The sequence below is a fragment of the Epilithonimonas bovis DSM 19482 genome (genome assembly GCF_900108115.1).
In the GTDB taxonomy this organism is placed as follows: Bacteria; Bacteroidota; Bacteroidia; order Flavobacteriales; family Weeksellaceae; genus Epilithonimonas; species Epilithonimonas bovis.
Genome location: NZ_FTPU01000016.1, coordinates 1 through 57,671, shown reverse-complemented (window position 1 = coordinate 57,671; position 57,671 = coordinate 1). Strand labels below are relative to the sequence as shown.

The following is a 57,671-nucleotide window of genomic DNA, read 5'->3' as shown; positions in this document are numbered from 1 at the left end:
ATAAGAAATTTGGCCCAGTTTTCCGTTGTAATATTTTTTGTCAGCCGATGTATCATTGCGGATAAACATAATCTGCGCACCAACTTTCAGCTCAAGGACCTCATCATTAGGGTATTGTGTCTCGCGGAAATCGCCCACTACTTCAGCATTGTAAAAATGAGGTTTCCCACCTAATTCCTTTATTTTTTTCTGATTGATGTCGTCCGCCATTTTGTTATGTGAACACAGGTAAACGTAGGCCTCATCCTTAGGGTCAAAATTAGGCTGGTATCGTGCGTTAAGGGTTTCAAAATCAACATCTTCTACAACACCGTCCCGTATAGCATTAAGGATCTCGAGGAAACTTTCGTCAGTCTGGCGGTAAACTTTGGTAAGTTCCAGAGTTATGAAGTTGCTGTCTTCCAGAGCTTTGGCATGAAAGAAAAAAGGGGATGAATAACACATCGATAGGATATACTCGTCCCTCACGACCGGTGGCAACTGGTAAAGATCACCTATAAACAACATCTGCACACCACCAAAGCGCTGCTGGTTTCTGCGGACGTGGCGCAATGCAAAATCCATCATATCCAAAACATCAGCACGAAGCATGGATGCTTCATCAATAATGATGATCTCGATCTCCCGCAGTAGTTTTAGCTTATCTTTCCTATATTTAAAATGGGGCATCAGATCCGCAATATTGTTGGCAAGATTCTGATCAATCCGTTCTGTGGTAGGGAGAAAAGTCCTGAGAGGCAGGCCAAACATCGAGTGGATGGTGACACCGCCGGCATTGATGGCCGCAATACCTGTTGGTGCAACCACAATGTGTTTTTTCTTTGTTTTTTTGACAAAATCATTTAGAAATGTAGTCTTTCCTGTACCGGCTTTTCCGGTAAGAAAAATATTTCTGTTGGTATGTTCTACAATATCAAAAAGAGAGTCGTTCATCAGGTCAAAAATACGGAAATAACAGAAAATAATTTATCATATTTTTGTAAAAATAAAAAAGCAAATGGGAAGAATAGCAACATCTATAACTCAACAAATCGAAAAATTAGAGGAACGAGGGATGGTTTTAGATATGCCTTTAGATAAAATTAAAGAAGTCCTTTTAGATATCGGATATTATAGGTTAGGGTTTTATTGGCATCCTTTTGAAATCGATAATGAGTCCGATGACAGAATCCATAGATTTCAACCGGAGACAAAATTTTCTACAATACTAGATTTGTATTATTTAGATGTTGATTTAAGACATTTATTAATAAAGTTCATCAATAGAATTGAAGTTAATTATCGGACAAAATTAATCTATTATGCTTCTAACAAGTATAAAAATAGTCCAACTTGGTTTGTTGACCCAAAAGTTATTACAAAAAATTTCATCGATGATTTTGATAAATATTATAATGATGATTTCAAAAAAACAAAAGTTATAGCTAAACATCATAAGAAAAATATTAATGATAAATATGCGCCAGCTTGGAAAACATTAGAGTATTTTACATTTGGAACTAATCTGAAAATTTATAAATCATTTTTAGATTCTGATATTAAGGAAAGAATCTCAGAAATTTATAATGTAAAGGATACTTCAAAATTTATTAAACTAATGGAAACAATTGTTTTCGTGAGAAATTATTGTGCTCACAGTGGCGTAATGTTTGACTTACGAAATACTTATGGTATTCCTAAATTGCCATTCTATGAATTTAATAATAACGACAGGCATTGCTTAGATTCCTGTATGAAAATTATAAATTTTATTTTGTATCAAATATCAGAAAATCGTTCTCAAGAAATGATGAAATCATTAGAGCAATTATTTCTTAAGTATGCTGATAAAAATGCAGTTATAAAAGATATTATAGATAATAAAATTAGATTTGTTGGCTCTAAATAAATTATTTTTTCTTATTTATATAATTTTTTTTAACTTTGCAAAACAAAAGTGTCCCACTATTCATTTTATGCTTTAGTGCTGCACTATAAAAAAAGAAATTTTAGCCTCGGATTTACTCTGAGGTTTTTTGTTTTAATTACTTAATTCTATCCGGATTTTTTTTCAGGAAGCTGTCCCATCCGGAGTATGATTTTTCTTGCGATAAATTCCCGGAGTTAAAATGATGACAAACAGCCACAGCCAATCCATCAGATGCGTCAAGATATTTTGTAGGAAATTCTTTTAACTTAAGAAGATTCTGGAGCATTCCAGCCACTTGTTCTTTGCTGGCATTTCCGTTTCCGGTGATTGCCATTTTTACTTTTTTTGGAGAATATTCGGTAATGGGTACATCTCTGTGAAGGCTTGCCGCCATCGCCACGCCCTGCGCGCGCCCCAATTTGAGCATACTTTGTACATTTTTCCCAAAAAAGGGTGCTTCCAGTGCGGTCATGTCGGGGTGGTACTCATCAATCAGTGCGAGGGTTTTATCAAAAATAATTTTAAGTTTTGTCTCGTGGTTGTCATATTTTTTCAGGATTAACTCGTGGATGGCTACCAACTCCATCTTATTTCCTTTGACAGAAATAATTCCAAATCCCATAACACTTGTACCCGGATCGATGCCCAAAATTATCTTTTCAACTAACATAATGGCAAAAATACGTTAAGATTTTCATAAAGTTGTCAGGCTTAATTTTATTTTAATCAAAAATTTCTAATTTTAAAATCTTAAAATTAATAGATAACACATGAAAAATTTTCTACTCACTGCAGCGGTGGTGTTTTATGCAGGATATGCAACGCCTGTATTTTCACAAAAGGCTGAAACTCCAAAATTTATCAGTAATGTGGAAGGGATCAAAGAGTACTCCCTTAGCAATGGCATGAAGGTTCTCCTGATCCCTGACGGTTCCCAAAGTAATATGGTGGTGAACATTGTTTACAACGTTGGATCAAAGAACGAGGGTTATGGCGAAAAAGGTATGGCTCACCTATTAGAGCACATGCTTTTCAAAAGTACCAAAAATTTGGGTGATATCAAGAAACAGCTTTCAGACAAAGGTGGTCGGGCTAATGGTACAACCTGGTATGACAGAACCAATTATTATGAAGTGTTCCCATCCAGCGACGAAAACCTAAAATGGTCTTTGCAAATGGAAGCTGACAGAATGCTGAATGCAACCATCCTGCAATCGGATCTGGATAAGGAATTCTCTGTTGTACGAAACGAATTTGAAATCGGAGAAAATAATCCAGGTAGTGTGTTGATGGAGCGTATTGCTTCCACAGCTTACCTGTGGCATAACTACGGTAACAGTACAATAGGCAGCAAAGAAGATATAGAACGTGTAAAAGCACCTACACTTAGAAAGTTCTATGAAAAGTATTACCAGCCAGACAATGCGACACTGATTATTGCTGGTAAATTTGATGAAAAACAGGCTCTTAATTATATTTCCCAGTATTTTTCTGTACTTCCGAGGCCATCACGGGTGTTGGATGAGAGTTATACTGTAGAGCCGGCACAGGACGGAGAACGTTTTGTAGAGCTCAAACGTGCAGGCGACAGCAAAGTTGTGGGCGCTCTTTACCACACAGTACCTTTTGCAGATAAAGACTATGCGGCACTGGATGCATTGTCAGAGATTTTGACGGCCGATCCGTCAGGATATCTTTACAAATCTATGATTGATTCTCACAAAGCAGCTTCAGTTTATGCTTATCAGCAACAGCTGAGAGATGCTGGTTTTATGTACTTTGGTTTGGAGATACCGGCCGATAAAGATGTAAAAGCAACAGAAAATGACTTCCGTGCAGAGTTGGACAAAATTGGGACTACCAAATATACAGAACAGGATTTGGCAAGAGCTAAGGCAAAACTGTTAAAACAGATTGAGAATATTAAAAATAATACAATCAATTATGCGATTGGTTTAACCGAGATTGTTGGTGCCGGCGGTTACAAACTGGGATTTCTGTACCGTGATAATGTAGAAAAACTCACGCTAGCGGACGTTCAAAAAGCAGCTGAGAAATACTTCAGAACCAACAATAGAACCATTGGTATTTTCATTCCTACGAAAGATGAAGTCCGGGTAAAAAATGTAGAGTACAGCAATGACCAGCTTGCCGCATTAACAAAGGATTACAAAGGCAAAGCCCTGGAAAAAGAAGCCGCTCCATTTGAAGCCAGCATCAAAAACCTGAAGGCAAACCTTACCGAGGGTACACTAAGCAATGGCATGAAGTATGGCGTTATCAAAAAAGAAATCAAGGGTGGGAAAGTCCTGGCCAGTTTCCGTTTTCCGGTGAGTAATGCCAAAGATCTCAGTGGCAAATCCGATGTCGGATCACTTATGGCTCAGGTTCTTAAGACAGGAACCAAGTCTCACACCAAGGAGCAGATTCAGGATATGCTCGATCAATGGAAATCCAATGTTAACTTCGGTTTTGGAGGCCAGACTTTATATGTTAACGTAAGCACTTACAAAGAAAACTTACCAAAAGTAATGGGGTTAATCAAAGAAATCCTGACAGAGTCCACCTTCCCTGAGGCTGAATTGGTAAAAACCATCAATGAGTATAACACATATCTGGAAGGTTCTCTCAACGATCCTCAGTCTATTGCCTTTAATGAGATCGAAAAGATTACCAAAAATTATCCTAAAGAGAGCATCTATTATACTGCCTCTACACAGGAGCAGATAGACAACAACAAAAAAGTCAAGAGAGAGCAGTTGGTAGATTTTTATAATAAAATTTTAGGGTCCAATAATGGTGTGGGAACTGTGGTTGGCGATCTAGATACCAAAACGGCTGGGTCTCTTTTGGAAGACACATTCGGAAAATGGAACTCCAAATCCAAGTACGAATACATTAAACCGGAATTATTTGCAACCAAAAAACTGGACAAAGATTACCTGACGCCAGATAAGGAAAATGGTGCGGCTGTTGGCAAGATTGCATTCTCCATGGACAGAAACTCTCCGGACTATCCGGCGCTAATTATCGCCAACGAAATGCTGGGAAGCGGCGGATTCCTTACCGCAAGGATACCAACCAGACTTCGTGAGAAAGAAGGAATTAGTTATGGTGCAGGCTCTTTCGTAAGCATTCCTGTAGACAACAATGTAGCGTCCTGGAGTTGGTATGCATTCTTTAACCCAACCAAAAAAGATGCGGTAAACAAAGCGCTTAAAGAAGAAGTCAACAAAGCTGTGAAAGAAGGCTTTACAGAGGAAGAATTCAAGTCTAATTTGACATCATGGCTCAATGGCAGAAAAACCGGTTTGGGTAATGATAATACCTTGATGAACCTTGTTAATACTCAGTTGCAGTACGGCGTTCCATTAGAAGATTACGATACGCTGGAAGCAAAAGTATCGGCGCTGAAAGTCAGCCAGGTCAACGATGTGTTAAGAAAATACATCAGCGAAGATAAGATGACTTCTGTCTTTGCAGGAGACTTCAACAAGAAATAAGTCATTTCAAAATACTAAAAAACCGCCTCAAATATTTTGAGGCGGTTTTTTGTTTTTTTTTAGGAGCCGGGAACCTGCTGTCCGCTGTATCTTTTGCAAAAACCCAAAGCTTTTTCCATCGCATAATTTGCAAAAGGATGCCGCTGCCATCAGGGCTAGGGTTACAATTGTCAAACAGCTTTTACCATAAATATCCCGTTAATCTTTTTTTTATGAAATCCTAAGGTCAGAAACAATAATTTTATAATGGTCACAATCCTCAAAACAGATTCCGTTCAGTTTCCAATACGGGTTTTTAGGTTCTAGGATAGGAACGTTATAAATTTCAAGATTAGCAACAATCTTCTGAAACTCTTTCAACGATTCTGGATAGAAAACCAAAATGTCATCGTCATCAAATTTAGATTCAGGAATATTGTTGTCATGAGTGAATTCCAAATGCCAATTCTCATTTTCCTTCCCGAGAAAAACACATCATAACCATTATGTTCTTTGAAATTTCCAAGAACTTTAAAATCCAGAACTTTAGTATAAAAATCAATCAGCTTTTCCAGATTTTTGGTATGTCTTGCGTATCGGAAAATCATTCTTGCATTTTAGGTTAATCACAAAGTTAATGCCTTGGAAAGTTGCAACAATTTTTATCTAAGATAAGATTTCATAGTGCCTTAAAACATAATTGAAGACTAAAAATTTGTGCCTTTGCGTTTATTATTTTTAGTTAATTTAAAACTCGGCCAACTTTTCTTCAGATAAAACTTTCACAACATTCACCCAATTCGCATCTTCATTCAAACAAGGGATATAATCAAATCTTTCGCCGCCGCCATGCAGAAAAATCTCTTTCCCTTCCACAGAGATCTCCTCCAGAGTTTCCAGGCAGTCTGATACAAAAGCAGGACAAACAATCGCCAGTTTTTTGATGCCTTTTTTACCAAGGCCTTCCAGAGTCGCATCGGTGTAAGGCTCAATCCATTTATCTTTTCCCAATCGGGACTGGAAGGTTACCATCACTTTCTCCTTGGGTAGGCCCAATTGCTCCCGCACCAGTTCGGTTACTTTAAAACACTGATGCCTGTAGCAGTATTTGTGGGACGGCAAATCATCTTTCAGGCAACAATTGTCTATGCTGCAGGTTTTAGTAGGGTCGGTTTTATAAATATGGCGTTCCGGAACACCGTGATAGGAAAACTGCAACAGATCGAAATCGGCGGGTAGCTTTTCTTTGATACTTTCTGCCAAAGCTTTGATGTAGATATCCCTGTTGTAGAAAGGTTCTACATAATTAATTTTGATGTCGGGGAAGAATTTTTTTCGGACTTCTTCTGCTTTGTCAATGACTGTTTCTGTGGTACTCATCGCATATTGCGGATAAAGCGGGAACAGCGTGATCTCTGTGACCCCTTTATCCACCAATTCCTGAATGCCGGTTTGGATTGATGGTTCGCCATAGCGCATTCCCAAACCAACGGGAACATCCACAATCTCCTGAAGTTTGTTCTGCAAATGTTTAGAAATTACAATCAGTGGAGAACCTTCGTCTGTCCAAACTGTTTTGTAAGCTTCCGCCGATTTTTTTGGCCTGGTTTTCAGGATAATCCCCTGTACTAATAACGCCCGGAAAATCCAGCGATAATCGATCACTTTCTCATCCATCAGGAACTCGTCCAGATAGTTTTTGACATCTTCAACGCTTGTCGAATTAGGAGAGCCGAGGTTAACCAGAAGGATTCCTTTTTTGTTGTTTGATTGACTCAAAATAGTTTGTTTTTAAACACAATATTTGTCACTCCGGAAGGTTCTAAATGTCTAGGTTCCTCCGGAGTGACAAACTAAATGGTTGATTATCCGTTTACAGCTTCCACATTCTCCACCAGTTCCGGGACAAATTGTTTCAGGATACTCTGGATTCCGTTTTTAAGTGTGGCTGTAGAAGAAGGACAGCCACTGCATGCACCTTGCAAAAGCATTTTTGCCGTTTTGTTTTCCTGATCGTATTCTATCAGGGAGATTTTGCCGCCATCATTTTCCACAGCCGGCGCGACGTATTCATTCAGGATATCGCTGATTTTCTGCTCGTCATTGGTATATTCTCTGTTGATGATTTTGAGAACCGGATTCTCGTGCTGGTGTGGTTCTTCGTTAGAGATTGTTTTGCCGGCCTGCAAAAATTCTGCGATAAAAGAGCGAACAGGATTCATAACCTCGTGCCATTGGAACTGGTCATCTCTGGTTACAGCTACAAAATTATCGCTCACGTATACTTCTTTTACATAATCAAAGGCTTCAAAAAGTTCTTTTGCCAAAGGTACGTCATCAGCTTCCTCCCTGGATTTCACTTCTATAAAGCCATCCATCAGCATCTTGCTGGAGATAAACTTCATCACCGCAGGGTTAGGCGTCATCTCAGAATAGATCTGGTACATCTCTTTTCTTTTCTGAAGGTAGATTCTTGGATTGGCCAGCAATTCGTCCTCGATAATATTCTTCAGGCTTTCGGCAACGTGTTCCCATTCTACAGAATCCTGCTTTGCCACAGCTACAAAATTGGCAGTGATAAATATCCTTTCCACAAAGGGATAATTGAATAATTCCTGAGCCAGTGGGATTTCTGAAATATCAGAATCTCTGTCGAGCTCCAGCGAACCGGGGATTAGATTGTAATCTGCAATGAACTTCATCACCTTTGGGTTCTGAGTAGGTTCTATAATGATTTCTCTCATTTTAAGTATATTGAACTACAAAATTATCGTAAATTGGTGGAAGAAAAAAGCGGGTAGATCCCAATGTTATGTTAAGTTTTGATTATGAGCATCTTTGCGGATTTTCGATTTTTTCTATGGGTTTGATTTGAGTTCTACAACAAACAAAATGCTGAACGGATAACCACGCCGCGCCCCGGATGGAACGGCCTGTTTGAGCTCATCCGCCTCGGGCGGATAGCGAGTAGTGACAGCCGGAAATGGCGCCCAAAATATTAATCATTAACAATTATTATTAAAAATGGCAATTATAAGAGAACTTCTAGGAAAAACGCCTCAACTGGGCGAAAATACCTTTGTGGCAGAAACCGCAGTAATTATAGGCGATGTAACGATGGGGAAAGACTGCAGCATCTGGTATAATGCGGTTTTGAGAGGCGATGTGCACTTTATCAAAATGGGTGACAAAGTCAATGTTCAGGACAATGCGATGATCCACTGCACTTATCAGAAAAGCCCGACTACGATAGGCAATAATGTTTCTATTGGGCATAATGCGATAGTCCACGGCTGTACGATAAAAGACAATGTGCTGATTGGGATGGGTGCGATTGTGATGGATGACTGCCTGGTAGAAAGTAATTCTATTGTGGCGGCGGGCGCTGTGGTAACTGCCAATACACACATCCGAGAAGGCGAGATCTGGGCCGGCGTACCAGCGCGTAAGGTAAAAGATGTTTCCCAAAACCTTATAGAAGGCGAGATCAATCGTATTGCAGACAATTACGTAAAATACTCCGGCTGGTACAAGACTGAGTAAATTGGTACAAAGATTGAATTTCCCAATAAAAAACGAATGAATAAGCTCAATGCTTTTTGGGGAATTTTCAAAGAAACTTTTAAAGAGTGGATGGCATCATCTGCCGCAAAAGATAGCGCGAGCATGGCTTACAATGCTATCTTTTCTCTGCCCGGGCTTTTGATTATTATTATCTGGACAGCAGGGCACTTTTTTGGCGAAGAGGCTGTCAACGGAGAAATCCGACGTCAGATACAAGGTATCATGGGTTACGATGTGGCCAAAAGTATTCAGGATATGATTGCAAGTACTGTGATCGATAAGCAAAACTTCTGGATGAAAGCTTTGGGTGTTGGGACTTTGGTTTTTGGTGCAACCAGCTTGTTTTTCCAGATGCAGACGTCGCTTAATTCGCTTTGGGATGTGGAGGCGGCGCCTAAAAAAGCCTGGCGAAAATTTATTTTGGACAGAGCCAATTCGCTGGGGATGATTCTCATTATTGCGTTTCTGTTATTGGCAAGTATGCTGCTCTCATCATTTATAGGCTTGGCTAATAACTGGATCACCACTTATTTTGGACTAGAAACTTATGTTTTGGTGCAACTCAGTAACTTTTTGTTGGGCTTTGTTGTGATCATTGTCCTGTTTGCCTTTATGTTCAAGGTTTTACCGGATGTTGAGATCCAGTGGAAATCGGTTTGGATTGGCGCAATTGTTACGGCTTTGCTTTTCAATATCGGGAAGATGCTGATGAGTTTTTATTTCGATTTTTCTAAGCCAACTTCGGTTTTTGGCGCGGCGGGAACCGTTATTTTATTGATGATGTGGATCAACTATTCTTGCCAGTTGGTGTTCTTTGGAGCTGAATTTACCAAGGCTTATGCTTATAAAATGGGACATAAAATTATACCATCCAAACATGCCAAATGGAGTAAAAACCACCTTTTGGAAGAGTCTGAAAGTAGCCCGATTGCTGGCAAGCCAGAATCTGCTGAAGTCAAAAAAGTTTAGTTTTCAGAACTTAGCTTAAAAATTTTGAATTAAATCATATAAACACTGTCTGCTAAGGCGGTGTTTTTTTTGTGGAAAATTATGTTTTCTTAAGATAAACAAGGTTTTTCTGTAACAAACAGCTACTGTTGTCATCTAATTTATTAAGTCTTTAAAAAAAATAACTATGGAACTTGAAATTAGAAACATCACCAAAACCTATGCTAATGGCTTAAAAGCATTAGACCATATAAACTTAACAATAGGGAAAGGCATGTTTGGGCTGCTGGGACCAAACGGCGCAGGAAAATCATCATTAATGAGAACTATTGCCGGTTTGCAGGCGCCTGATGCAGGAGAAATATTCCTGGGAGATCTCAATGCATTGACACAGAAGGAAGAACTTAGGAAAATCCTCGGTTATCTTCCTCAGGATTTTGGTTTCTATCCAAAAGTTAATGCCGTAGAATTGCTGAACCATTTTGCCATTCTCAAAGGGATCAGCAATAGAAAAGACCGCAAAGAGATTGTTGACGGATTACTGCATCAAACCAATCTCTACGAAGCCAGAAAAAGAAATGTGAGCGAATATTCCGGTGGGATGAGGCAACGTTTTGGTATTGCCCAGGCTCTTTTGGGAAATCCCAAGCTGATTATTGTGGATGAGCCAACGGCCGGCCTGGACCCGATGGAAAGAAACCGTTTCCACAACCTGCTGAGTGAGATTGGTGAAAATACCATTGTTATATTATCTACGCATATTGTAGACGATGTTAAAAATCTTTGCAACCGCCTCGTAATTCTCAACAGCGGGCAAATTATTCTCGACGGAACACCCAATGGTGTTATCGAAGATTTCCAGGGCAAAATATGGAAAAAGCAATTGGATAAGCCTGATGTGGAGTCTGCAAAAGCGCATTTTCATGTTATCTCCACCCATGTTACTGATGGCAAAGTGGAAGTTCGTGTTTTTTCTGAAAACCAGCCGGATACGGGCTACATCCCGGTAGAGTCTAATCTGGAAGACGTTTATTTCTCAAGCATCACCGAAAAATCACCTGCGCATGTTTAAGGAATTATTCTCTTTCGAACTCAAAAGTGGCTTCAAAAAATGGAGTACACAAATTTACTTTTTTGTTTTTCTGGCTTTGGGTGTTTTGATAGGGCTTGCTACTACAGGCGCTTTTGATACATCTACCACAGACTCTGTCCTTACCAAAAATTCTTCACTGGCCATTGCCAGGATTATTGTTGGGATGAGTGGGAATATTATGGTGCTTCTCAATGGTGTGATGTTGATTTCTATTATGTCAACTGCAATTCAGAAAGATTATGCCTATAATTTTCATGGGCTGCTTTATACCACGCCTATTACCAAGACCGGATACTTTTTCGGGCGGTTTTTCGGTAATTTCCTGATTTCCATTTATATTTTCTCAGGCCTTCTCCTGGGTTATTTTTTGGGGACTTTGTACGGACTTGGCACACCTCTTTTGGGTAGCATCAGCCTGGTGAATTATCTTTGGCCGTTCCTCATTTTTACCGTTGCCAATACGTTTATCCTTGGCTCAATTTTCTTTGCGTTAACCACTTTTACCAGAAGTACGCTGGCCTCATACCTGTTCTGTATCATTTTGCTTCTGTTGTCTGTTTTGAGTGACAGCATCCTGTCTGATATAGAAAATAAGGATCTGGCTTCGCTCATCGATCCATTTGGGAATTATGCGCTGCGGCAGCTGACGCAGTACTGGACACCTTTTGAGCAGAACGATAAGCTGGTTCCGCTTTCCGGAATCCTTTTGTACAATCGTCTGCTATGGATAAGTATTGCAATGCTAATGGTAGGGATTACGTATTATAAATTTGAATTCAATCAGTTTTTACAGCCGTTTTCATTATTCAAAAAGAAGAAAGGCTATGGAGATGAGCCATTATATCAGTCGGATAAAACGCTGGAAGAGGTGCTAGCGGTAAGAAAGGATTTTTCTTATAAAGCAAAATTGCAGGAACTTTTCTACCTGTCCTTCTTTGAGCTGAAAAGGATTGTGTATACGCCTTTTTTCGGGATTATTGCCTTTATATTTTCGGTGATGTTGGTGGTGATTTCCAACTATATGAAATCGATGTACGATGCAGAATCTATTCCCGTAACGTTCCTGATGGCCGAGCTGGCCGAGGAAGGATTGCAGTTTTTTATGCTGTTGCTCATTGTTTTTTTTGCCGGCAACCTCGTCTACCGCGAGCGGGAAAACAAGATTGATGAACTGATAGGTGTAAGCACTGTTTCTAATTTTAACCTGATATTTTCCAAATTTTTGGGATTGGTTTGGATGGTTATCATCATGCAGCTGTTATCCAATGTATTATGTGTCGGGATCCAGCTCTATAAAGGATTTTACCAAATTGATCCTTTGGTTTACCTCAAGTTTGATCTCTACCATCTGCCTTATTATATCGTTTTGATTGGCTTTAGCCTTTTCATACAACTCATTGTTAATAATAAGTATTTTGGCTTTTTCCTTATTTTGTTTCCCATTATTTTCCTGCCGATTATCTACAACTATCTGGAGTGGGACGGGATCCTGTACAAATTCAATTCATCAGGGCCACAACTGCCTTATTCTGATTTAAACGGATTTGGGCAGACACTCTGGAGTTATCTTACCGTGAAGTCTTACTGGATTCTGATGATGCTGTTTTTGCTGTTTGTTGCATTGATGGTTTTCCCGCGAGGTAAGGAGAAAAGTTTTTCTAAAAAATACCTGCTTTCAAAAAGCTCGTTTAAGGTAAAACACAAAGTGTTGTTGGTCGTGCTTCTTCTGGCAACTATCGGGACCGGCGGATTTATCTATTATAATACACAGGTTCTCAATAAATTCTATACGCAGGTTGAGATGGAAAAAATGCGTGTGGATTATGAGAAAAAGTATAAATATCTGGAGAAATTGGAGCAGCCAAGAATTGTTTCGTCTGATCTTAAAATTAATTTATATCCCAAAAAACTGAGTTGGGACGTTGCCGGAACCTACTGGATAAAAAATAAACATCAGAAGCCAATAGACAGCATTGTCCTCAAATATCCGAATAACCTGAGCGGCAATTATTCGTTTACAAAAATGCAATTGGCAACAGCAGAGAAAACGCTTTGGAATGACGAGAAGGTCGGGCTAAAACTGGTAAAACTTAGCCAGCCATTACAGCCGGGCGATTCTGTCCGCATGGATTTTCAGTACACTTATCAGCCAAGAGGTTTTGAAAATTCTGATGTAGAAACCGATGTGGTGGCAAACGGATCATTTTTCAATTCCGGTAATCTTCCGGGATTGGGTTACAGCGAAGAAGCCGAACTTTCTGAAAATACCGCGCGGAAAAAATATGGGCTAAAACCTAAACCAAGAATGGCTAATGTGAATGATCAGAAGGCCAGGATGAACAATTATATTTCCAATGATGCAGACTGGATCAGGTTTCAAACCCAGATTTCTACAGACAGCGATCAGACAGCTATTGCACCGGGCTATTTGCAGAAAGAATGGACCACAAAAGGAAGGCGCTATTTTACCTACAAAATGGATGCGCCCATTCTTAATTTCTATGCGTTTTTATCTGCCGATTATCAGGTTAAAAAATCAAAATGGAACAATGTAAATATTGAGATCTATTATCAGAAAGGCCACGAATATAACCTAGACAGGATGATTGCATCCATTCAAAAATCTTTGGATTATTTCACCAAAAACTTTGGACCTTACCAGCACAGGCAGGTTAGGATCATCGAGTTTCCAAGATATGCATCGTTTGCCCAGTCTTTCCCCAACACAATACCTTACTCCGAAGAAATTGGTTTCCTGACAAAAGTGGATCCTAATAATCCTTCAAAAATTGATGTGCCTTTTTATGTTACTTCTCATGAGGTGGCGCACCAGTGGTGGGCGCATCAGGTGATTGGCGGTAATGTGCAGGGAAGTGTGATGATGGCAGAAACCTTTTCGCAGTATTCTGCACTGATGGTGATGGAGCACCAGTATGGCAGGCCTGCTATGAAGAAGTTTTTGGCCTACGAGATGGATAAATATTTGCGTGGCAGAACCAACGAAGCCAAAGCCGAAATGCCGCTAATGCTGGTGGAGAATCAGAATTATATTCATTATAACAAAGGCAGCGTGGTAATGTATGCACTAAAAGATTATCTGGGAGAAGCAAAACTGAATTCGGTGATGAAGAAATATCTTAATCAAACTAAATATCAGGAACCACCGTATACCAACTCTGTAGAATTTGTAAATCTGCTGAAGAAGGAGACGCCTGACAGCTTACAGTATGTGATAAAAGATATGTTTGAGACCATTACGCTTTATGAGAACTATGTTAAAGACTTGTCTTATAAAAAAACCGGAAGCAGATACGAGGTAAAACTGACTGTTGGCAGCGCCAAATACAGGTCTGATGCGCAGGGGAAATCTAAGCGGGTTCCTGTCGCGGATTATATTGATGTGGGTGTTTTTGGGCCTAAATCAGCCAAATATCCGGAAGGCAAAGAGTTGGTTTTACAGAAAATTAAAATGGATAAGCCGGAGAAAACATTCACTTTTTGGGTGAATGAAGAACCACAACAGGCGGGTATAGATCCTTATGCTAAACTGATTGACAGAAATTCTAAAAATAATACCCATGACTTTAGGTCAAAACCAGAAAAAGTGGATCTTGCAGCAGATTCAAAATCCGGGAAAACAGGTGTCACCGTTACTGTAGGAGATTGATGTGAAGAAACAGTTGCGGCGAACATATCAAAGAACGGTTAAAAATTAATAGTGAGCCGAGCAGAATTGGTACAAATTTAGCTATTTGGTTTTGCCTAATACTATTTGTAACAAAATAACGTTTTGGATAACATATTGAATTTTAATTCTACAAAAAATGAAAAATACCAATACCTATAAAATGAATGGATTTCAGCATTTTCTGATGCTTTGTTCGGGTGCCAATATCCATTTACTCAAAAAATCCCCTACAGAATGGAACAAATTTGCCGGTATAGGCGGCATTGTTCTGTTCACTGCCATTTTTGCCACACTGTCTGCGGGTTACGCCATGTTTACCGTTTTTGATAATCTCTGGACAGCCATTGGATTTGGGATTTTGTGGGGACTAATGATCTTTAATCTGGATCGGTACATCGTTTCCTCGATCAAAAAAACCGGATCCTGGTGGAATCAGATTCTGATGACTATCCCAAGGTTGATTTTAGCAGTATTTCTCGGGATTATCATTTCAAAACCTTTGGAGTTAAAGATTTTTGAGAAAGAAGTGAACAAACAGTTGAATACCATTATCCAGAGAAATAAAAAGCAACTTCAGACCGAGATGAATGGGCGAATCATGCAACAGTCAGGGCCATTCGAGAAAGAGAAAACAGGCATCCAGAATCAGATCAAAAATTATCAGCTGGCTTACGATTCTGCATCGGTAGAACTGGAGAAGGAGATCCTGGGAAAACAATCCGGGTTAACGAGTGGTAAAGTTGGTTTCGGAAGCAATGCCAAACGGAAAGCTGAGCTGAAAGAGCAAAAGCGGCTGGATCTGGAAAATTACCAAAAACAGATGCAGCCCCGGTTGCAATACCTGGATGGGGAAATCTCAAAAGTCTACACCAACCTGGAAACCGAGCGAAAATCAACAGAAACTTTTGAAGATAAATTCAATGGCTTTGCAGCAAGGTTGCAGGCATTGGATGAGTTGGGGAAAAATTCCCCCATCATGGCTTTAGCAGCCAGTTTTATTATGGGCCTGTTTATCTGTCTGGAGATTTCTCCGGTGCTGATCAAGCTGATTTCCCATGTTGGCCCTTACGATTACCTTCTGGAAAAAACGGAAAACGAGTTCAGACTTTACTCCAGAGAAAAAATTACAAAAGCTAATGCCCTAACCGATTACCGGATTGAGGATTTTGAAGATGATTTGAAAACAAAACGAGAACAAAAAGATCATAATTCATCAATATAAAACCATAAAAAATATTGTTATTGCAGAAGATAGATGGACGTTAAACAGATGTCTCAAATTATCAATTAGCTCTGTCTAATCAAAAATCCATACTTTTGCAAAAATTTTCAGGATGCCAAAAAATTTAGTCATTGTCGAGTCTCCGGCAAAAGCAAAAACAATTCAGAAGTATTTAGGTTCAGATTTCGAGGTGAAGTCCAGCTTTGGGCACATCCGCGATCTTCCCAAAAAAGGGATGGGAATAGACCTTTCCAATTTTACGCCTGACTACGAAGTTTCTGCAGACAAAAAGAAATTGGTAACCGAGCTGAAAGCTGCCGTCAAAAAAGCCGAAATGGTTTGGCTGGCTTCCGATGAGGACCGCGAGGGAGAGGCGATTGCATGGCATTTGGCAGACGAGCTGAAACTGAAACCTGAAAACAGAAAACGGATCGTCTTCCACGAGATTACCAAAAACGCCATCCTGAAAGCGATTGATAATCCGAGAGACATCGATCAGAATTTGGTTAACGCACAACAGGCAAGACGGGTTTTGGACAGGATTGTTGGTTTTGAGATGTCGCCGGTTCTTTGGAAAAAAGTGAAAACCGGATTGTCCGCCGGCCGTGTTCAGTCCGTAGCAGTGCGCCTGGTTGTAGAACGGGAAAAAGAGATCCGCGAGTTTGTTCCAAAGCCAAGTTTTAAAGTAGAAGGAACTTTTCTCAATCAAGGGAAACAGGAGATCGCGGCAAAACTTAAAAAAGATTTTGATAAAGAATCTGATGCTGAACAATTTTTGGAACAGTCCAAAGCCACAGAATTCAAAGTTCTGAATGTAGAAACCAAACCTGGGACAAGAACCGCTTCGGCACCTTTTACAACGTCAACTTTGCAGCAGGAGGCATCGTCCAGATTAGGATATAATGTAACTACAACCATGCGCCTCGCACAAAGGCTTTATGAGGAAGGATTCATCACGTATATGAGAACCGACTCTGTGAACCTTTCCCAGGAAGCAATTACCGGTGCCAAAGCCCAAATCCTCTCAGAATATGGTGAGAATTATTCTAAGCCAAGAAACTATACAACAAAATCGTCGTCAGCTCAGGAAGCGCACGAGGCGATCCGCCCGACAGATTTTTCTGTAAAATCCATCAGCGATGTTCAGCTGAACAAACTTTATCAGTTGATCTACAGAAGAACGCTGGCATCACAAATGGAAAATGCCAAAATCGAAAAAACAGTCATCGAAATTGGTAATGCAAAATTGCCACAACATTTTGAAGCACAGGGCGAAGTGATTGTTTTTGATGGTTTTCTAAGAGCTTATGGCATTGTAAAAACGGATGAAGATGATGACGAAAACAACGAGAAATTGTTACCAAAAGTCAATGTGGGTGAAACGTTAGACTATAAAAAAATCACTGCAACAGAAAAATTTACAAGGCCTTCTGCGAGATTTACAGAAGCCGGTTTGGTAAAAAAGCTGGAGGAGCTGGGTATCGGACGTCCGTCAACTTACGCGCCAACCATCCAGACCATCCAAAACCGTGAGTATGTTGACAAGAGAGAGATAGAACCACAAACGAGAGAGATCGTAAAAATGACATTGGGCAAAACCGGTGTTAAAAAAGAAGTTCTTGAAGAGAAATTTGGTGGTGATAAAAATAAATTTGTCCCGACAGATATTGGCGAAGTTGTGAATGATTTCTTAACCAATAACTTTGCGGAAATCCTGGATTACGGCTTTACCGCAAGAGTGGAGGAAGGTTTTGACCATATTGCCAATGGTGACCAAAAGTGGAAGGAGATGATGACGGATTTCTATTCCAAATTCCATCCAAGGATTGAAGATGTAGAGGAACATGCCGACCGTGCGACCGGAGACAGGCTGTTGGGGACAGATCCCAAATCCGGCAAAAATGTCCACGCCAGAATCGGCCGCTTTGGGCCAATGATACAGATTGGCGAGCAGGATGATGAGGAAAAACCAACTTTTGCTTCATTGATGGCGAACCAGAATATCGCAACCATCACGCTGGAAGAAGCTTTGGAATTGTTCAAGCTTCCATTTGAGCTCAAAGAAGTGGATGGGCATCCGGTTTCTGTAGGCGTAGGAAGATTCGGGCCTTATGTAAAATGGGGCGATACGTATATCAGTATCCCAAAAGGCGAAGATCCGTTATCCGTTGATCAAAACAGAGCAGAGGAGATCATTAATGAAAAGAAAATCGCTGATGCGCCGATTGCCAATTACAAAGGCGAACCTGTTACCAAAGGAAGCGGACGATTTGGGCCATTTATCAAATACAAAAGTATTTTTGTTAACGTTCCGAAACGTTATGACTTTGACAATCTTTCGCAAAGTGACATTAATGAACTCATCGATGCCAAACTTGAGAAAGAAGCCAACCGCTACATCCAGCAGTGGGAAAAAGAAAAAATATCGATTGAAAACGGGCGTTGGGGGCCATTTGTCAAATTTGGGAAAGCCATGTTCAAAATCCCTAAAAAAGCAGATGATAGCAAATACGAATCTGATGAGCTAAAAGATGTTTCTCTGGATGAGGTTAAAAAATGGATCACTGCACAGGATCCAAAAGCTTTTGCCGAAAAGAAAAAACCTGCCGCTAAAAAGAAAGCTCCGGCTAAAAAACCTGCAGCCAAGAAAAAGTAACAGCACATTATAAAACATACCCTTTCTAAGTTCATCGCTTTGAAAGGGTTTTTTATTTGACCGATTGCCATTTAATTTTAATATTTTTGACAATTCTTAAATAACAAAACACAATCTTAATGGGAGAAAAATTACAATGGGCAAATCTTAAAAGCTTTCCCTGGCTGGTTTTTTTTGTAGCGATAGCCATTTGGATTTTGCTGGCAGGCGCTAATTTTTACTATCAGAGCCAGGGTGGTTATACCGGGACAGGCATCCTTTTCCCGATTTCCGTGATCTATCCCAACCAGTTTCTTTGGAGCGGATTTGTGTTTGCTTTCCTGTTTTTGATCTCGGGGATTTTGGCGTTTAAATATGCTGAAAAACTGAATGTTTTTCTTCTTTTTCTGGTCGCCGTTCTTTTGGTTTTGTTGGGGAATCTGAGTCAGGGAAATTTTGATATTGCTTTCCTGCAGCCGTTTTACCTGAAAGGGCGGCAATATTATACCGATGCTGTTGCGATTACCGACGGGACAATCTGGTTGCGCGACTTTTCTAAAAATCTGGAATACTTTCAGCTGCATACAAAAACGCATCCGCCGTTTGTAACACTTTTACATTATTGGATCCTGCAAGTTTCTAATATCGAGACGCTTGCGATTGTGTTTTTTACTGTCGGATGTTTATCTTTTCCGCTGTTTTATAAGATTCTGTATTATTTAGGTTTTAATGAAACGAGGAGGAAGTGGCTGTTGCTTTTGTTTGCGGTTGTTCCTTCTGTTAATATTTATCTTTTGGTTTCGATAGATGCATTAGTTTTAACTTCAACATTGGTTTTTCTATTAGGCTTTGCAAGGATTTTTCATCAGAATAAAATTGATTCCATTTCATTTTTATTGATTACTTCCGGGTTGATACTGACTAATCTCCTGACATTTTCCGGATTGTTTCTGTTCGCATTTTTGGGGTGTTTTAGCTTTTATTTTCTATTGAAAGGAAAATGGAATTTTGTCTGGCTGAGTCTGATGAGCGCTGTTGTTTTTGTTGTTTGTTTTGTGGTGATGTATGCAACGACAGGATACGATCAGTTAGAAACTTTTTTTCTGGCTTCACAGTCCGAAAATCCTGATGGATTCCGTCTCTTTCATCAGCCATTTGTTTACCTGATGACAAGATTGGAAGATGTTGGTGAGATTTTTCTTTTCTTATCTTTTGGATTTTTGGCCGTTTTCTTTTCTAAAAAAGAGGGGACTGAAGTTTTTGGAAACCGAAATGTCAATATCCTGTTTTTTTCATCAGTCACAGCTTTGTCGGCGATGCTTTTAACCGGTGCTTACGGGACTGGCGAAACCGCGAGGGCTTGTCTTTTTATGGTGCCTTATTTTTTGATTTTGCTGAAGGATATTAATACTGACAATTTTAAGGCTCTTTTTTATCTCTGCCTTTTTCAGACATTTGGTATGCAGATGATTGGTAATTTTTATTGGTAATAAGAAGTTTTTAAACGTAAAATTAATGGTAATCATAATTTCCAAATAGTTCTGAAACAAAAAGCCGTGCTTTTTTAATACATTTGACCATAATTCCTTAGCTACATCAATGACGATCCTTCATCCCGCTTTTACCATTCTTTTTGCGATCATGATTATGTTCAGCTTTAACGAGGTTTACAGAGATCAGCCCAAAAAGTCTGCATTGCCCATTTGGATTATTGCTGTAATAATGATTGCACTCACGGGTTTCAGGGATTATGTGGGAGCAGATTATCCGGTTTACAAGTCTATGTATGCCATTTACTTTCCCTCGTTGGACTTTTCCCAATTGGTAGACAAGATGCTCTTTCGGCAATCAAATTTGGATATTGAGTGGATGTACGTGATGCTTAACAAGTTTGTTTTTATGTTTGGAGGACCATTCCAGACGTTTACCTTGGTCAGCGTGTGCATCAGCATAGGGATAAAACTGTGGACTTACCAGAAAGATTCTGCCTATCCGGCATTTTCCGCTGTATTGTTTTTTTTTCCAAGCTTTTTTATTGCAGACAATGGCCACATGCGGCAGGCGTTGGGCATGACTATGTGTATTTTGTCTTATCAGTTTATAAAAGAAAGGAAACTGATCTGGTATCTGCTCACGATTTATATAGCCTATGGTTTTCATAAATCGGCCATTATCTTTCTCCCGGCCTATTGGCTTGTATTGGTTCCACTGACTTCTGCGCAGATTTTTTATTTGATTGTTACCAGTATTATTCTTTCCCCCTTCCATGTATATGACCTGTTTGGTGGGTTTCTTGGCAGTCTCAATTTACAGGATGTGTCTAATGGTTACAATGGATATATTGATAGCGAGGACAAGGCTTCCAGCTTTATGGATGGGGTGATGATTCTTAATTCCTTTGTTCTGATAGCTTATAACAAGCAGGCCAGCAGTAAGATATGGTATTACGAATATATGCGCAATATCATTGTAGTTGGCGTGTGCCTGTACTTCATATTCCGGGATAATCCTGTGTTCTCTACCAGGCTGGTAGGTGTTTACATCAGTTTTTCGCCCATTGTGATTGCCAATGTTGTGGCCTCTCTTGAGGGGAATAAGAAACGGTTTTGGCATCTTTTCTTTGTTGCTTTCATGGTTTTCTATTATTTTGTATTTGCAAATTTTCAGGGCGCCAAGGGCCGTTTCACACCAGATACATATCACAATGTTCTGTGGGATTTTTGATATGGAGTATGGTTTTAATTATTTTAGCGATTTTTATTAAGGATGTTGCTGTGAAAATTATAGATTAGCATCACCAATCATTATTGTTTTTTTTCAAATAAAAGCTCTAACCTGTGTATAATGTTGATTCTAGTAATGTGAAAAGTATTTTTTCTATCAATAGAGCTTCTGCTTTTCAGGTGTTTTACTCGCTGGTCCCAAGTCATCTGGCTGAGCGTTGCCTGCTGTTCTGTAGTTGGTTTGTATATTTTGTTTTGGGGAGCTATATCGCCTTGTCTACCTCTATCATTGACACGAAGGAAACCAATGATATGTACCTGAGTTTTGATAACTCTACAACATTATATTTTGGTTCTGTAGAAAAACCGACACATCCACTGACAAAATTTTTCTATTTGCCTTTCAGCCTGCTACACGATTTGTTTGTAAAATATGGCATTAATGAAAAATATTTTTCATTAATTGTATTGCTTTTCTGCAGTTTTTTTGTGGCGGCATCCGTGTTTTTTTGTTTCAAATATGTGCAGAATATAGTTAAAATCGATATTTGGCCTGCTTTGCTGATCAGTGTTTTTTACTCGGTTTTTGGAGGCTGTATCATTCTCTCTTTTACACCGGAGACTTTCACTTTCAGCCTTTTTTTATTGAGTTTAAGTGTTTATGTTGTTTCATTCATACTGATTGTTAATCAAAAACCCAGTATTTGGTATTATATCGTTTTTGGTACTTTGATTGGCGGGCAAACGGTGACTAATGCGCCAAAGGTGGCTATTCCGCTGCTTTACGAGAAAAGTAGTTTCAGGCAAAAGATTGTTAAATTCATTATTGTTGTTTTTTGTATCTCGGCAATGATTTTAATGCGCTATAAATTTGATTTGTTGAGTTTTTTTATGCTAATCTGGAGAGGGCAAGTAAATATTCCAGTACAGATATTTCTTTGTGGGATTCATTTATTTCTTATTTTTTCGGTGGCAATGTACTTATTCCTTCGCTAAAAATCGGAATTGGATATTGGAGCATAAAAACGCCTGCTATTGTGCCGGAGTTGTATAGGTTTGTTTATCAATACATCGTTGTACTATCTTTGCTTATTATGTGTTTGATCGGCGTTATTAAGAATTACAAAGAAAAATTACTACAGATCATAATCCTTATGTTTGCTGTAGATTTATTTTATCTGGTCATTATGAAAGTAGGCCTGGTAGAAAGTTTTATCTATGGCGGACGCTTTATATTTATGATACCGATTATTTTAGCATGGCTTTACCAATCGTTAAATATCAATTTCAGAAGCTATTTACTTTTCATCATAGCCGGATTGACACTGGTTGTATTGGGAAATAACCTTGTCAGGATGCTTGATTTTGTAGAAATGGCTAAAAAGATATATCCGTAACACATAAGATGATACTCACTGTTAAAGCTGTAAATTAGAATTATGAATTTTGAAGATTTTATTATTGCCCCAAGACGGATCAGGACAGAGAAATGGCAAATCGGGGACAAGATTACCAACGAAATAAAGGAGGATAGCATTGTACTTCTTTTTGTTTCGGATTACCGCGGAGCAGATGGCGATGCCGAGAGCCAGGATTTTACAGATGTTCGGCGGGAGTTTTACAAATTATCACAGCTGGATTTTGATGTTCCGGTGGTAGATTTGGGTGATTTGGTTTCCGGGAGAACGCCGCAGGATTCGCACTATATTTTGCAGGAGGTGTTGTCAGCATGCCATCAGAAAAATGCAATACCTGTGGTTGTAGGTGGAAGTAATGATCTTGCTTTTTCATTATTTTCTGCCCTCAACTTTCATCAGCAGGATGTTAATTATACACAGATCAGCAATGTCGTTTCCCTGAAACAGGATGAGGAAATCCATGAGTCTAATTTCCTGAGCAAGATTCTTGGGTCCAAAAACTTCTCTATAAAGAATTATCATCATCTTGGTTATCAAAAACATCTGAACGAGATGGATTCTGTAAGGCTTATCAAAGAAGTTCAGTTTGATATCATCCGACTGGCAGAGATGATGAACTCTACAGAAAAGACAGAACCTTACTTCCGCAAGGCGGATCTGGTAACGATTAATTGTGATGCAATAGAAAGTTTTGGTGATGCATTTTCTGTTAACCCACAAGTCAATGGGCTTAACCGTCGGGAGGTTTGTGCCTATATGAAAGAGATTGGCCTTAGCGAAAGACTTAAGTCTGTTGGCATTTTTAATTATAATATCTATTCAGAAAATCAGCTCAACCATCAGCTTTTGGCGCAGATGATCTGGTATCTTATCGAAGGGATCAATATCCAACGGTCGCATCCCAAAGAGAAATCGTTTGAGACGTTTTATGTATTGATTAATGATGAGCAATATGCCTTTAAGCGTGATGTTTTCAGTAATCTTTGGTATTTTGGCGATGATGATAATATCGACAACTGTATCCCTTGCTCTCGTTCAGACTTTGACGAAGCCAAGCGTGGATTTTTAAGCTCAAGATTTACAAGAAAATAAGAGGATGGCATTGGATTCTGTTGTTAAAGTTTCGGTGATTGTCCCAGTTTACAATGTAGAGTTGTACCTGGAAAAATGCCTGCTGTCATTGGTTAATCAGACTTTGCAGGAAATCGAAATTCTCGTGATTAATGACGGCAGCCGTGATAATTCTCAGGCTGTTATTGATCAGTTTCAGGATTTGTATCCGGATAAAATTTTTGGTTTTACCAAAGAAAACGGCGGGCTGAGCGATGCCAGAAATTTTGGGATCGACAGAGCAAAAGGTCAATATCTTGGTTTTGTAGACAGCGACGATTATGTCTCGGAAACCATGTTCGAAGAGATGTATCATCTGGCAGAAAAACATCTGGCAGAGATGGTGGTTTGTAATCTGCAAAAAGTGGATGAACGAGGCAATGTCACTCAAAAACTAACGCAGTTAGACGGCTTTCCGGAAAAAATAGAGCTTGATCATAATCTTTCGGTTTTCTCTGATCTTTCTTATTTTGCCTGTAACAAAATTTTCCGGAGGGAACTTTTCCTTCATAAAAGATTTAAGAAAGGTGTGCATTTTGAAGATATAGAACTGATACCTCAGCTGTTGCTGTATTGCAATATCCTGGCGTTTGACCCCGGGTTTCATTATCAATATCTTGAGCGTCAGGATTCGATTTCCAAGAGTCACACAATGAGTGGTTTGGATATCTTAAAGGCGGTGGAAACCGTTACATCTGTATACGATAAAAGCCGATTTTCCAAAAATAGAGAAGCAATCAAAAACTTCCAGATCCTGGAAGGAGTCTATACATTTTTAGCTTATATTGCTTTTGTTAAAAACGAAAAGGATTATCAAATTTTAACCAGAGAATTGGATTATTTTATCAAATCTAAAGAGTTAAGGATTAAAGATATATTGCAATATAGGCGGTTTGGTAAGAATTATCTCCTATCTTTGCCACTGAAGAAAAAAATTTATTACATCTTGAGTTTTCTCAAACTAAGGAGAATTGTCAGACTTTTGACAGTAAGTTAATCATAAGCCAAAAAACACAAAATGAATCATTTCGAAACTTTTTTACAAGGCACCGGAATATCCTTTTTCTATTTTAAGCTGATTTTAGGCTTTTTCTTTTCATTTATCATTACTTATATTTCTATTCCTACAATTATAAAAATATCGCGCAGGAAAAACCTGATGGATGAGCCCGGCACCAGAAGTTCTCACCTTCGCAAAATACCTAATTTGGGAGGTATTGCCATCTTTTTTTCTCTGGGAGTTTGCGCGCCTGTCTTTGCCTACGAATTGTTTGACCGGTATAAGTTTTTGTTTGCCTCCTTCATCATTCTGTTTTTTGTTGGCGTGATGGATGATATTATGGTCCTGAGGGCATACAAAAAACTTTTGGCCCAGATCCTGGTTTCCGGCCTGATGGTTATTGGCTCAGACGTGAGGATAAGAAGCCTTTTTGGGCTCTTTGGTGTTTATGAGATTAACTATTATATCAGCGTTATATTCAGTATTTTGACGTTTATTATTTTAATAAATGCATTTAACCTTATAGATGGTATCGACGGTCTTGCCGGCAGCTATACGGTGGTTACCAGTACACTTTTTGGTGTAAGCTTTTATCGTCTTGGCGAAAACAACGCACCTTTGGTTATCTTATGTGGGATTCTCATTGCTGCATCGATTGGTTTTTTGATCTATAATCTGTCCAATAAGAGGAGCTCAAAGATTTTTATGGGTGATACAGGATCTATGATTCTGGGCTTTTTATTGGCTTTTACGGGGATTTCTTTTATTGATATTTTTATAGCCAAGCGGCATGAGGTTTTTTATCATCTGCAAAGTGCACCGGTCATCGCCGTAGCTATACTGATTTTGCCAATCATTGATACACTTACGGTTATTGTCACCCGGATTTATCATGGTAAGTCTGTGCTTTCTGCAGATAGGAACCACATTCACCATAAGGTGATTAATCTTGGTTTGAGCCATCGCCGTTCTACGGCGTACATTATTGCTTATTATCTTTTTATCATAATTGTAGCCTATTTCTTAAGGCATATTAACGTTAATGTTTTGCTGTTGGTAATCGTTACACTTGGTTTTTTAGGAGCTTATCTACCTATTTTCCTGCTTAGATTTAAAAAAGATTAAAATAATTATATTTTTGTAAAAATTTTTTGATGAGAAAATCTTATCTCTTTAATTTGATTATACTGTTTTCATTGGTGGGTGTTTCTTCTTGTATCTCACAAAAAGATGTCCGCTATCTGCAACCCAGCGAAAGCCTTACCATCAACGAAGAAGGGCTTGTTCCTTATAACGTTCCCGAATACAGAGTGACAAAAGGTGATATCCTGAGTCTCAATGTGGTGACAACACCAAAAGGTGATGCTGCTCAATTTTATTCATCACTCAATGCCTCACCGGCGGGTGCTGGGCAGCAGGGCGCCAGCGCCGGACAAATGGGTGGCAGCGGCGGCGGTTCCGGAGGAAATGCGACTTATTATTTTAATGGCCTTAAGGTAGATACTAATGGAGATGTTAATATCTTCGGGATAGGCTACGTCAAAGCCGAAGGCAGAACTTTGGAAGATATGACCAAAGAGATACAAGGTAAAGTTAATGAGAACTTTTTGCAGGGCAAATCCGAAGTAAGGCTTAATCTGGATGGGATACGATATTATTTGCTCGGTGATATGGAAAATGTAGCCATTACAGGTGAAAAAGTCGCGTATATGACCCAACTCAATATCATGCAGGCAATTGCAATGAATGGAGGGCTCAACCGGACTGTGGACCGAAAAAATATTATGATTCACAGGAAGTTCCCCGAAGGTATCAAAACTGCCCGGCTGGATCTTACCCGAGAAGATGCAATGAACTCACCATACTACTGGCTTCAGAATGGCGATATTATCTATCTGAATACCAATGCGAAAAGCATTAATGGTTTTGGTAAAGAACCTCTGCAGACTTTAACAACCGGCGTTTCTGTCCTTACCACAGTGATGTCTATTTATCTAATTCTTACGAGATTATAATGATTCCTGATAAAAACGGAAATACAGCAAAAAACCCTGGTGATACCTCTGAGAAAATGGGGTCATTCAACCTGTTCGACCCCGTTCATTTTCTACAGCGGATTCTCCGAAACTGGTACTGGTTTGTCATTTTGGGTTTTCTTGGTTATTGCATATCTTATGTTTACAGCCGCTACTATGCACAGCGGGTGTATGCATCTACGCTCTCATTAAGTATATCCAACAATACGGCCAGCTACTTTACACCCAACCAATCCATCAATTTTATCTGGGGACAAGGAGGAAACCAGGATGGTGTCTATCTGAAAAAAATATTGCTTTCCAGAAGCCATAATGAGTTTCTGGTAAAAAAACTTAACCTTATTACAAGTTATACCACAAAAGGGCTTATCAAATCCACATATCTGGATCAGGAAGACAGCCCCGTGTTTTTGGAAATTGATAAAAACCATCCACAGCAGGTCAACTATCCTATAAGCCTCATCCCAAAAGGTGGGAACAAGTATGAAGTTGTTTTACCGGACGATGGCGAATCCGTTTATCTGTACAATTACAATACAGAAGGTACTCAGGAGGTACCGCATTACCAAAGGCCAAAGAATAAAATCATCCGGGTCAACGAGTGGTACCAGTCGCCCAACCTACGATTCAAGCTGGTGAATAATCCCACCGCTGGCCATCTGGGACTGGAAAACATTATCGTTACACTTGTGCCGATTAATCAGGCTGTTAACAGTATTATTGGCAGTCTTAATATCGACTTTGATAAAGAACTTGCCTCAATCATGATTATTACCAAAAGTGGTTATAATCTTAATAATACCGTCAATTTCCTTAATAATTCTGTTGATGTCCTTATCAAAAAAAGGTTGACAGATCAAAATATGGTGGATAGGAATACGGTGGAATATCTGAATGATAACCTAAGCCTTATCAGAAAAAAGCTGGACTCCAGTGCTGTGGTTCTTAATAATCTCAAGATCAATAACAGGCTTTTTGATATGGAGAATATTGACTCCAAGACGCTGCAAAAACTGAATGATCTGGATGCTCAAAAGGCAGAACTGACGACTAAAATCAATTCCCTTAATTCGATTAAAAATTCGGTTTATTCCAATAATATAGAGAAGATGATCAGTCTGAATGCCGCTGGTATAGAGGACGGATCCTTCAATGCATCAGTGTCAGAACTCAAAGCTTTGTACGAAAAGCGGCGAGAATTGGCGCAGATATATACTCCTAATTCTGAACCGATGCGGGAGATCAACCGCTTGCTGAGCGATGCCAGAAACAGTTCGGAATCTGGTTTACGTAAATATTTTGATGGTTATAACAACAAGCTGGCTGATATTAATGCGCAAATTGCTGCAATGGATAAATCCCTGGTAACATTACCGGAGAAGCAACGTATATTTTTGGATGCACAAAGAGGGTATAATATTATAGAGAATACTTATAATACTTTGCTTACAGAGCAGGCCAAATCTCAGATGCGGGTAGCGACTAATCAGAGCAATCTTACGGTAATTGATAAGGCTAAAAATCTTGGTCAGGCACCAATCGCGCCTAATGTAAATGGTACCAAAATGCAGATTATGGGAGGCTTGTTGCTAATTCCGCTCATTTTCTTGGCCATAGGGGAACTCCTTGATAACAGAATCAGGAATCTGAAAGAACTGCTTTCGGTGACAAAAATCCCTTTACTGGGTGTTATCGGGCGCAATAATTATGAGAATAATCTCACAGTCCTTAACGAGCCCAAATCATCTGTAGCTGAAGCATTTCGTGCGGTAAGGGCCAATTTGAGATTCCTTTTTAATGAAGAAGAAAAAAGTAAGGTGATACTGGTAACCTCCTCTATCAGTGGCGAGGGAAAAACCTATGTCTCCATCAATATTGCGTCGGTTTTAGGCCTTAGTGGAAAAAAAACGGTGTTGTTGGGGATGGATCTCAGGAAACCAAAAATATTTGGGGACTTTAAAATTAATAACAAAAACGGGATCTCCAATTATCTTACAGGCCAGGTTGGTATGGATGAGATTATCAACAAAACAAGCATCCCGGGTCTGGACGTGATTACATCGGGGCCAATACCTCCCAACCCTTCGGAGCTGCTCATGAGTGATAACAACATGCGTTTTATAGAAAAATTAAAAGAGTCCTACGAATATATTATTATAGATTCGCCACCTGTAGGATTGGTTGCGGACTCTTTTGAGCTCATGAAAAAAGCCGATACTACTATATATGTCGTACGCCACGAGTATACAGAGAAACATATGTTGCGGATGATTACGGAAAAATATTTTAATAAAGAGGTTTCCAATCTGGGATTGGTTTATAATGATTATGTAGCAAAACAAGGTTATGGCTATGGTTACGGCTACGGCTATGGCTACGGTTATTTTGAAGAAGATAAAAATTATAAGGAGCCAACCATTATCCAATTAAGAAACAGGATCAGAACATTTTTTAACAGAAAGTAGAAGCCTTGCCAAGGCTTTTATTTTTTTACAGACTATTTTAATAATATGTCCGTTTTATAACAATAAATTATACTTTTTTGTTTTTATTTAACTAAACTTTAAGAAGTTCCTTAATCTAAAAATGTTTTATATTTGCACCAAATTTTTGAATAATAGCCATTTCCGCATATTGAAAATGAAGAAAGATCTTAGTCTTATACTTATTGCCGTTTTTTGTTCTCTGGGTTTTTTCAAAGCACAGCGGCATGAGATAGGAGTGCAGCTGGGTATGAGTAATCTTGTAGGCGATATCGGGAGGACTAATTATATTCTGCAGAAACCTATTGGCAACGTGTCAGATTTTGGATTGCCTGTTTACGCTGGCATTATGTACCGTATGAATTTTAATCCATATCAGACCGTGAGATTTAATTTTGGTATCAATAATATTCAGTTTGATGATCGTCTGGCTAATGAGGATTATCGCAGAAACAGACGCCTGTACGGGACCAATTCGGTATTGTCAGCAGATTTGCTCTTCGAGTACAATTTTTTGCCCGTCAATGATGAGCAGAAGAGTATGTTGAGTCCGTATATCTTTGCGGGGCTTTCTGGCCTTTACATGGATGGAGTCTCACCAGAACTCAACATTGAGTCTCTCACTGATGTAGAGGTAAGTTACAGGTCAGAAAAAAGGTTTACCATGGCAACACCTTTTGGTGTCGGGCTTAAGTACAAATTTAATTATAACTGGGCATTGTCTGGAGAGTTTACATTCAGGCCAACATTCTCAGATCAGGTGGATTATAGCGAAGTAAAAGAAAAAGATATCAGAGTACAGTCTAATGTGGGTGAGCAGGAAACTGCTGCTATAGTGCAGAACTTTATGAGTCAGCGTAATGTTGGGAATATCAATTCCAAAGACTGGATCAATTCTGCAACTGTTATTTTATCTTATTCTTTTGGCAGGCCACCTTGTTATTGTAAATAGAACTATGCAGGAAGAATTAAAAAAGTTGATAAACAAGGATAAGCTACCTAAACATGTTGCTGTAATTATGGATGGCAACGGGCGCTGGGCAAAATCCAGGGGCGAGGAAAGGACTTTTGGTCACAAAAATGCGATCAATGCAGTTCGTAATGTGATTAATGCCTGTAACGAGATTCATATTCCTTACCTTACGCTTTATACTTTTTCTTCAGAAAACTGGAACCGCCCGAAGGATGAGGTTGATACGCTGATGAGCCTTTTATCAGAAACCTTACTTTTGGAAGCAGAAGAGATTTTTACAAAGGGTCTCAGGATGCATGTGGTAGGTGATATCAGCGAACTGCCGGAACTGGTGCGCGATCAGCTGCTGAATGTTATCGAGCTGACAAAAAATAATACTAAGGGTAATCTGATACTGGCACTCAATTATGGGTCACAGAAAGAGATCCTGAAAGCCGTGAAGGAATTATGTGTTGAGGTAGAAAACGGTGAGATAAAAGTAGAGGATATAGATGAGAAAGTTTTTGAAAATCATCTGTATACCAAAGATTTCCCGCCGGTAGATCTGATGATAAGAACCAGTGGCGAGGTACGCATCAGTAATTTTCTTCTTTGGCAGATTGCCTATGCGGAGCTTCAGTTTTTGGATGTGCTATGGCCGGATTTTACAAAGGAAACTTTCTTCCGGTGCATTATAGATTATCAGAATAAGGAAAGAAGATACGGGATGACAAGCGAGCAGCTTTCGTAAAAATATATTAGAAAAGAGAACAACTTCAATAAGAATGAAATTAAGATTTATACCCATTATTTTGTTAACAGCTTCCGTGTACTTCCACGCACAGGTTGTTCCACAGGGTAACAATGCAGAAAACACAGAACTTTTAGGAAACCAAAACCAAGAGTACGTGCTGAAAGATATCGTTGTAGACGGTGTCAAAAGATATACACCAGCTCAGATTTTGCGTTTCACAGGTCTTGTGAAAGGAGAGAAGTTAGAAATTCCCGGGCAAAGAGTCAGCTCTGCAGTTAAAAAGCTTTGGGAAACACAGTCGTTTTCCAAGGTAGAAGTTTACGTGCAGGATGTAGAAGGCCAAAACGTGATTTTGCAATTCCAGCTACAGGATCTAAAGGAGCTTGGTGAGATCAAGTTTACCGGCCGCGGCATTGGGAAATCCAAAAACGAAAAACTGATTAAAGATAACAACCTGAAGCCGGGGACCAAAATTAATAATAATTTGGTGTCCAGCCTGGAGAACAAGATTCCTCAGGAGTATATTGCTAAGGGTTTTGCGGATGCTAAGATTAACATTCAGGAAAAGGCCAACGGCACAGATCCTAATCTGGTGGACTGGACTATTGAGGTAGAAAAGGGCAAAAAAGTCAAAATTGATAAAATTACCTTTGAGGGCAATGAGAATGTATCCAGCAGAAAACTGAGGAAAAACGGTTTCAAAGATACCAAGCAGAAGAGATTCTTGTTAGGTATTCTAAAGCCTTCAAAATTTGTACAGGATAAATATGATGAGGATAAGAGGAATCTGATCAATTACTATAATTCATTAGGTTTCCGTGATGCAACGATTGTTTCGGATTCTGTAACCAGAAATGACAAAGGTTATAATATTAATGTAAAACTAAACGAGGGTAAAAAGTATTACATTGGTGATATCAATTTTGTAGGTAACACCACCTTTACCACAGAGTTTTTACAAAAAATATTAGGATATAAAACCGGTGACATCTATGATGCTGTTGGGTTTAATAAAAAAGTGGGAGAAGACGGCGGTAAAGAAGATGACTCTGACCTTAAGTCGGTTTACATGAACAATGGTTTCCTGTTCTCCAACGTTACTCCTATTGAAAAATCAGTCAAAGGAGATTCTATTAATCTGGAAATCCGGATTAATGAGGGCGAGAAAGCAACCTGGAACCGTGTAACATGGTCTGGTAACACTACCACGCATGACCACGTGATCCTGAGAGCTCTCAGAACCAAGCCAGGGGCATTATTTGCTAAGTCTGATATCAAAAGGACTTACTTTGAACTGGCAGGGATGCAGTTTTTTGATCCTCAACAGATTGGTACTGATGTAAAACCGAATCCTCAGGATAATACAGTCAACATGCACTGGACTTTAGTAGAGAAAGGTTCTTCTCAGGTACAGCTTCAGGCTGGTTACGGTGGTGGCTCTTTCATCGGGACATTAGGATTAACCTTCAACAACTTCTCATTGAGAAACCTTTTGAAGTTCAAAGACTTCAAACCGGTGCCACAAGGTGATGGGCAGACATTGTCACTACAGGCGCAGGCCGGGCAATATTTTACTAATTATGGTATTTCATTTACAGAACCTTGGGTTTTTGGAACCAGGCAAACTTCTTTAAGTGTTGGTGTCAATTATTCCAGAGTTAATTATTCATATACAACAGGTGACCAGAGAATGAATATTTTCTCCGCCAATGCAGGTCTTACAAGATTGCTGAGATGGCCGGATGATTATTTCTCGCTTTATACAGGAATTCAGTTCCAGAGTTATAACTTCAGTAACTATCCGTTCTACTTTGGTGATAATCTGGAATATTATGGTAATACCAAATCATTCAGTTTTAACATTGGGTTGAGCAGGAACTCTGCAGGTTTGGATCCGGTTTTCCCGACCTATGGTTCTAATATAGAAGCCTCTCTTAAGTTTACACCTCCGTATTCTTGGTTCAGCAACAAGGATTATTCTACCATGAGTACGCTGGATAAGTACAAATGGATGGAGTTTTATAAAGTTAAGTTAAAGGCTGATTTCTATAATGAAGTTATTGGTAAACTTGTATTGAGAACAACGGGTGAGATGGGCTTCCTCAATGGCTACAGCAAAGAATTAGGTCCGCCACCATTTGAGAGATATTATGTGGGTGGTGTAGGCTTGTTCAACGGTAGGTTTGATGGTAGAGAGTTGGTGCCTTTAAGAGGTTATGAGAATGCTTCCTCTACAGGATTTAGTTCTTCATCCACTTATGATATTACGCCTTACGGTGGAGCTACCATTTATAACAGATTTGCAGCAGAGTTAAGATATCCAATCTCTATGAACCAAACGGCTAAGATATTTGCCTTAACCTTTGTAGAAGCAGGGAATGCCTGGAACAGTTTCGGGACATACAATCCATTCAGGTTAAAAAGATCTGCAGGAATTGGTATCAGGGTATCGATGTCAGCATTTGGATTAATAGGATTTGACTTCGCATACGGATTTGATAAAACGCTTGGCAGCACAGATCCTTCAGGATGGCAAACGCACTTCCTGATGAATCAGCCATTGTAAAATAAAATTTTTATTTTTGACAGATGAAAAAAATAGTTTTAGTAGCAACCTTTCTTTTTTCTCTTGCACAGATAAGTGCTCAAAAGATTGGCGTTGTGGATACCAATTATGTATTAAGTAAGTTGCCGCAGTATAAAGATGCGGAAAACAGGCTCAATACACAGATCTCACAATGGCAGTCTGATTTGCAGAAACTACAGGCCGATTATGAAAGAAAAAAAGAAGCCTTTGAGAATGAAAAAGTACTTTTGGTAGGCGATCAGCTAAAACTGAGAGAAAAAGAGATCGTAGACATGGAGGCTAACATCCAGAACACCATTGGTGCAAGATTTGGAACCAATGGCGAAGTCAATCAGTTGAGATCCAATCTTACAAAGCCATATCAGGATCAAATCTGGAATGCTATAAAGACGGTTTCTACCAAGAATAACCTGGGCATAGTTCTTGATAAAAGCAACAACATCAGTGTTATTTTCCTGGATAAAAGATACGATTACACAGAGGCAGTTCTCAACCTTCTTGGTAAAAGCACACCGAAAGTTGAGGAAAGCAAAGACAATGCCCGTCCTGGCGTCAAGAATAATGATAACCGATCATCCAAAGACAGGATGCAAAAACGAGCTGCATCCTTTGACTCGGCTAAAGAAATGCGTACAAAATAGAATTAATTATAAATATATAAACATAACTTTTTAAGATGAACAAATTAAATGTATTATTAGTAGCTGTTGTAATGGTTTTTACCACAGGATTTGCAAACGCACAGAAGTTGGCTTCTGTTGACATAAATTCTATCTTTACATCCATGCCAGAAATGAAAGCTTTGGATCAGCAATTGCAAACTTTGCAAACTTCAAAAACAGCAGAATTAGAAAAACAAGGGAAATCTCTTCAGGACCTGATGAAAAAATATCAGGATGAAGCGCCTAAACAAACTCAGGCTATCAACGAGCAAAGAAGCCAGGAAGTTCAGAAACTTCAGGATAATCTACAGCAATTATATTCAGCTGCTCAAAAAGATCTTGCAGAGAAAAGAGATGCTGGATTGGCACCAATTGAGAAAAAAATCAATGATGCTATCACAAAAGTGTCTAAAGCGGCAGGTTATGAATTTGTGTTTGACGCATCAAGCCCGGCATTGGTTTACAAAGCAGGTACAGATGCTACACCAGCTGTGAAAAAAGAACTAGGATTGAAATAAGTATTTTATCTTAATAAATCACAAAACCGCTCTTTATCGGAGCGGTTTTTTTATTTTTGCAATATGGTAAAAGAATTTTCATCCACCGTTAAAATACGCGTTGCAGATTGTGACCCGATTGGGCACCTGAACAACGTAAAATATCTGGAATACATGCTGAATGCCAGAGAAGACCATGTAGAGCAGAATTATGGCTTTACCTATGAGCAATATACCAGAGAAACAGGCTGCACCTGGGTAACCATACAGAATGAGATTGCCTATCTCAAAGAAGTCAGATACAACTCAAGCGTTGAGATTACCAGCAAGACCATCTTTGTAGATGACCTTACGGCGGTTGTAGAATTGCTGATGAAGGATGAGAATGGACAGGTACATGCTGTATTTTGGTTAACGGTGATTTATTTTAATATGAAAACCAGAAGGGCAGAAAAAATGCCGCAGGAGACTCTGGATAAATTCAACCATTTTTTGGTAGAGATCGATCAAAAAGCATTTAAAGACCGCGTGACTTTTTTTAGACAACAGAACAAAAAACAATAACTTATGAAAAGGATTTTGGTAATCGGAGGTAACGGGCAGCTGGGGCATTGCCTTCAGAAATTAGCACCACACTATCACGATATATTCGATTATAATTTTACGGGATCTGCAGCGCTTGATATCACAAACTATGAGCAGGTAGAGACTGTTTTTGCAGAATATCAGCCCGATTTTGTCATCAATGCATCGGCTTATACGGCCGTAGATTTGGCAGAGAAAGAAGTTGAAAAAGCATTTGCTGTCAATGCCGACGGCGTAGGTAATCTGGCTAAAGTTGCTGCACAGAACAATGCTGTGTTGATCCATGTGTCTACGGATTATGTTTTTGATGGTGATACCAATCTCAGCTATTCCGAAGATGATTTTACCAATCCGGTTGGTGTGTATGGAGCATCTAAAAGAAAGGGTGAAGAGCTGGCTCTGGAAAACAATACGGAAACAGTGATTCTCAGGACATCGTGGTTATACTCGGAGTTCAATAAGAATTTTGTGAAAACCATGCTTCATTTATTTAAAATTAAAGATGAGTTAGGTATTGTGGGAGATCAGTTTGGGCAGCCTACCAATGCCAATGATCTTGCGGAAGCTATTATGGAAATCATCAGTTCTTCGAAAAAGACTTTTGGGATCTATCATTTTTCCAATTATCCGGAAACAACATGGTTTGATTTTGCCAGTAAGATTAAAGAATTTTCAGCGTCGGATGTGAAGCTAAAAGCAATTACGACAGAGGAGTTTCCTACACCTGCCAAACGCCCGAAAAGAAGTACAATGTCCCTTGATAAGATAGAAAGGGATTATCATATAGAGCCCAAATATTGGGAAAACAGCCTGAGGGACTGTATAGAAATATTAAAAACTGAAGATGCGTAAATTATTTTTTTTACTTTTTGCTTTTTGCTCACAGTGGTTTTATTTGCAGAGTATTGTCCTTAACAAAGTTGATAAAGTCAATGATAATCAGGATAAATTTTTTTATAGCATTGCAGAACCATCCAAATCTGAGTTTTTGGGAGAGATTTTGGTCAATGGCTTTTCTGCGGATGATGTAAAAGTCTTTGGTGAGATTTACAAAAAAGCAAAACAGACGGGCGCCAATACCTTTGCTCTTAAGCCCATAGAGAATGTGGACGGTACCTTTCAGCCATTTAACCCGGCTTACTATATTCTTAATATTTATTATACAAAGCCTGATGATATTGTTAATGAGCAAAATATAGTTTATCTCGTTTCTGGATCTGATAGGAATCAGAAAATCAATATTAATAATAAAACAACTGATGTACAGCCAAGAAGCTTTCTGCGCTTAGAGTTGAAGGCTCAGGAAGTTTTGACAGTCTCTACAAGGAAACTGTTAGGTTCATCGGTAAAATTGTCAGCAAAGGACAATCAGCCTGCACTTTATTTTTCTTTAACAGATTTCAGGATTCGCAGTAACGACAGTATCTACGGCGGTATCAATCTTAAGTCGGGCGATATTACAGGGCTAGAAAAATCCTTTGGTATGTTTTTGACTACTATTTATGCAGAGCAGAAAAAGGATTAATGTTAATAAATTCTCTGTCGTAGATGATTTATTATCACATTATTTTTAATTAACTTTATACATAAGATTTAAGAACCGGCTAACTGTAATTGATTTACAGACCTCACTCAGGCCAGTTGGTCTAACTGAGCGGAGCTAAATCTCAAATCTAAATTATACCTATTGGAAGAATTTTTTGAAAACGAACTTGCAAGAAAGTTCGAAGAAATGATAGAAAATAATGACGAGCTATATTTTGATACAGAAGAATATATAGACATTATCATCTATTACCTGGAGTTGGGAGACTTTAGTTTTGCAGAGCTGGCGGTAAACCATGCTCTCAATATCCATCCCAATTCTCTGGAAATTAAAACAAAACAGCTGGAGGTTTTTCTGGAGCTGGAGCGTTACACAAAAGCCAAAGATCTTATTGATGAGCTGCATCTTGCCTCTTTGGAAGATACCGACTTTTTGGTGTGCTGCGCTAAGTATTACTCCAATCTGGGTAATCCTAAAAAATCCATCGAATATTGTCAGCAGGCTCTCAAGCTGGAAGAAGAAGAAAACTTCCTGCATAACTTCATCGCTGATGAGTATGTGAACCTTGATGACCCATTCAATGCGCTCAAACATTACACCGCTGCCTTGGAGCATGATCCTTATGATGATTATTCTCTTGAAAATGTGATGTTGTGCTATCATAAACTCAACCGGCCACAGGAAGCATTAGATTTTCTCAATCAGTATCTGGACCGTTTTCCGTTTTCGGAAACGGCGTGGTACGAGTATGGACAATTCTTTTTTAATAAAAAAAATCATGAAGAAGCCATCAGAGGTTTTGACTATTTGTTAGCCATCAACTCTGGTGCAGTAGGCGTTTACGCTAACAAAGCAGCCTGCTACGAAGCTATGAACCAATGGGAAAAGGCCATTAGCGTCTACGAAGAGATGCTGGAGCTGGAATATACCAAGGCTTTTACATTTTATAAAATTGGGCTTTGCTATAAGGAGGCTGGCAAACTTGTTCCTGCACTCACTTCGTTCCAAAAATCTCTTCGTGAAGACCCTCAGTTTTATCTTGCGATGATGGAACAGTCTCAGATCTATGAAGAAATGGGCAACACCAAGGAGGCTCTCTATTTTGCGCAGGAAGCGGTAGCACTCAATGAGGGAAACCTTGAGTACCAAAAACGGCTGGCGTTTTTATACATCAGTGGCGGAGAATATGAGGAAAGCCTTAACTGTCTCAGAAAACTGACAGAATCCGAACCGGGCAGATTTTACAACTGGTACGCTTACTCAGAAGTTTTGATGTTGATTGGGGAATATGAAGAAGCTATAAGTATCCTGGAAAAAGCGCTGCTGGCACATCAGCGTGCTGAATTATACTACCAGCTCAGCAACTGTTATTTTAACCTGAAAAATGATGCTGACGGTGTTCTGATGCTGGAAAAAGCGCTAGCGTTGGACCCTTCGCTTAGCAAGGATATGCAGCAAAAGTATCCATTCATCAAAGAACAGGTGAAGAAAATAAAAACCAAAAAGAAATAAAAAATCCCGCACTGGCGGGGTTTTTCGTTTATAATATACCAAAATCTTTGCAAAAAGCTATCAGTTGCTCGTTACTGTTGAGAGCGAGCGATAGTTTGATATCTTTTAGCCTCTTCTCAACCGCACTGATGCTGCCTGGCTTGATATCATTTTCTTTTAGATAATCTGGGATATTTTTAACAAGTATACCGTTCGCCAGCAGACTAACCAATAATGTATCGTATTCTGTAAATTCGAAAGCATTGCGCTCCGATTTGTTTTCTGTGATGCCGGCAGAGATATGTTTCCCATTATTAAAAACTTTTCTTATCGCTTTTTTGAGATCCTTAACATCATCTCGTCCTTTTTTTACATAAGCATTAATATGTTGCTCAGTAAATAGTTTTTCTATGATAAGCTCTTTTTTTTCTACAGAAAACACAAGAACTTTTATGTCCGGCTGCATAGCACGTATGGCCTGGATGAGCTGCTGGCCGCTGTTGATCTCCTGCTTCCTGTGGTCTTCATCGAAAGACAAATCTGTAATCAACAGTTCAAAAGCGTGGCCGTTTTCCATCGCAACTTTTGCCCAGGCTACTGCATCATCGCAGTAACTTACAAACTTTGATTCTGAAATATTAAGGTCATCAATTACTTTTTGTACAGAGATATTGGAGCTTTCGTAATCTTCTGCTACAAGAACTTTCCTAAACTTAAAAAACAATTTTTGGCAAAGAAGCGTTGTAAACTTTAGCTAATCTTATATTGCTTTTCCAAAAGTAGTTGATCTGGCAGAATGTTTTTTACGGTTTTCCGTATTTTGATTGGATTTAATCAAAAATATTTGCTGTAAGTTTTGATGGATGAGAACGTAGGCCTTTATTTAAGATCCAAAGCTTTCTTTGGCTGGCTTCTTAAGAATATAAGTCCTGCCAAAATAATTATTGTCCCTACACATTGCAGGATGGTAAGTGATTCACCATCCAGCAAACCCCACATGATTGCCACAATTGGCATAATAAGTGTGACGGTTGAGGCAAATAAAGGGGTTGAGATACTTAGAAGTTTGTAGTTCATCATCATTGCGAGTCCGGTCCCAAAAACAGCTAACATCGCAACAAATCCCAAACCTTGAAATGTGCCGGCATCTGCATTGAAGTTTCTGAAAAATCCAGACAATACCAAAGTTACGAGTGCAGGTAAAAATAGCACAAAGGAAAACAGATAAGCAGATAGCATGGTTGCGGGTACATGTTGCAGCTTTGATTTTACAGTAGTGGTGCTTACGGCATAAAGGAGAACAGCTAGTACGAGGAGTAAAATAGGGTAGATTTTGATTTCGCCACTGTCGCCACTGCCTAATGTTAAGACACAGGCGCCTGCAAAGCTGATAAAGACACCAGTCAGTTGCCGCTTTGAGGTAGAAAATTTCCAAACAAGAGAACCTACGATAATGACAAAAATTGGCATCATAGAGTTAATAATACCAGCAATGCTGCTGCTGATTTCGGTTTCCGCCAAAGGGAACAGGAACATAGGTATAAAACTGCCCGATAAACCCGCGATAATAAGCCAGGCTATGTGCTTTTTGGGGAACTGCCTGATTTTGGCAAGTGCATAAGGCATGAGTACAATCCCAGATATAAGAACCCGCAATGCCCCGACCTCATAAGGACTGAAATGTTCAAGAGATTTTTTTATAAGTATAAATGAGGATCCCCAAATCAAGGATAACGTAATCAGTAGAAGCCACTTTTGTCTTTCGGTATTCACGGGTTTTGTTTATTTAGGATATTAAGGTAATCAATTTTTGGGATCATTTTTGCGCCAAGGCTTTCCAGATGGGCAGAGTAGATCTGGCAATCTATAATCTCCCAATCGTTTTGATAAAGCTGTGTAAAGTGTATCAATGCAGCTTTGGATGCGTTAGGCACTTTGGAAAACATACTTTCCCCACAAAACACATTTCCTACAAGTATACCGTAGAATCCACCTGCCAGTTCGCCGTTTTGCCAGACTTCAAAACTTTTGGCTTTGCCATGTTTGTGCAGCATCACAAATGACTGTACCAAGTCTTCATTAATCCATGTGCCATCCTGTCCTTCACGCTCAATGGTTTTGCAATTACGCATCACCTTTTCGAAACATTGGTTTTCTGTAAAGTCAAAGATATCGTCGCGCAAGATCTTTTTCATAGACTTAGAAACCTTTATTTCCGAAGGGTAAAGTACAAATCTGGGATCAGGGCACCACCACAGGATTTCCTCGCCCTCGTTATACCAGGGGAAAAGCCCCAATTGATAAGCAAACCAAAGCCTTTCGGGTTTCAAATCGCCACCAAAAGCCATCAACCCGTCTTCGGGATCATAAAGTGTGGGATCTGGGAAAGATATGTCATTAATGTCCAGCTGAACCATAACTTGTGTTTAAAAAAAATCCCCGCCATTTACAAAGCAGGGATTGGTATGATAGTATTTCCGTTTTTATTTAGAATGGTAAATCATCGTCTTCATCTTCTGCAAAAACATTTTTGTTGTCTGTAGCAGGTGCATTTTGAGCAGGTGCAGCTTGTGTAGGCTCATTAAAATCACTTCCCGCATCTTTTTCCATTCTCCATGCTGTGATAGAGTTAAAATACTTAACGTCTCCCTGTGGGCTAGTCCACTCTCTTCCTCTAATGTTGATAAAAACCCTTACTTTGTCTCCTACTTTATATTGATTAAGCAGGTCAACTTTTTCTGATAAAAATTCTATATTGATGGGTTGAGGATACTGTTCTTCGGTTAAAAGAACCATTTCTTTTTTTTGAAATCCGCTGTTAAAAGTTTGTAAATCAGAAATTTTCTTAATTGTTCCTGTTAATTCCATAGCTCAAAAATATTTTAGGCTGTAAAGGTAATAAAAACTATTGATGATAATCAAATATAGACAGTTCAAAAAAAATTAAAAAAAAGTTACAAAATATTTTGGAGCAATACAAAAAGTCTCTATATTTGCACTCACCAAAACAAACGAATAGGAGTTCTTAAACAATGCGGATGTGGTGTAATTGGTAGCCACGCCAGACTTAGGATCTGGTGCCGTGAGGCGTGGGGGTTCGAGTCCCTTCATCCGCACTATTATAAAATTTCTAAGCAATTAGAAATTTTTTTTGCGAAAATAGCTCAGCTGGTAGAGCGCAACCTTGCCAAGGTTGAGGTCGCGGGTTCGAGCCCCGTTTTTCGCTCAAAAAAAAGAAGTTTATTTAAACTTCTTTTTTTTTACCTCGCCCTGGTGGTGGAATTGGTAGACACGCAGGACTTAAAATCCTGTGTCCGCAAGGACGTACGGGTTCAAGTCCCGTCTGGGGTACTCTAAACGCTGTTAATCATTTGATTTTCAGCGTTTTTGTTTTTTAAGGGGGAACAAAAGGGGGATTAAAAAAATTGTCAATAACTGAAATTGATTAATACAGTCGTTCTTCCAATTGCCCTTTCCAAATCGTGAAACCTTTATTGCTATCAGAATAATCGTGAACAATTCTTGAAAAGTTCTGTGGATTAGTTTCCAAATAAACCTGTCGCCCTTTTTCTTTTATGATATTCAGTTCTTTGTCTATTTGTTTTATGGTGTCTATTAGTACAGATTTGCTTTTTTCTAAATGCCAAATGTAAGTTGCTTCTTCGGTATCTAATGTCTCTAAAATTATGTGATAATTTTGTTCTCCTGCAATCAAAAAGACGAATGAAAATGGCTGTAAAGCAAATCGTAGTTTCATCACGTTTCGTTCGTGTTTGTCAGCTAAAAATTGAATGTGTTTGGAATGTTTATATTGTTTTACTTTTAGCAAATCTTCCAAAATACTTTCAGCATCGGAATAAATATTTTGATTTTTTGGAAGTTCATTAGTTGTCAGGATATTTTGTTTTGATGTCGAAATCTGACCAATAAAATTTTTGTTCAGAAATTTAAATTTCACACTTTCCAAGAGCTCTTTATTGATGTTTTCAATATCGGAAGAAGTGGCTAATTGCGATAAAATCACTCCATTCTCTAACTCGGCATAAATATCAATCATTACTGATTTTGACTTTAAAACTTTGCTTAAATAAGGTTTCAAAACTTCAAATTCTGGTCGGAATTCTTCGTTTTCAATTTCAAAATTAAATCGCTGGTTGCTTTCTTTATCAACATATTCAAAGCCAACATTGCCGTATCCGAAGTCTAAATCTTCAATGGCGATTTTGATTTGTCTTTCAATGATTAAATTTTGTTTTTCGGGGATAAATTCGGTTGGCTCGTCAAACAAACTTGCTTGTTTGGCTATTTTACGATAATAGGTGTTTCGTTTTAAAAAAAGTTTGTTTAAATAGTCAATTTTGATGTCCCGATAATCATAAATTGTTGGATTGATTTCCGAGCGCTGTACACGACCAATGTATTGAATCAACTTGCCTTTGAAAGAAAAAGGATATACTAGAAACAAAGAATTAATGTTTGGCAAATCCGAACCTTCTCCAAAATATTGTCCTGTTGTAATTAACACTTGAAAATTGCCTTGTAGTAAAGTTTGCCTTTTGGACTTTCTGTTACTTTCGGAATCATCTCCACTCAAAGTAACAACTTCATAAGATTGCTTCAGGAAAATATAAAGTGTATCAATATGTTCTTTTCTTTCAGTTATAATGACAATCCGTTTTCCTTTTTGAATTTCCTTATTAATGTCATTCAAAATAAGTTTATTCCGTTCCGAATCGTGAACTAAAATCTTTGAAAGTGTTTCAAAATTGTCAGTTTTAGAATTAAAAGGAACGTCCAAATTGGTGTTTCTTACGATAATTTGAGCGTGCTGGAAGTTTTCTATTTCGTTAGATGTAATTTCTGAAATGATTTCCCCAAGAAATGCAAAAATCAGTTTATCATCATTGTATTTTCGGAATGGAGTTGCCGTCAATCCGTAAAGATAAAACGTGTTTAATTTATCAATGGTATTGCGGAAAGTTTCAGCAGGAATATGATGGCATTCATCTACCAAAATAGTTCCGAACTGGTTGTGGATTTGCTCAATTTGTTTCGGTAAACTTTGAATGGTTGCAATGGTAATTTGTTTTCCAATTTTTGTTTTGCCTTGCCCAATAATCCCAATTTCTTGTTTAGGAATTCCAATAAAAGCCTGAACACGTTCCTGCCATTGTTCCAATAATTGTTTTCGATGAACAACTATTAATGCAGGTTGTTTTTTCTCTGAAATTATCTTTAAACCCATTACCGTTTTGCCAGAACTGGGCGGAGCAACGATAACACCAAAATCTTTTTTTGAGACGGTTTCTACAATTTTTTCCTGATGATTTCTCAATGTTGCATTGAATGAATACGAGATTTCGTCTTTCAATTTTCGATTGTCCTGAAAATCAAATTCCAAATTTTGCTCTTTGCAAAACCGAAGCAATTTTCCTATAAAACCTCTTGGAATAATAATTTGATTTTCCGTTTCTTCCGCGAGTTTAAAATACTTTTCCGTTCCGAACGTATTTTTTCCTGATTTCTTCTTGATGAAATATTCCGAGTTAGTAAAATTCAATTCTTCTTTGAGAAAATTGATAAGCGGAGTTGTCAATCCATCTCTCTGAACACTTATATTTTGTTGAAGCAAAATCGTCAATTTTCCGTTGTTGTTTTTGGGAATCGGGAGACTTTGATAGGTGGAAATTTCTTGATATAATTTGTCTAAAATTTCTATCGAAACTCGCCCTATTTCATTTAAAAATTGCCATTGATTTGGATAAGGTTCAAAATTTTCGGGATTGATAAAACAACTATTCCCCTCTTCCATTGCAGGTTTGAAAAATGGCAAAGCAATCAAATTTCCCAAACCTTTTCCCGAAAGAAAATCCTGATTTGGAAACAATCTATCGAAACTGGAACTTTTATCAAACATTGAAAACGCTCCCGATTGTTCTAAAATCGAAATGAAAATTTTTCTGCTTCGGATTGCAGGGTAAGCCCTATCAAAAAAGACCCAAACGTGTCCTCCGTTTCCAGAACGGGAACGCTCCAAATAGGCAGGAATGCTTTTCTCTTTGCAAGCGTTTAAGAAATTGATGGCTTCTACTGTCCAATTTTGCTTATCAAAATCAGCCACCAAAAACCAAGATGTATTATCCTGCAACAATGGATAAACTCCAATTTGTTGAACACCGTTTAAGTGTTTTTGAATTTCGTTATCAGTAAGTGGTAAATAATTTTTGTGTGGATAATTTGCAAATGTTCCGCCATTCATTTTATGAATGCGATATTGATATGGATCATAATGATAAGCGGGCATATATCCAGACTTTCCCGTTTTCTCCCAACGAACAGCAAATACATCCTCTCGTCCTCTGAATAGGAAAATGAAAACATTAATTTTATTAGACGCAATCTCATTCATCAATTCTTTTTTATTCACTTTAATTGACAGATTAACAAGATATTCTATTCAAACGGAACTCCTTCAGGTTCACCAATGTTATTTTCAAAAAATTCTTTGTTCATAATATTTGTCATAAAGTCCTTGGCTTTATTGTCAATATTTATAAGTTGATTTTCGCTTTTCAAATTCAGTCGTTTCATAATAAAATCTCTTTCTGTTTTTTCATTTCTCCCAAATAGTGGTGCAACATTTATTATCCTAAGTTCAGTTCGTGAATTTAAAGCTTGCGATAAAATAACATTAACATAGTCGTCAGCATAAGAATATCCGATGACAACAATTATTTTGGCTTCGTTGAAACAAGAATTTCTTAAAACAGACGAATAGTAAAAATACGGGTCAACAGAAGTCATTTTGTGTTGAATACCAAATATTAATTCAGGTTCTGATTCTATCTTTTGACTTTTATGCAGCTTTTCTTCTGATAAATACCAATCAATTGAACCGTGAAGTTTATAAAGATTGTAATGTTTTCCTTCGATGTTTTCAAAGTTTGATTGATGCCATTCGTTTGTTTCTTTTGTAAATCCTAATTCTATAGTTTTATCCTTGCCTACAATATTTTCAAAACACATATCGTAATTAAGCGTAAAAACTTTCATTAGGTTTCCGACATCGGTTGAGAGAGAAGAAAATGATTGAAAATAATTAGCATCATCATAGCTTCTTAATCCAACCCACTCATTTAGTTGTTTTCTGATTAGTTTGTGGAACTTCTTTATGTTTTCGAAGTTGTTTCCTGCCAAATCAAGCAAACGAATGTTCCACGTCCCAATGAAAGGATACATAATATTGCTTTCTCGTTTTTCGATTTCTGTAATTACAATAAGTAATCTTTCTACATTAAAAAGTTCATTGAACTTCCCCAAAATTCCGTCAGAATAATTGATACTACTTTTTAGATAAAAATATAAATCCTTATAAGGCTTCCAATCATCGTGTTTAACTATTAAGTCTTCTATATTATTTACCATTTGATTTGAAATAGGAATACCTGCGTCAACGCTTGCTCCTGCTCCAAGTAAAAATAATAGATGTTCGCCCTTTATTTCCATTATACTAATTTTTTATAAAAACCAAGGTTTGTCATTTGAAATAGAGTTTTCTTCATACCCGTCAATCATTTCAAATGCTTCGGTATATTTCGCAATTATTTGAGAATAATATATGGAAATAGGAATAGACTTGGCATTAAAACCTCTCCAATTTGCTCCCGACAGGTTTAATACATCTTGCAAATATTTCCTTTCATCAAAACCTTTTGAATTGTCTAAATTTAAAAACTGTATATGAACAGGATTGGAAAGCCTCTTATCAACAACTTCTTTTCCATAAAGCAATCCTTCAAACCAAACCAAATATTCGCTTCTGGATAACTTTACAAAGCTACTTTCGTAGGGCACAAGTGTATTATGGAAGCTGTAACCAAAATATTTATTGTCAAGATTTACTTTTATCGCTACAAAATCTATGTTATTTATTTGTTGTATGGCTTCAGATATAGCTGAAATTTCTTTATGTTTAATCTTAAATGGCAGATGTAAAACACAAGTTTTATAATTCTCCATTCTTCCATCATTAAGTATTTTTACTAAATTATTTTTAAGGTTTTCTAAATAATTTGCTTCAGTTGTTTCATCTGCTAAGACTTCAAGAGTTTTATATAAACCGCTTGAATCCAAACATACCGTGTAAGCGAAGTATTTGGTTATTAAACCTGTTTCAAAATCTCTTTTGTGAGAGCTACCAACTCCAAGAATTAAGCAATTGTTATTACTTGGTTTAACTACCCAAGGAATACCTCCCATTTTAGCAAACATTGCTAATGCAACATTGGAAGTTGACCACTTTAAAGAATTACGTTCGCCTAATTTTCGGTAATTCACAACTTGCAAAGCAAGATTGTTTTTTATGAAGTTGTATTTTAAATAATAGTAATGATTCGAGGCTGCATTATCTTCAACATCTATTGCATAGTCTTCAATGTAAATACCTATTATTTTTTTATTCGGTTCGGAATCTTGTAAAGTTTTTACGGTGTCAACTATTTTGAGTAATTCTTCGTTAGAGAAACCTTCAATCGAAATCTTTTTTACATTATTTGTACTTATTTTCACTCCAAACATTTGCTCAAATCCAGGGAAAGTTCCTGGGTTTGATTTGCCTGTTAGACTTAAAAACAATTCATTAGCAAATGATTTAAATCGTTCTTCAAAAATGAATGCAAAAATAACTTCCTTGTCAATTTTTTGAAGCGGACCATAATTTCTAATGCCTTGAAATTGAGAATTTGCAGTGCTTTTATTACTAAAAATATACTCTTTCTTGTTTAATTGGAATATTGGTGTTTCTATTAAACCTCTTTCAATGTGAATTGTATTGCCATTATTTTGATTGATAGCTTGAATTTCGTTATAAACTTTATCCAGAAAACTATTAATCAATTTGAATTTATCGGAATAGTAATTTTTATTACTTCGCCCTTGTCTGTCAAGGCTCAAGCTAAACACCTGAACCTCTTTATTGAATGGCAAGTCCTTATTTTTTGAAAATCTGAAATCAATAATAAACCCAAATTGTTTCAGTTCTTCTAAATAAAAAGGTGATAATGAGATTATCTGTTTCCCTTGTTGGAATTCGTGAAGTGTAAATTCAATTTGTTCTTCCGCAAATCGTCTTTTAGTTTCAAAAGGAAGAGTACAACCATTAGTTGTTAAAGTATCAAATAATTGATTCAGCAAAAAACGTTTAGTTAATCCTATTGCATAGTTTGCGTAAGCAACATACTCCACAAAATTCTCTTTAGGTTCAAAAGAAACCAGAAAAGGCTTTCGGTCTTTTAAATCTTCGGCAATTGGAAGCTGATACTGATATATTTTATCTTCTTTTGTGTCATCTTCTTGCTTTAGTTTTCTGAATACTTTAAAGGAAAAGTTGGTTTCAGAAACAGGCAATATATTTAATCTGATGTTTGCCATTTGTTATAAATTTTTTCCTCTATTTAACCTACGTTTCGACAATTTCTTCCAAATTCTGTCAGCCATATCAACTTCTTCTTTTGAAAAACCATAGTTATTCATCAAAATTTCTTTATTAGTAATTTCAAGAATTCTATCTATGCTTTCTTTTGTACGAATCATATTGTCAATAGTTTCAACAAGGGTTTCGTTTGACTTATGATATGGGAGAAATATATTTTCTACTTCACTCGGCATAAGTTCCAAAACACCTCCTCCGTGACTTCTTCCTGAAATTTCGGCAAATGCAAAGGATAATGAATTGTAATAGCTTGCTGTAAAAGCGTATAGATTAACCTCTTTTTTGATACTTACCCGATGCATTGTATCGGTTGTATATGCTTTTGCATCATTAATGATAAGTTTTGGATAAAGGTGATTTCTCCTTATAAAAAGAGCATCAGAAATTTTAAGAGAGGGTATAATCTGCCATTCATCCCTTATTCCACACTTATATCCTTTATTTATTCCTTCTTCAATGCCATATTCTAAATAATCTCTTGCACCTAATGAACCATTTAAATCGTTCATTTTAGGAAAAGTAAGTAGATGCGTACGAGCCTGAATATCTCTGTTTTTCTTCCAATCTTCTTCTGTGAAAATTAAGCTTGGCACTTGTACACTTCTGCCCACTAGCGGCTTTGCATATTTTTCTAAATCATAAAATTGAACAGTTGCCAATGGAACTGTAAAAAACGGATTAGAGCCTGTTGTTATTCCTACTTCAACATCTGCATACTTGCCCAATTTTGGAACTCTTTTACTTTCCTGCAATTTTTCTAAAAAATCTATTTCATCTTGCTCTAGAAAATAAAATGTCCACTTATTGGTTTTAAAATCTATTTTTTTCTGAGGATTTTTAAGCTTTAAAATATCTAAATTTTTCAAACTTTCAGCATTTCGCAATTCTAAATGTTCAATTTTATGAGAGCTTGTTCCGTCTTTTTCGCAAAGTAGTAAAACAACTTCTTGTTGAATTTCAGGAAAAACTAGTTTTTCAAAAGAGACAATATTTATTTTATTGTAAAAATGAGCTAAAAATTCCCTTAATTGTTGAGCATAAGAAACCTGTAGAAGTTCAGCTGGAAGAACAAATGCTATTTTACCTTTTTCTTTTAATAACTGACTTGAACCCACTACAAATGAAACCCAAGCATTTGTTAGTTTTGTATACTTAAGACCTGATTTTCTAAAAATTTGTTCAGCAAGAGTTTGTTGATCCTTGCTGAAATATTGATATCTGATATACGGAGGATTCCCAATGATTAAATCAAATTTATCTCTTGTTGTCAAGCAATAGTTATGAAAATCATCATTAACAATGAAAGAATTTTCCAAATCTATCGACAAAGCTTTCTGATATTCGGTTTCGTCAAATTCTACTGCTGAAATAGAATTATAAGGAATGTTCTTTTCTTTCATTATTTGGAGAAAAACACCATCACCACAGCTGGGTTCTAATATATCCATTTCCTTATTGCCATTTATTGCCCATTTCAAGATAAAATCAGCAATATCTTTTGGAGTATAAAATCCTCCTCGCAACTTTTCTTTACTGGCTTCATTAATCAGCACCATAACTTTCATTTATTTTTGGGATAAGACTATCTTCTTCTCCAAGGTTATACAATCTTTTCAATAATAAATCCATTTCTCTTTTCTTCATTGAAAACTGCCTTTGTAGAGGAATAAGTCGTCTATTATTATTTTGAGTATTATCAATACTTTCCTGTAATTGAATTAATTCTTGTTGCAATAATGCAATATCATCGTGCAACGTTTTCTCATCAATGTTTTCAAAATCAATCTTCCGTATTGGTAGTTTCTTAAGAACTTTTGTTCCTCTTGCAATAAATCCACCTCTAAATACTTCTCCATAAAGTGAAGCGAACCATTCTGAATATTTTGAATTCAATAGTGCCTGTATATAGTATATAGAATAAGGCGTACGTTCTGGCATAGTAATCATACAATATCCAGCTGTTCCACCTGATGAGATAAAAGTATGATTGGTGTCTATTGCATATTTATCTCCTTGAGATAATACGCCAACAACTATTTTCGCAGGAACATCGCATTTATCCAAACTTTGATGACGTCCAAATCGATACCATTCATTTTCTGTTTCTGGCACGGGTTTAATATCCCTACCTTCCAATCTAGATTTATATGTATCTAAAAAGCTAAATGTTTCAGGATAATCTCTTTGTAAAGCCTGAATGTCGACAAAATTTATATTTCCATTTTCGTTTTTATAGGGATAGATAACAAATGAATTTGGTTTCAACTTTCTGTAAGTATTGAGATTGTCAACACCTCTTGATGTTTGGAAATATGGTCTTGTTAATTCTTTCTCAATTTTCCACTCTGATTCATCAAGATTGAAAAACAGGTAATTATCATCTTCTCTTGTTAGTGTGTGAATGTATATATCATTTTTACTGGTTTGTATTCCATTAAAAATATTTTCGCTTCCAATTAAACTTCCCAATTCTATACTTTGAGATGAAATATCGTAAAACAGTGATTTTAACTGATTGGGCATTAGAATCCAAGTTTCTTCATTTAGACTTGAAAATTCAACACCATCATAATTTACTGTATAGTTTTTAGCTTTCCAATTTTCTAATTTTTCTACTTCGTGGTAAAGTAGAGAGTTTTGGTCAGTCTTTTTCAAAATTAGAATACAGGTATAGGTGGTCTTATCCTTAAAAATTTGATTTGCTCCAAATGAAATAATTTTTTCAACTGCCTTTTTATCGGAAAGCAATCCTCTCAATTTTTTTCCTGCACCAACTTTTGCAAACTTACTCGGAATAATATACCCAAGAACTCCATTAGAATTAAGTAAGTTAAAACCTCTTTCAATAAATAGAAAATATTTATCAAATTGCATATATGAAGAGTCAAAAAATTCTTTATAAATAGGAAGTTCTACTGGAGTAAAACGCTTAATGTGTTCGGTAGCCATATAAGGAGGATTCCCTACAATAACATCAAATTTTTCTTCTCCAAAATCAAATGGATTAATATATTCTATATCGCTTTGATTCGTTTTCGTAGAATCAACTAAACTATTTCCATAATGAATATTTTCATCTAAATTTGGAAGAGCAGGATGCGTTATACTATCATTGTTTTCATCTTCTAACAATTTTAGAAGAAGTCCAAACTTACAAGCTTCAACAGCGTTGAAATCTTTATCAATTCCAAAAATACATTGCAATAGAATCCGTTTCTTATATTCAAATTTCAGTTTGTAACTGTTAACTCCAGTTTGTACAAGTTGTGATTGGTCGTTTACTATAAAATAATCGACTAAAATATCCTGTAAAAGTTGATATGCCTCAAGTAAAAATGCTCCAGAGCCACAAGCTATATCAGCAAATTTTGAATTCAGTATCTCGCCTGCTGATTTACCCTCGCAGTATTTCTTTACTGTTTCGTTCAATATGTCTCTGACAATGAAAGTCGGAGTGGTTACTACATCTCGATCTTCAATTTCAGGTTTTTTTCTAAGAACAATATTGCCATTTTCTACTTTTAATTGTTCGCTGAGAAAAATCTCATAAATATGCCCTAAAATATCTGATGAAAAAACAGCAAAGGAGTAAGAACTTTCAGGAAAATAAAGTTGTTTGATGATTTGCCAAAATGCTGTACTTTCATTTGAAATAATTTCGTCACTTAATGGTTGAGAAAATAGCCCAGCATTATATTTTGTATCGGCAGACCTAAATTTTTCTATTAAAGCACTGAAATCCTCATTTTCAGCCAATATTAAAAGTGTTTTGTAAATCTCTAAATTCCTGTCTTCACAGACCCTTAAAAAAACAACACTGTTAATATAACTCTGAACAAGGTCGTTTAATTGAAATTCATCAATTTCAGGATTTTTAGTGAGGATTTCATTTCCTAAAAGGATGCGCCACTCATTAATTTGCTTCAAGAACAAATCATCAACATTAAATCTTTGGATTTGATGTTCAATATCACTCCATACTTCATCAAATCTTCCTGAGTAAACATCTTCCTGACCAATAAGAGACTTTATTTCATCGAACTTTTCTTCATATTCTGAAAAATGATATAGTTTCACTCTTCGTTTTGAAGCATTATCTGTATTTTGAACAGGTTCTGAACAATCATAAATTGCCAAATATTCAAAATTTGTAAGGACTGAAATCTTTAGTTTTGCTGTAAATCCATATCGTCTAACCTGTTTTGCAGGCTGTGGATCAGTTTCAACTTTAACGAAAGGTTTCTTTGCTTCTACAAAAAATTTTCTTTCGGCAAAAAGTCTAAAAGTATAATCAGGCTTCTTTGTGTTTTCATTTGCTTCTGAACGCAAACCTTCCTCAACCAAAACTTCTCTTTCATTTGTAGGTTTTCCTTGCATATTTGTTATATCCCAACCCAGCATCGTGAAGAAAGGGTCAAGAAAATCCGTTCGCAATTGTGTCTCATTATAAGAAACCTTTGTGAATCTGTCGTGTTCAGTTTCAAATCTTCGTATCAAGTCTCTTATTTCCATTACTCAAAATTTAGCTTTCCTTGTTGATAATTTTTACTTCTGAAATATCTTATTTTTTCTTCTGCCACCTTTAGGATTTCAGTTGTATTCTCCTCATAAATTAGAGATTCTGCAACCGTATCACTTAATAAACTTAGTGTTAAATCTTGTTCTGAAACTTTTAATATTTCTGCTAATAAGGGAATCATTTCTTTGTGTGCGGATCGTTCTCCTCGTTCAATTTTACTTAATGTAGATGGATCAATATCTATATGTGCGGCAACCTTTCTTAAAGGAAGTCCAGCTATTTCTCGATATTCACGTATTAGTTCTCCAAATGATTTTTTCATTTTTCTGAAAATTTATTTCTTGAAAATATTTTTAGGACATTTATTGTCCAAATATATAAAAAACATTTCAATTCATATTAAAACTTAGTTAATTTGTTTACCAATAAAAAATACATATTGATAAATATTCATTACAAGATTATCTCTTGAATCCTTTTCTTTCTTCAGGCTCTTTCATAATTTGACTCTCTATATTTAGCGAATTATCTTTCGTCGAATTAACTTTATTTTGTTCACTAGCCTTGTTTTCCCGATGATCAAACCGCAATAACGAAAACAAATTAATTTGTTTTTCTGAAATTCTAAAAACCTCCTCAAAAGCCGAAACTGGAATGTTATTTTCTTTTGAAGTTTTTTCAATTATCTCAATCATTTTATCTTTTAGTTCAGTATCATTTAGATTTTGCAGATTCGGAATTTTTATACTTTCTTGCAAAATGGCTTTTTTAAGTGTATTTTCTACCGAATCCATATATTTTTTCTTTTCAACAGCAAAAACGGTTTCATTGGTTAAGAGAGCGGAGTTTTTGCTTTTGAAAAATAAAACTTCTTTTTTTAGACTTTCAATTTTTGTTTTCAGTTCTGCAATATGCTTCTCTTTAGATTCCAGTTCTGTTTTGTTTTTGAGAAGTTGAATGTTATTCGTTTTGAATGCCTTTTCGTAGTTTTCAATGGTTTTATCTGTTTTTATTTTCTGAAAACCTAGAAAGTCTGATTCTTTTACGATAAACTCCTCTGAATTTTTAGATTCCATCTCTTGTTGCATTTGGCGGTATCGTTCTTCCAAAATTTTCAAATCCTCTTCTCTTTTCTTGATTTTAAATTCTACCGCTTCTAATCTTGCCAAAGAACCAGAAACACCTCTTTCCATTTCCAAACATTCTGCTGCCAAATCCTGCATTTTTGAGTAATGAAAAGATTGATGTTTCAATGTTTTTCCCGTTTCCAAATCCTGCCAATCTGCCACCAAATGAGCGTGATAATTAGGCTTCCATTCTTTGGTATCTTTGTCATAATGTCCTTCATCTTTATGGATGGCAATTTGAAAAATTCGGATTTTCAATTCTTCTTCCAATCTTTTTGATAGGTTATGCAAATCCTGCATCGTGGTATTTTCTTTAATAACCACAACAGCTTCCCGAACTGGCATTGCATTTTTCTGTAATTTTCTACCTGAATTTTCTTTGCAGTACGATTCAATTTTTTGGACTCGATCTGCAATTTTTTGCTCCATCCAATATTCATTTTTATGAGTTAAATCTTTGCGGATATAATCAAAGGATTTCTTTCTGAAATTATGAATTTCGGAATCAGATTTTGCCACTTTGAAATTGATTGATGTCTTCATTTTTGTTAAATTTGATGATGATGTAATCTGTATCTTTTTTACTCAGGTTACCTAACAACCTGTATCTATTTTATACAGGTTGTACAATGACCTTGCATTATTTTTTATAGGTTAAGAAAGTTGAACCTTGTGCTATTTTATACAGGTAAAGCCTCGCAGAGCGAAGAAGAAACTTTGTTGGGAGAGTATCGACCTTCAAAGTTGCGAATGAGCTCCTAACTTTTGCCGATAGTTGGTGAAAAATAAACGCACGCAGTATCAGCGTTTTCTTCTGTAAGTTTGATGAGCTTGATTGATTTCGCTTTCCTCCTGTTCTTGTTTTGGGTTTAGTTCTACCTGCTGTTGTTTTTCGATTTTTGTATTGTTTCTGAAAACGAAGTATTCACTTAAATCTTTATGAAGAGCATAAATTTCAGAATGATTTTTGGCTTCGGGAAATGATTTCAGAATTGAATTTTTACAAGTTTCTCCAGCTTTGTCATTGTCTAAAAACAAATGGATTTCGGAATAGTTTTTTAAATATTCTTTGGTTCTATTCAATAATGAAATGGAATTCATCACCAATACATCGCCTTTGTAAAATGGTTTCATTTCAACAAAAGACAAAGCATCCATAAAACCTTCAAAAACGGCTATTCTTTTTCCTATTTTATTTTGATTTTGGCTTTCATTATTGAAATTTAGAATTGAAATGTCTTTCTTTAGTAATGACCCTTTGTAAAATAGATTTCTAAGCTCCCAACCTCCTGAAAGGTTTTCAAAACCAATAGCATAAAGGTTTTTCTGGTCAATCCTAAAATGAATTTCTTTGACTAACGGATGAACCTTTGTCGAAAGACCTCTTTGATGAAGATAGTCTTTCAGATTTTCGTTTTGGAGTTCTTTAATTTCTGTGATTTGATAGTTTTGTTTTAAGCTATTTTGTTTTTGAATACTATTTTGCGGTTGAAAAGAAGAAAAATTTTGCTTTTCTGCCCATTCTAAAACCTCTTTTACGGAAGCTTTCAAATATTTTTGCATAAAATCGGTATTGTTTCCACCGATTCCTTCCGAATGGAGATACCAAATGTTGTTTCTTTTATCCAGTTTAAAAGAGGCGTGGTTTTCGGTAGCAAAAGGATTGAGAAACCACGCTTCTTTTGCCGTTTGTTTGGTGGGAAAGTGTCCGAGAATTTGGAGGACTTCTTCCAACGGAATTGTATTAAATTGTTTGCAATTCATCTTGTAGATTTTTCGGGTATTAATTATTGTGATTTTCTGTAGAATTGTTGAGAAAACACAATAAATGATTGATTTTAGAATAGTTAGTCATTCAACAAAAGCTCAACAACTCAACAAGCTTGAATTTTTATGCTCAACAAACATTCAACAAAAAAGTGGGTTTAAAAGTTTGTTGAGGATTTTGTAGAGAACTAATTGTTTGATTTTCTTTTTTTTATGAATCAATTCAACAATTCAACATATTTTTGAAGAACGAAATCTTTTTTAACGGTAAAAAATCGCCCAACGGAATTGTTTTGATAGAAAATTCCTGCAAAATCAATGTCGTATCTGATGTAGGTTAAGCCGTTGTTTTGTGGATTCAGCTTCCAAGTTTCTTTTAAAATTGTTCGAATGTCGTTTCTTGTCCAATACATTGGTCGAAACATTCGGTTCATCATATTGAGAATATCTTGCGGAACGACATTAATTTCTTCATCGTTGTTGCTTTCAAAAAATTCGTACAACAGCTCAATCATTTTAGATTCTAGCTTATTGTTATTCTTGAAAAGCAGTTTTTGAAGTGCTTTTGTTCTTATTTCATCAGCTGAAAACCACATTCTTGTTTTCTTCTCAGTTGAAAATGGTCTCTCAATTAAAAACCGAAGAAAATGGGGTATTTCGGAGATAAGATTGTCGAGAAACTCTGTGTTTTCAATCTTTATTGGATTAATTTTGAGAATCCAAAACCTGATTTCGTTTTCATCGATTTGAATAAAATTTTCTTCGTTATTGGAACACAAAATAAACTTGGCGAAAAAATCAATTTCCTCTCGGTCTTTTCCCTTCGCTTCCAACTTATCTTTATTTGTGGTCGATAAATATTTTAATCTTTCCGTAATTTCTTTTTTATCAAAAAATACTTCATCAATCGCTACAACAAGCATTGCCGCCCAATCCGAATTAAATTGACTTCCGAAGGAGTCACCTTTAATGTAAGTCATATTCAATCCGAAAATTTCTTTCAACCATTTGATGAAAGTTGATTTTCCAGTAGCTCTTTCTTTGGAAACCAAACAAAGAATCGGTAAAATTTGCGTGGGATATTGAAGAAGGATTTTCAAATAATCTAAACCTAATTCCAATTGTTCCCCGAAAATATGCTTCACAAAATTCAGAGAAAAAGGAATTTCATTTTTGAAGTTTTCGTTTTCAGATGAAGGAGAGAATGGAATTTCGTTGTAAATATTATAAAAACCTCGAACAATTTGTTGATAATCTATATGCTCCGGGATACAGCAAAGACCATCATATTTTGAAATCGACGAAAGGAAAGATTTGCCGTGATCGCTAATGATTGTTTCGCGATTCCAACGCACCAAAACCGAGGTTGTGTCCCCCGAAATTAATGGTTTTTCTATGATTTTGTAATAGGTGGTTCCGACTCGGATGTAAGGTATTTTGCTCATTTTAAAAAGGTTTTTAATACGAATTGTTATACAATAGAAATTATACAGTGCAAACTGACCGTTTACTTTCTTTGGTTTTTTCCGTATTCCAAAAGTTCCTTTTTAGAATAATAGTATCGCCCATTAAAATTGTAATGGGGCAGATTCTTGTTTTTCCGCCATTCAATAATTGTTGGAACAGAAATGTGCAAAAATTTTGTGGCTTCGATTTGAGAAATTAAATCTTCGGGTTGTTCTTCTGCTTTGTTAGTCGGCAATGTAAATTCGGTTGCTTTCTTTAGAATGATTTCAACCGCTTTTTCCAAATCGGATTTGGAGTGGGAGTAAAGTTTTACTGACATTTGATTGTATTTTAATTATTTTAAATTCAAATGCAATAATATCAACTTAATTATTGAAAATCAAATAGTTATGATTCGTCCAGAACAGTCTAAATTAATCCAAATTAGTCCAGAATAATTTTTTTGCAATCCAGATTAATCTAAATTAATCCAGATTAGTCTTTTCAGCGAAATTCAATTTTTAACTAAATTTAACTAAAATTTTTTCTTTTTAACAAAGTTTAACGTTTTTTACTAGATTCAAAAATAAAGGATGCTGTATTTCGTTTAAAAATCCTTTATGTATATCCGTTTTTAATCATACTGCTGTAATATTAGCAATAATGAGCCTTTCGAATAGTTTGTCTCCGAAATATCTTCGATTTAGTTTGTAAATAAATTCGTTGAGATACAATTGAAGATATTTTCTTTTGATTTTATGATAATTTCCCAATAGATTTCTTTTAGCATTGCTGATGGTGATGTGAACCCATTTTAAGGTTTCGTTGGTAGTTTCTTTATCAGATTTTTCGGTGATATGAAGTTCAACAAAATCTGAAATATCAACGTATGATGTGCTTTTATCCGTGAAAACAATGCTTTGATTATCAATCGATT

Annotated in this window: 47 protein-coding genes and 3 tRNA genes (1 of these 50 running past the window's edge); 29 read left to right on the top strand and 21 right to left on the bottom strand. The window is 37.0% G+C overall.

Going from position 1 to position 57,671, the window contains the following annotated elements; translation table 11 throughout:
• On the bottom strand, nucleotides 1–933 hold the start of the coding sequence (locus tag B0B05_RS08630; RefSeq protein ID WP_076783256.1) for a helix-turn-helix domain-containing protein. It extends 1,191 nt beyond the left edge of the window; only the first 933 of its 2,124 coding nucleotides appear in the window; it begins with the start codon at nucleotides 931–933; the stop codon falls past the left edge of the window.
• A gap of 64 nt (nucleotides 934–997) precedes the next feature.
• Between B0B05_RS08630 and B0B05_RS08625 the strand changes: the two genes are divergently transcribed.
• A complete protein-coding gene (locus tag B0B05_RS08625) occupies nucleotides 998–1,888 on the top strand; it encodes an Abi family protein (protein ID WP_076783255.1) in 891 nt (296 codons plus the stop codon).
• A gap of 136 nt (nucleotides 1,889–2,024) precedes the next feature.
• Here the strand turns inward: B0B05_RS08625 and ruvC are convergent, their stop codons facing one another.
• The gene (gene ruvC, locus B0B05_RS08620) at nucleotides 2,025–2,579 is read right to left on the bottom strand and encodes a crossover junction endodeoxyribonuclease RuvC (protein ID WP_076783254.1); all 555 of its coding nucleotides are present in this window, start codon (nucleotides 2,577–2,579) and stop codon (nucleotides 2,025–2,027) included.
• A gap of 100 nt (nucleotides 2,580–2,679) precedes the next feature.
• Between ruvC and B0B05_RS08615 the strand changes: the two genes are divergently transcribed.
• Nucleotides 2,680–5,412, top strand: coding sequence for a M16 family metallopeptidase (locus B0B05_RS08615; RefSeq protein ID WP_076783253.1), 2,733 nt, complete (start codon nucleotides 2,680–2,682; stop codon nucleotides 5,410–5,412).
• Between the two features lie 210 nt (nucleotides 5,413–5,622).
• Here B0B05_RS08615 and B0B05_RS16435 read toward each other — a convergent pair whose 3' ends face one another.
• The 4 genes from B0B05_RS16435 to B0B05_RS08600 form a co-directional block, all read right to left on the bottom strand.
• On the bottom strand, nucleotides 5,623–5,850 hold the full coding sequence (locus tag B0B05_RS16435; protein ID WP_143745979.1) for a hypothetical protein: 228 nt from the start codon (nucleotides 5,848–5,850) through the stop codon (nucleotides 5,623–5,625).
• On the bottom strand, nucleotides 5,769–5,999 hold the full coding sequence (locus B0B05_RS17200) for a VOC family protein (RefSeq protein ID WP_084173912.1): 231 nt from the start codon (nucleotides 5,997–5,999) through the stop codon (nucleotides 5,769–5,771). The genes B0B05_RS16435 and B0B05_RS17200 overlap by 82 nt, the downstream gene beginning before the upstream one ends.
• A 139-nt stretch (nucleotides 6,000–6,138) precedes the next feature.
• Nucleotides 6,139–7,170, bottom strand: coding sequence for a ferrochelatase (gene hemH / locus B0B05_RS08605; RefSeq protein ID WP_076783252.1), 1,032 nt, complete (start codon nucleotides 7,168–7,170; stop codon nucleotides 6,139–6,141).
• Nucleotides 7,171–7,256: 86 nt separating this feature from the next.
• On the bottom strand, nucleotides 7,257–8,135 hold the full coding sequence (locus B0B05_RS08600; protein ID WP_076783251.1) for a NifU family protein: 879 nt from the start codon (nucleotides 8,133–8,135) through the stop codon (nucleotides 7,257–7,259).
• A 280-nt stretch (nucleotides 8,136–8,415) separates the two neighbouring features.
• Between B0B05_RS08600 and B0B05_RS08595 the strand changes: the two genes are divergently transcribed.
• The 24 genes from B0B05_RS08595 (at nucleotide 8,416) to B0B05_RS08480 (ending at nucleotide 38,406) form a co-directional block, all read left to right on the top strand.
• Nucleotides 8,416–8,934: a gamma carbonic anhydrase family protein gene (locus tag B0B05_RS08595; protein WP_076783250.1), complete on the top strand. Its 519-nt coding sequence runs from the start codon at nucleotides 8,416–8,418 to the stop codon at nucleotides 8,932–8,934.
• A 36-nt stretch (nucleotides 8,935–8,970) separates the two neighbouring features.
• Nucleotides 8,971–9,924, top strand: coding sequence for a YihY/virulence factor BrkB family protein (locus tag B0B05_RS08590; protein ID WP_076783249.1), 954 nt, complete (start codon nucleotides 8,971–8,973; stop codon nucleotides 9,922–9,924).
• Nucleotides 9,925–10,090: 166 nt separating this feature from the next.
• Complete coding sequence (locus tag B0B05_RS08585) at nucleotides 10,091–10,975, top strand: ABC transporter ATP-binding protein (RefSeq protein WP_076783248.1); 885 nt, start codon at nucleotides 10,091–10,093, stop codon at nucleotides 10,973–10,975.
• Nucleotides 10,968–14,663 carry an ABC transporter permease/M1 family aminopeptidase gene (locus B0B05_RS08580; protein WP_076783247.1) on the top strand — a complete coding sequence of 1,232 codons (3,696 nt, stop codon included), beginning with the start codon at nucleotides 10,968–10,970 and terminating at the stop codon, nucleotides 14,661–14,663. Before B0B05_RS08585 ends, B0B05_RS08580 begins: the two co-directional genes overlap by 8 nt.
• Before the next feature lie 157 nt (nucleotides 14,664–14,820).
• Nucleotides 14,821–15,906: a DUF4407 domain-containing protein gene (locus tag B0B05_RS08575; RefSeq protein ID WP_076783246.1), complete on the top strand. Its 1,086-nt coding sequence runs from the start codon at nucleotides 14,821–14,823 to the stop codon at nucleotides 15,904–15,906.
• Between the two features lie 112 nt (nucleotides 15,907–16,018).
• Entirely contained in the window at nucleotides 16,019–18,562 is a 2,544-nt protein-coding gene (topA, locus tag B0B05_RS08570) for a type I DNA topoisomerase (protein ID WP_076783245.1), read from the top strand.
• A gap of 119 nt (nucleotides 18,563–18,681) precedes the next feature.
• Entirely contained in the window at nucleotides 18,682–20,031 is a 1,350-nt protein-coding gene (locus B0B05_RS08565) for a hypothetical protein (protein ID WP_084173911.1), read from the top strand.
• A 109-nt stretch (nucleotides 20,032–20,140) separates the two neighbouring features.
• Nucleotides 20,141–21,265: an EpsG family protein gene (locus tag B0B05_RS08560; RefSeq protein WP_076783244.1), complete on the top strand. Its 1,125-nt coding sequence runs from the start codon at nucleotides 20,141–20,143 to the stop codon at nucleotides 21,263–21,265.
• Nucleotides 21,266–21,402: 137 nt separating this feature from the next.
• Nucleotides 21,403–22,260 (top strand): DUF6080 domain-containing protein, encoded by an 858-nt coding sequence (locus B0B05_RS17015; protein ID WP_143745977.1) that lies wholly within the window; start codon nucleotides 21,403–21,405, stop codon nucleotides 22,258–22,260.
• Nucleotides 22,203–22,661 (top strand): DUF6080 domain-containing protein, encoded by a 459-nt coding sequence (locus B0B05_RS17010; protein ID WP_143745976.1) that lies wholly within the window; start codon nucleotides 22,203–22,205, stop codon nucleotides 22,659–22,661. Before B0B05_RS17015 ends, B0B05_RS17010 begins: the two co-directional genes overlap by 58 nt.
• 42 nt (nucleotides 22,662–22,703) lie before the next feature.
• A complete protein-coding gene (locus B0B05_RS08545) occupies nucleotides 22,704–23,774 on the top strand; it encodes a formimidoylglutamase (RefSeq protein ID WP_076783241.1) in 1,071 nt (356 codons plus the stop codon).
• Between the two features lie 4 nt (nucleotides 23,775–23,778).
• Entirely contained in the window at nucleotides 23,779–24,789 is a 1,011-nt protein-coding gene (locus B0B05_RS08540) for a glycosyltransferase family 2 protein (RefSeq protein WP_076783240.1), read from the top strand.
• A 21-nt stretch (nucleotides 24,790–24,810) separates the two neighbouring features.
• Nucleotides 24,811–25,917, top strand: a complete 1,107-nt coding sequence (locus B0B05_RS08535; protein ID WP_076783239.1) for a glycosyltransferase family 4 protein — start codon at nucleotides 24,811–24,813, stop codon at nucleotides 25,915–25,917.
• 29 nt (nucleotides 25,918–25,946) lie between these two features.
• On the top strand, nucleotides 25,947–26,807 hold the full coding sequence (locus tag B0B05_RS08530) for a polysaccharide biosynthesis/export family protein (protein ID WP_076783238.1): 861 nt from the start codon (nucleotides 25,947–25,949) through the stop codon (nucleotides 26,805–26,807).
• Nucleotides 26,807–29,293: an exopolysaccharide transport family protein gene (locus tag B0B05_RS08525; RefSeq protein WP_076783237.1), complete on the top strand. Its 2,487-nt coding sequence runs from the start codon at nucleotides 26,807–26,809 to the stop codon at nucleotides 29,291–29,293. The genes B0B05_RS08530 and B0B05_RS08525 overlap by 1 nt, the downstream gene beginning before the upstream one ends.
• A gap of 175 nt (nucleotides 29,294–29,468) precedes the next feature.
• Complete coding sequence (gene porG, locus B0B05_RS08520; RefSeq protein WP_076783236.1) at nucleotides 29,469–30,263, top strand: type IX secretion system protein PorG; 795 nt, start codon at nucleotides 29,469–29,471, stop codon at nucleotides 30,261–30,263.
• Nucleotides 30,264–30,267: 4 nt separating this feature from the next.
• Nucleotides 30,268–31,014: an undecaprenyl pyrophosphate synthase gene (locus tag B0B05_RS08515; RefSeq protein WP_076783235.1), complete on the top strand. Its 747-nt coding sequence runs from the start codon at nucleotides 30,268–30,270 to the stop codon at nucleotides 31,012–31,014.
• 34 nt (nucleotides 31,015–31,048) lie between these two features.
• Nucleotides 31,049–33,583 carry an outer membrane protein assembly factor BamA gene (gene bamA / locus B0B05_RS08510; protein WP_076783234.1) on the top strand — a complete coding sequence of 845 codons (2,535 nt, stop codon included), beginning with the start codon at nucleotides 31,049–31,051 and terminating at the stop codon, nucleotides 33,581–33,583.
• 23 nt (nucleotides 33,584–33,606) lie between these two features.
• A complete protein-coding gene (locus B0B05_RS08505; RefSeq protein WP_076783233.1) occupies nucleotides 33,607–34,245 on the top strand; it encodes an OmpH/Skp family outer membrane protein in 639 nt (212 codons plus the stop codon).
• A 35-nt stretch (nucleotides 34,246–34,280) separates the two neighbouring features.
• Entirely contained in the window at nucleotides 34,281–34,784 is a 504-nt protein-coding gene (locus B0B05_RS08500; RefSeq protein ID WP_076783232.1) for an OmpH/Skp family outer membrane protein, read from the top strand.
• A 63-nt stretch (nucleotides 34,785–34,847) separates the two neighbouring features.
• Nucleotides 34,848–35,327, top strand: coding sequence for an acyl-CoA thioesterase (locus tag B0B05_RS08495; RefSeq protein ID WP_076783231.1), 480 nt, complete (start codon nucleotides 34,848–34,850; stop codon nucleotides 35,325–35,327).
• Between the two features lie 3 nt (nucleotides 35,328–35,330).
• Nucleotides 35,331–36,200, top strand: a complete 870-nt coding sequence (gene rfbD / locus B0B05_RS08490) for a dTDP-4-dehydrorhamnose reductase (protein ID WP_076783230.1) — start codon at nucleotides 35,331–35,333, stop codon at nucleotides 36,198–36,200.
• The gene (locus B0B05_RS08485) at nucleotides 36,193–36,873 is read left to right on the top strand and encodes a hypothetical protein (RefSeq protein ID WP_076783229.1); all 681 of its coding nucleotides are present in this window, start codon (nucleotides 36,193–36,195) and stop codon (nucleotides 36,871–36,873) included. Before rfbD ends, B0B05_RS08485 begins: the two co-directional genes overlap by 8 nt.
• A 162-nt stretch (nucleotides 36,874–37,035) precedes the next feature.
• A complete protein-coding gene (locus B0B05_RS08480) occupies nucleotides 37,036–38,406 on the top strand; it encodes a tetratricopeptide repeat protein (RefSeq protein WP_076783228.1) in 1,371 nt (456 codons plus the stop codon).
• Between the two features lie 28 nt (nucleotides 38,407–38,434).
• Here B0B05_RS08480 and B0B05_RS08475 read toward each other — a convergent pair whose 3' ends face one another.
• From B0B05_RS08475 to B0B05_RS08460, 4 genes are all read right to left on the bottom strand, one after another.
• Nucleotides 38,435–39,109: a response regulator gene (locus tag B0B05_RS08475; RefSeq protein ID WP_076783227.1), complete on the bottom strand. Its 675-nt coding sequence runs from the start codon at nucleotides 39,107–39,109 to the stop codon at nucleotides 38,435–38,437.
• A 155-nt stretch (nucleotides 39,110–39,264) separates the two neighbouring features.
• Nucleotides 39,265–40,158, bottom strand: a complete 894-nt coding sequence (locus B0B05_RS08470) for a DMT family transporter (protein WP_076783226.1) — start codon at nucleotides 40,156–40,158, stop codon at nucleotides 39,265–39,267.
• Nucleotides 40,155–40,802, bottom strand: coding sequence for a leucyl/phenylalanyl-tRNA--protein transferase (aat, locus tag B0B05_RS08465; protein WP_076783225.1), 648 nt, complete (start codon nucleotides 40,800–40,802; stop codon nucleotides 40,155–40,157). The genes B0B05_RS08470 and aat overlap by 4 nt, the downstream gene beginning before the upstream one ends.
• A 70-nt stretch (nucleotides 40,803–40,872) precedes the next feature.
• The gene (locus B0B05_RS08460) at nucleotides 40,873–41,253 is read right to left on the bottom strand and encodes a DUF3127 domain-containing protein (protein ID WP_076783224.1); all 381 of its coding nucleotides are present in this window, start codon (nucleotides 41,251–41,253) and stop codon (nucleotides 40,873–40,875) included.
• 166 nt (nucleotides 41,254–41,419) lie between these two features.
• On the opposite strand from B0B05_RS08460, the gene B0B05_RS08455 reads away from it, so the two are divergent.
• The 3 genes from B0B05_RS08455 to B0B05_RS08445 all read left to right on the top strand — a co-directional run bounded on the left by B0B05_RS08455 (nucleotide 41,420) and on the right by B0B05_RS08445 (nucleotide 41,736).
• Nucleotides 41,420–41,501 (top strand) — tRNA-Leu (locus tag B0B05_RS08455).
• Nucleotides 41,502–41,538: 37 nt separating this feature from the next.
• Nucleotides 41,539–41,611, top strand: a tRNA-Gly gene (locus tag B0B05_RS08450).
• 41 nt (nucleotides 41,612–41,652) lie between these two features.
• Nucleotides 41,653–41,736, top strand: a tRNA-Leu gene (locus tag B0B05_RS08445).
• Nucleotides 41,737–41,830: 94 nt separating this feature from the next.
• Here the strand turns inward: B0B05_RS08445 and B0B05_RS08440 are convergent.
• The 11 genes from B0B05_RS08440 to B0B05_RS08390 form a co-directional block, all read right to left on the bottom strand.
• A complete protein-coding gene (locus tag B0B05_RS08440) occupies nucleotides 41,831–44,812 on the bottom strand; it encodes a DEAD/DEAH box helicase (protein WP_228454851.1) in 2,982 nt (993 codons plus the stop codon).
• 26 nt (nucleotides 44,813–44,838) lie between these two features.
• Entirely contained in the window at nucleotides 44,839–45,891 is a 1,053-nt protein-coding gene (locus B0B05_RS08435) for an SIR2 family protein (protein WP_076783223.1), read from the bottom strand.
• Between the two features lie 12 nt (nucleotides 45,892–45,903).
• Nucleotides 45,904–47,814, bottom strand: coding sequence for a Piwi domain-containing protein (locus B0B05_RS08430; RefSeq protein ID WP_076783222.1), 1,911 nt, complete (start codon nucleotides 47,812–47,814; stop codon nucleotides 45,904–45,906).
• Nucleotides 47,815–47,817: 3 nt separating this feature from the next.
• Entirely contained in the window at nucleotides 47,818–49,440 is a 1,623-nt protein-coding gene (locus B0B05_RS08425) for an Eco57I restriction-modification methylase domain-containing protein (RefSeq protein ID WP_245799267.1), read from the bottom strand.
• On the bottom strand, nucleotides 49,418–52,387 hold the full coding sequence (locus B0B05_RS08420; RefSeq protein ID WP_076783221.1) for an Eco57I restriction-modification methylase domain-containing protein: 2,970 nt from the start codon (nucleotides 52,385–52,387) through the stop codon (nucleotides 49,418–49,420). Before B0B05_RS08420 ends, B0B05_RS08425 begins: the two co-directional genes overlap by 23 nt.
• The gene (locus B0B05_RS08415; RefSeq protein ID WP_076783220.1) at nucleotides 52,387–52,716 is read right to left on the bottom strand and encodes a helix-turn-helix domain-containing protein; all 330 of its coding nucleotides are present in this window, start codon (nucleotides 52,714–52,716) and stop codon (nucleotides 52,387–52,389) included. Before B0B05_RS08415 ends, B0B05_RS08420 begins: the two co-directional genes overlap by 1 nt.
• A gap of 139 nt (nucleotides 52,717–52,855) precedes the next feature.
• Nucleotides 52,856–54,064 (bottom strand): hypothetical protein, encoded by a 1,209-nt coding sequence (locus B0B05_RS08410; RefSeq protein ID WP_076783219.1) that lies wholly within the window; start codon nucleotides 54,062–54,064, stop codon nucleotides 52,856–52,858.
• A 258-nt stretch (nucleotides 54,065–54,322) separates the two neighbouring features.
• Nucleotides 54,323–55,084, bottom strand: a complete 762-nt coding sequence (locus tag B0B05_RS08405; protein ID WP_159435862.1) for a toprim domain-containing protein — start codon at nucleotides 55,082–55,084, stop codon at nucleotides 54,323–54,325.
• Nucleotides 55,085–55,506: 422 nt separating this feature from the next.
• The gene (locus tag B0B05_RS08400; protein ID WP_076783217.1) at nucleotides 55,507–56,733 is read right to left on the bottom strand and encodes a primase-helicase family protein; all 1,227 of its coding nucleotides are present in this window, start codon (nucleotides 56,731–56,733) and stop codon (nucleotides 55,507–55,509) included.
• Nucleotides 56,734–56,795: 62 nt separating this feature from the next.
• Nucleotides 56,796–57,074: a helix-turn-helix domain-containing protein gene (locus B0B05_RS08395; protein WP_076783216.1), complete on the bottom strand. Its 279-nt coding sequence runs from the start codon at nucleotides 57,072–57,074 to the stop codon at nucleotides 56,796–56,798.
• 298 nt (nucleotides 57,075–57,372) lie between these two features.
• Nucleotides 57,373–57,671, bottom strand: a 299-nt coding sequence (locus B0B05_RS08390) for a transposase (protein WP_143745975.1), incomplete at its 5' end; no start/stop codon positions are given.

Excerpts from the sequence above, each read along its gene's own strand:
- B0B05_RS08625 (WP_076783255.1), top strand. The coding sequence starts at position 998 with ATGGGAAGAATAGCAACATCTATAACTCAACAAATCGAAAAATTAGAG.
- ruvC (WP_076783254.1), bottom strand. The coding sequence starts at position 2,579 with ATGTTAGTTGAAAAGATAATTTTGGGCATCGATCCGGGTACAAGTGTT.
- B0B05_RS08615 (WP_076783253.1), top strand. The coding sequence starts at position 2,680 with ATGAAAAATTTTCTACTCACTGCAGCGGTGGTGTTTTATGCAGGATAT.
- B0B05_RS17200 (WP_084173912.1), bottom strand. The coding sequence starts at position 5,999 with ATGATTTTCCGATACGCAAGACATACCAAAAATCTGGAAAAGCTGATT.
- B0B05_RS08600 (WP_076783251.1), bottom strand. The coding sequence starts at position 8,135 with ATGAGAGAAATCATTATAGAACCTACTCAGAACCCAAAGGTGATGAAG.
- B0B05_RS08595 (WP_076783250.1), top strand. The coding sequence starts at position 8,416 with ATGGCAATTATAAGAGAACTTCTAGGAAAAACGCCTCAACTGGGCGAA.
- B0B05_RS08590 (WP_076783249.1), top strand. The coding sequence starts at position 8,971 with ATGAATAAGCTCAATGCTTTTTGGGGAATTTTCAAAGAAACTTTTAAA.
- B0B05_RS08585 (WP_076783248.1), top strand. The coding sequence starts at position 10,091 with ATGGAACTTGAAATTAGAAACATCACCAAAACCTATGCTAATGGCTTA.
- B0B05_RS08580 (WP_076783247.1), top strand. The coding sequence starts at position 10,968 with ATGTTTAAGGAATTATTCTCTTTCGAACTCAAAAGTGGCTTCAAAAAA.
- B0B05_RS08575 (WP_076783246.1), top strand. The coding sequence starts at position 14,821 with ATGAAAAATACCAATACCTATAAAATGAATGGATTTCAGCATTTTCTG.
- topA (WP_076783245.1), top strand. The coding sequence starts at position 16,019 with ATGCCAAAAAATTTAGTCATTGTCGAGTCTCCGGCAAAAGCAAAAACA.
- B0B05_RS08565 (WP_084173911.1), top strand. The coding sequence starts at position 18,682 with ATGGGAGAAAAATTACAATGGGCAAATCTTAAAAGCTTTCCCTGGCTG.
- B0B05_RS08560 (WP_076783244.1), top strand. The coding sequence starts at position 20,141 with ATGACGATCCTTCATCCCGCTTTTACCATTCTTTTTGCGATCATGATT.
- B0B05_RS08545 (WP_076783241.1), top strand. The coding sequence starts at position 22,704 with ATGAATTTTGAAGATTTTATTATTGCCCCAAGACGGATCAGGACAGAG.
- B0B05_RS08540 (WP_076783240.1), top strand. The coding sequence starts at position 23,779 with ATGGCATTGGATTCTGTTGTTAAAGTTTCGGTGATTGTCCCAGTTTAC.
- B0B05_RS08535 (WP_076783239.1), top strand. The coding sequence starts at position 24,811 with ATGAATCATTTCGAAACTTTTTTACAAGGCACCGGAATATCCTTTTTC.
- B0B05_RS08530 (WP_076783238.1), top strand. The coding sequence starts at position 25,947 with ATGAGAAAATCTTATCTCTTTAATTTGATTATACTGTTTTCATTGGTG.
- B0B05_RS08525 (WP_076783237.1), top strand. The coding sequence starts at position 26,807 with ATGATTCCTGATAAAAACGGAAATACAGCAAAAAACCCTGGTGATACC.
- porG (WP_076783236.1), top strand. The coding sequence starts at position 29,469 with ATGAAGAAAGATCTTAGTCTTATACTTATTGCCGTTTTTTGTTCTCTG.
- B0B05_RS08515 (WP_076783235.1), top strand. The coding sequence starts at position 30,268 with ATGCAGGAAGAATTAAAAAAGTTGATAAACAAGGATAAGCTACCTAAA.
- bamA (WP_076783234.1), top strand. The coding sequence starts at position 31,049 with ATGAAATTAAGATTTATACCCATTATTTTGTTAACAGCTTCCGTGTAC.
- B0B05_RS08505 (WP_076783233.1), top strand. The coding sequence starts at position 33,607 with ATGAAAAAAATAGTTTTAGTAGCAACCTTTCTTTTTTCTCTTGCACAG.
- B0B05_RS08500 (WP_076783232.1), top strand. The coding sequence starts at position 34,281 with ATGAACAAATTAAATGTATTATTAGTAGCTGTTGTAATGGTTTTTACC.
- B0B05_RS08495 (WP_076783231.1), top strand. The coding sequence starts at position 34,848 with ATGGTAAAAGAATTTTCATCCACCGTTAAAATACGCGTTGCAGATTGT.
- rfbD (WP_076783230.1), top strand. The coding sequence starts at position 35,331 with ATGAAAAGGATTTTGGTAATCGGAGGTAACGGGCAGCTGGGGCATTGC.
- B0B05_RS08485 (WP_076783229.1), top strand. The coding sequence starts at position 36,193 with ATGCGTAAATTATTTTTTTTACTTTTTGCTTTTTGCTCACAGTGGTTT.
- aat (WP_076783225.1), bottom strand. The coding sequence starts at position 40,802 with ATGGTTCAGCTGGACATTAATGACATATCTTTCCCAGATCCCACACTT.
- B0B05_RS08460 (WP_076783224.1), bottom strand. The coding sequence starts at position 41,253 with ATGGAATTAACAGGAACAATTAAGAAAATTTCTGATTTACAAACTTTT.
- B0B05_RS08435 (WP_076783223.1), bottom strand. The coding sequence starts at position 45,891 with ATGGAAATAAAGGGCGAACATCTATTATTTTTACTTGGAGCAGGAGCA.
- B0B05_RS08430 (WP_076783222.1), bottom strand. The coding sequence starts at position 47,814 with ATGGCAAACATCAGATTAAATATATTGCCTGTTTCTGAAACCAACTTT.
- B0B05_RS08425 (WP_245799267.1), bottom strand. The coding sequence starts at position 49,440 with ATGAAAGTTATGGTGCTGATTAATGAAGCCAGTAAAGAAAAGTTGCGA.
- B0B05_RS08420 (WP_076783221.1), bottom strand. The coding sequence starts at position 52,387 with ATGGAAATAAGAGACTTGATACGAAGATTTGAAACTGAACACGACAGA.
- B0B05_RS08415 (WP_076783220.1), bottom strand. The coding sequence starts at position 52,716 with ATGAAAAAATCATTTGGAGAACTAATACGTGAATATCGAGAAATAGCT.
- B0B05_RS08410 (WP_076783219.1), bottom strand. The coding sequence starts at position 54,064 with ATGAAGACATCAATCAATTTCAAAGTGGCAAAATCTGATTCCGAAATT.
- B0B05_RS08405 (WP_159435862.1), bottom strand. The coding sequence starts at position 55,084 with ATGCAAAAATATTTGAAAGCTTCCGTAAAAGAGGTTTTAGAATGGGCA.
- B0B05_RS08400 (WP_076783217.1), bottom strand. The coding sequence starts at position 56,733 with ATGAGCAAAATACCTTACATCCGAGTCGGAACCACCTATTACAAAATC.
- B0B05_RS08395 (WP_076783216.1), bottom strand. The coding sequence starts at position 57,074 with ATGTCAGTAAAACTTTACTCCCACTCCAAATCCGATTTGGAAAAAGCG.